Origin of the sequence: Pontibacter aydingkolensis (genome assembly GCF_019443125.1) — a bacterium.
Taxonomy (GTDB): Bacteria; Bacteroidota; Bacteroidia; order Cytophagales; family Hymenobacteraceae; genus Pontibacter; species Pontibacter aydingkolensis.
This window is the reverse complement of record NZ_JAHYXK010000007.1, coordinates 177,763-235,068: the sequence shown is the minus strand read 5'-3', so window position 1 is coordinate 235,068 and position 57,306 is coordinate 177,763. Positions and strand designations below refer to the sequence as shown.

The window sequence follows — 57,306 nt, the reverse complement described above, 5'->3', positions numbered from 1 at the left end:
CTTTCACACTGTGGCAGTAGGGGCAGTTTATCTGGATAGTTATCTCGCACATAACTTCCTGTAAACACCCTTGCTGTCATACTTATTCCAATATCATACATTGTAGACCACAACCAAAAATTAAACTAAAACAAGATGATTACACATACACAAAAAGATTTAATAACTGGTAAGTCATGGAATAGCAAAACAGGAAAATGGGTAAAAAGACTTCGAGAAACAGCCAAAGGAAAAGCAAAAGGAAGTACTTACGATAGGAAACTGAATATCATTAAACAAACAAACCCAAACTCCTACAGAAGTTTCGGCTGGCTACCCATCCAAGTAGATATAAATGACTTAGTGGCAGATGCTGCTCAATACTGGAACTATACTCACCCCTTTGATATAGACAAAGCGGTAGCAGTCTTTACCCTAATTATTGTAAAACGGTGCAAAATAGCAGAGTTGAAGAAGCAGAATTACTACTTTGGTGAAGGCTATGTGGGAATTCACTCTGATGATTTCCGAAAGTGGGTTGACCATCACAAATACCCTGACTACCTTCAATTCTTAGAGGATAGGGTATACATAAGGACGTTTAGGACAGCGTTAGACACTAAGTCCTTCATCCATGGTCAGATGCCATGCATGTACAAGATTGCAGATTACAGGCTAAAAAAAGATGGAGATGCCAGGATGTTCTACAAGGTTCCCTATACGACATCTAAAATGCTTGTTAAGGTGTTTAGCTATAAGCAGAACTATAAGCTGACGTTACTTCAACAACAGGTAAGAACAGAACTGGTAGAAAATGTTTATAAAATCACTGAACAATTGGCATCAGATGCATTCACTACTTGGGCTTTGTCTAACCCTAAAAAATTTAAGACTAAGAAAAAAAATGGATTAGAGGAAGCCAACAGAATGATTGTAAAGGTGGAGCAGATGAAAGAGGGCAACTTCACCATCAATCCGTGTGACCATTATTCTGGTAGGTTCCACTCTCCTTTTACCTTCAACAGAAAGTGTATAAGGAACTTCATACGCATAGATGGGGAGCCATCCATAGAAATTGATATAAAAAATAGCCAGTTCTTTCTGTTCAGTCTGTTGCGTAGTAACAGTAAAGAGGTTAAGCCAATTTTGAAAGGTCTGACAGCAGCTAATCCAGGCAAGGATAATCTATCCTTAGTAAAAACTTTGAGTCTAATACAGGACTTCTATGACAGGTATGAAGACGTAAGAACATTCTTGGATGCTTCTGCGGATAACTCAATTTACCAAGTAATGATGTGCCAGTACGGGAAGAAAAAGAAGTTCGTCAAAGACCTTTGCTTTAAAGCACTTTTTAGTGCCGAAGAGCAATGCGTGAAAAGCAAGGAGAAGCTAATGCGGTTTTACCCAAAGGTAGTGGAGTTATGCGAAACTATAAATACACATGGAAGATACCCCCTGCCGAAAATATTGCAAACTCTGGAAAGCAGGGTTTATTTGGACATGGTAGCATTAGAAGCCATTCAGCAAGGTGCATCACCCTTTATCACGATTCATGATGCCTTTTATGTAAAACCCTGTGATGCGCCTTTATTTACTTTCTTGATAGAAGATACCTTTGCTAAATTATGTTTGCCATCTCCTAAGGTAGAGGTCAAGTAGAAAAATGCTTTACAATGTGTTTTTACAAAACAGACCTATGCAACTGTTGCATAGGTCTGTTTTGCTTCCCACTTCCATACTTCCACTTCCAGTAATAAGGTTAGAGATAGGTTATGATGTCTTAGTAAGCAAAGTTTGTTTCTCACGTACCTTCCTCAATAAGTCCTCTGTGGAGTTCTTAATGTATTTCCGAAGTATTTCAGAAGTAGTACTACCAAGCATCAGAAGTACATCTCTCTCAGTATATCCAGCTTGCCAAAGTCGGGTACAAAAGCCTCGTCTGCCTGAGTGACTTGTTATCAATTCCCATTTATAATAGTATTCGACAAACTCTTCTGCCAGCTTTTCCTTACGAATCGCAATTTTCACCTGATTGATTTTATGTTTTTCGAACAGGTCTTTCAGTATCAGTTTGATGTACTTGTTAAACTTTACTTCAGACACCAGGTTGAGTTTATAGTTATAAGTTTTAAGTATTATCTCAATTCGTTCATCTAACAGGAGCGGTATATTATAGTTCCCTTTCGTCTTTTTGGTAATGCCTTGTAGAATCCCGTTCTCAACTTTCCATAGGCTGCGCTTAACATCTGAATACCTTAATCCTGTAAGATTTTGAAAAACACATATATCAATATATTTCACAAATTCTGGTTTAACACTTCTTCTGTGTTCCCAAAGCAGATTAAGTTCTTCACTCGATAGGTAGACTATTTCTTTCTCTTCCTTCAATACTTTGAACTTCTTGTATCCTGAGTTTACAGCAATATTCTGCTCATTTTCACACCACCTCAAGAACCCTTTTAGTTTCTTCACATGGTTACCGAAGTTGTTATTGTAGTAATTATGTTTAGGCGAATAGAGTAAATATTTAGCGTAAGCGTTATAAAAGTTATAATCAAAAGCATCAAATCTCAACGGAGTATTTGTTTCGCTTCCAAATTCCATTAGAGTCTTTGCCCAAGTTTTTAGTTGTTTGATTGTGTTCTTATTCGGTGTTATAAACTTCTTAGGATACTCTTGTAACAGTCGTTTAAACTCCATTTCATCGTAAGACTCAATCTTTACTTCAGTAAGAGTAAATTCCTGCTGCTTAGCGACCAAATCATTTAAAATCTGAGTATGCTTAGCAATAAGTTCTTGTGTCTGTTGTGCAGACAGTAGATTAAATTCATCAACACCATATTGGGTTTCATTACGCTGTGAAGGTTTAGCCTTCAATTTTTCAACTCGTTTAAGATACCGTTCCTTGACAATTTTAAACTCAGGGTTAGTTAAAGAAGCAGCTATATCCTCTACCATTGTCTGAGCAGTTCTTATAGCATTATTAATCGAGTTACAGTTAGGGTAGCTTGGCTTCACAATGCCTTTCTTACTATCGAAAAACTCAGGGTTAACGGTTAACCCCAATCCTATGCCATTAGCTTTTCTTTTATAAGTATAGCGAAGATAAATAGGGGCTAAGCCATCTTTGTTTTTTTGGTTTGTCTGTAAATAAGCTTTTGTAGTAAACATATAGTTATGGAAATAGTGTAATCTCAGTTATTCACATAGAGGCTAACTTTTGACAAAAACACTATACAACATACTATACAACATTTTCAAACACACTGCATGCATACCACCTCATTCATACGCCCTCTTCCTGCACATTTTTGCTTTTAAAATTTCCTTTTTAGCGCATTGTTCCTATTTTTGCAACACGGAAAGCACCCGTAGTTCAATTGGATAGAATATCGGATTTCGGCTCCGAGGGTTAGGGGTTCGAATCCTCTCGGGTGCACCAACAGCAGCAAAGCCCTGTAAGTATAAACTTGCAGGGCTTTTTTATTTAGTTCTGGTTAGATAACATGAGATATAATAGTAAAAGCTTATGAACTAAACAACCTCCAACCTGTTTCTAAATAATAACTAGACCCACATGTCATCAGGCAGTTAACCATTTCAGGTATCTGACCGCAGCCAACTACACTTACCAATATTCTTAGAAATACATAATAATTAAGTACTAAACAAAGTTCTATTAGAAGTTCGTGCAGGCCAAGTGACTGTATAAACCATTAGCTTTAAACAGCCTCTGAAGGCCAAAAAATGCTATAATAATGGTTAAACCTCTGTTACAGCCACACGTATTCTTAGCTATTTTAAATTTTTACCTATGAAAAAATTACTAATAATCCCCACACTACTTTTCCTTTTAACATCGTGCGATAAAGACAACGAAAATGAAATGACTACCCTTAATCAAAAAGCTGAAATAAAGATGCAGATGCAGGGCGAATGGTCTAACAACTATAAATCCGTACACTTTTATAACATGGCCGGAGAAATAGCCCACAAGGATATAGATTCTCTTTACCTGGATGTACGTCATACTTTTGCAGGAGACAACATGCACATCTCGCACCCAACCAGCGGTGGAAAAGAGTCTTTCACGTATGTGGTGCCAGATTCCAGCACAACCAATTATGTAGTACTTTTCAAGAATAATATGCGGGGAGATACTTATGAGATCACCACGATGAACGATACGGCAATGGTTTGGCAGACTACTGTGGATTGGGCCGGTTACAGAGATGTAAATGCCAACGGCGACAGTATTACCGTTACATCCAGGAAAGGTGTTTATACTTACAGATTCAAAAGACTTTAAGTATAAATAGCTTCTGAATTTTAAAAGGTTCTTAGAAAATAACAACCGATAAATCAATAAAAGGAAAGACCCTGCAGTATAAATATGCAGGGTCTTTCCTTTTATTGACATTAAATAAATTCTTATTAAATTCTAATATATTGTTTTATATATACTATTCCTGTAACATTAAAAGACGTTTAGTAGGAAAGGTAGCTTGCCTACAAATTTCTTAAATCCTACTTATTAAAAAATTTCACAATTGTACATATTTCATTGTCTAAGCCATTTTACTTAATTTAATACATAAAGATGTTTTAACATTGTAAAATACGCACTACTAAACTTATACCTATAACAATGGTTTAACTTTAACACCCAGGGACTATGAACATTGCGGAAAAAATGCTAAAATATTCTCCAGATATGTTCTGTTGTATAAACAAGCAGGGGTGCTTTGTAAAGGTAAGTGAGGCAAGCAAAAAAATTCTTGGATACGAGCCTCATCAAATGGAAGGAAAGTCATATACAACCTTTTTACTTCCAGAACATAAAGAAATTTCATTAGCTGCAGAGGCAACAATTGTTAAAGGCAACCCCTTATCTGCTTTCGAAAACAGTTATTTTGCTAAAGATGGCAGAGTAATTCCGCTCAGGTGGACAGCAGAATGGAACGATGAAGAACAGCTCATTTTTTGTTCTGCCCGAGATGCTACGGAACTTGTAAAGGCAAGGCAGCAACTCGACGAAAGTGTACAAAGGTACAAAGCCCTATTCGAGAATAACCCTGACGTAGTTTTCCTGGAAGACAATACGGGCTTAGTAACCGATGTAAATCAGGCTTTCTGCAATACTTTTGGCTTAGATAAAACAGATGTGATAGGTAAACCGGCCTCGGCGTTTCTATCATCTGAAATGGCTGGTGTTAATCTGATGTCCTTTAACGAGGCACTGGCAGGCAGTACCCTCCGGTTTGATATTATACACCAGTCAGCTACCCATGAATCACTTACTTTTGATGCTATAAAATTTCCTGTAATCGCATATGAACAGATTATAGGTGTACAGACAATAGCGAAAGACATCACTGCTATTGTACGCTCTTTTGATACAATAACCCGGCAATCACAAAAGTTAAACACCATATTCGAAAGTATAACCGATGCTTTCATCATGCTGGATGTTAACTGGAAAATTGCTATCATAAACAGCACCGCAGAAAAAATTCTTTGCTTGGATCGTGAAAAGCATATTGGCACAGATTTTAGAGAAATTTATCCGCCAGCCGACTTCGGGGAATTCTATGATCAGTATAATTACGCTATTACCACAGGCAGGTCTGTACATTTCGAAACGCCTTATAAAGAAATGGATTTATGGTTGGAAGTAAAAGCGTTTCCATCTAAAGAGGGTCTGTCGATATACTTCGACGATGTAACTGAAAAAGTAAGGGCAAGGCAGGAACTTGAAAGGCTATCGTTGGTGGCAAGCAAAACAGACAATGGCGTAATTATCACCGATGCTCAGGGGACTACAGAATGGGTAAACGAAGGCTTTACCCGCATGATGGGCTATACCCTTGATGAATTAAAAGGAAAAAAACCGGGACAAGTTCTTCAGGGATTTGAAACTGACCAAGATACAGTACAGGTAATCAGCAAAAAACTTCAACTTGGCCTTCCTTTTAATGCCAAGCTTCTCAACTACACAAAAGCCGGCGACAAGAAATGGGTATCCATTGATATTACGCCTATCCGTAACGAAAGCGGTAAAATTAGCCAGTTTGTAGCTCTACAGCGTGATATCACCTTTAGAATGAAGGCCTTCGAAAAACACAAGCAAATGACACAGGATCTCTACCGGCAAAACAGAGATCTGCAGCAATTTACCTACATCGTTTCGCATAACCTGAGGGCTCCGGTAGCAAATGCGCTTGGTCTTATCAGTATGCTTACAAAGTCCCAAAAAGACACAGACTTATTTGATTATGCCTTTGCTAACCTGAAAAAGAGTGTCGTGCAGATGGACACCGTGCTCCATGATGTGAACCGGATTTTATCAATAAGAGATAAACAGGATGTGATAGATACAGAAATGGTAGAATTACCGGCTGTGTTTAATCAGGCCTACTCTATTCTGCAGGGCGAAATTTTAAGTTGCGGTGGTACGGTTAAAGTAGAAATGGATAAATGCCAGAAGGTAAATACCAACCGCTCATACCTTTACAGTATTTTCTACAACCTACTGTCAAATGCTATTAAGTTTCGCTCTGAGGAAAGAAAACTGCTGATAAAAGTGAAGTGCTTTAAAAACCAGGATGGCAGTACTGTTATCAGTTTTAGCGATAACGGCAAGGGATTTGACACAGCAAAAGCAGGCAATGATGTATTTAAACTCTATAAAAGATTTCATACAGACGCTACTACTAAAGGAAGAGGTATAGGTTTGTTTTTGGTTAAAACGCATGTGGAGGTGATGGGAGGAAAAATAGAAGTCAGGAGCCACATAAACCAAGGAACCGAATTTATGATCTGCATCCCACAAACACCATGAAGACATATAGCATTGACGACGACCACATCAGCAATTTTCTGACCGAGAAAGTTTTAGAAGAAGCTGAGTTTTCGACAGAGATACAGTCCTTCCTCTCAGCAGAGGACGCCCTTAACTTTATAAAACAGGATTATGAAGCCAACGTGCCGGATATAATTTTCCTGGACTTGAATATGCCCATGATGAACGGTTGGGATTTTTTGGATGCTTTGGCTCCTTATAAAGATAATTTGCTGGGCAAATGCCATGTTTACATACTTACTTCATCCCTGGACACCTCAGATACTGCCAGATCTAAAGACTACGACCTGGTATCCGGCTTTATACACAAGCCGCTGACTTTGGAAGATGTACAGGTTATACTTGCAGAAATTGAGGATAAAGCCTAGCCCCTTTATGATGCAGGCGGCGTTTAATGTCGCGTAAGTATAAAGGCATAAATCAACCTTTTGGTATCTCGATGTAAAACGTAGTCCCTTTATTTTCCGCACTCTCAAACCAGATGCTACCTTCATGCCACTCGACTATTGTTTTTATGATAGACATACCGAGGCCTGTAGATGGCTCACCTCTTAAGCCCTGGCGCCTGGCTTTGGTAAACTTATCAAAAAGTTCATCGTGGTATCGTTCTGGAATGCCAATGCCATTGTCTCTGATCGTGATCAGTATCTTACCGTCATTATCGGCAATCTCAGTGTCAATTTCACCGTTGTCGTGGGTAAACTTAATAGCATTTGATATCAGGTTATTGATTACCTGCATAAACTTACTCTGGTCTATATATGCATACATACGACTACCAGAAGTTGTAAGCGTAAACCTCTTACTTATATGGTCTTCCCCTTCTTTATACTGTTCAATTATCTCCCCTATTTTACTGACCAGGTTAACCCTTCTTTTTACCAGCCCTGCATTAGATGACTCCAGAAACTCCTGCTGTACAAAGTCACGTATCAAATGAATGCTTCTGGCACTGCTTTCGCCAATGATCCGGATAATATTTTTCACTTCCTCATTCTTATACTCTTTCGTACTCTCTGACAGGAAACCGGCTAGAGCCTGAATATTAGCCAATGGGCCAGCCAGGTCATGCGACAGGATCTCCAGAACAGAGTTCTTTTTTGCTGCAAACTTCTCCAGATTCCTGATATCGTCCTTTAGTACGGTAATATCTTCTACAAGTCCTGCAATGTATTGTTTCCCATCCCGATCTGTTATAAGCTGGGGGTTAAGCAACAACCACCTAAATGACTTATCAGGTAAAACTATACGAAACTCAATATCTTTTTTTAAGATCCCGCTTAAGAGCTCCTGGTATTCTTTTGTGATGTAATCCTTATCTTCGGGGTGTACAGTATCCAGCAACAGGGAAGGCTTCGCAATGATACTTTCCCGGGTGCGGTTCCAGATAAGATTAAAGGCTTCGTTCAGGAAAGAGACCGATGCAGTTTCTGTGTCATAGGCAAAAAGAACTTTATTTGTTCTCCTGATCAGCTTTTTAAAAATCTCGTAACCGCTGCTTTCTTCCATTTATATATATCAATAATTTCTATACACCTCATTACTTTAAACACCCCTACAATGTTATAAGGGTTTACTGTAAGTATCCGGAATCGTAGTATGGCAGATTCTCACAAAAACAGGACCTATATACTTTACCACACTTTATACTTATAACAGCAGGCAATACACCTCTGATCATGTTACAGTAAAAAACTTTGTAATTTTAATGCGGTACTTTATTTTGCCTATACTTTTCGGGGTGTAGCGTAGCCTGGTATCGCGCCAGCATGGGGTGCTGGAGGCCGTGGGTTCGAATCCCGCCACTCCGACGTAAAGGTTCTGGGTTAGTGCTCAGAGCCTTTCTGTTTATATACCTGCTCCTGTAACTGCACTCTAATAGCCTCAGCAGTTAAAATCAGGAAATATACCACGACATTTAACTTTAAAGTTTTATATCCTTTCCACCTACATGCCTGGTTATCAAATTAACTACCATCATTAGCCTTTGTATAAATCCCCTGTTATTCCCCCTAATTTTTATACCCGGCTTAATACTCAACTCCAACAATCCAACACTGAGATCGGAGAACTGTTAACAGTGCGCGATAAAAAAAAGAACAAGTTGTTACAGAAGATAAATGATGAGTTGGATAACTTTGCGCGCACCGTGTCGCATGACCTGCGTTCGCAACTAGAGAACGTTAATGGCTTAACCACAGCGCTGGAGGCATGCATAGACAGCAACCACCTGGAGGAAGCTGTGCAGCTGCTACCTATGCTTAATGAGCAAACCTTTAAAAAGGACAGGCATATTACTGGCAAATGGCATATTGGCTCACTCACTGGCAGGGCACTACGAGATCAGACGCCGGTTTGTTGATATGACTGTGCTGTTACACCAAATCACTTCCTCACTTCGTGTTCCTGCAACCTTTGTGATAGACATACAGCCTGGCATACTTAACTTGTAAACCCAGGAAATATATATGCAGCAGGTGTTAAGCAACCTGATTCGCAACATCATTAAGTATCACGACGATCCAGAGCACGCTGTAATCAGGATAAAGTGTGAGAAGCACCCGGACAGGCTTTTGTTTTCTGTGGAAGACAATGGGCCAGGCATTTCGCAGAATATCAGCAGCATATTTTTGACATGTTTGAGCGCGACCTGTACAATCAGCGGGAAGACAGTACAGGCCTTGGCCTGTCTATCGTTAAAAAGATAGTAACTGAAAAGGGCGGCAATGTTTGGCTGGAGTCGCAGGGCCGTGGCAGCAAGTTTTATTTACGTGGCCTGCTGACCTGGTAAAGGAAGAAGACAAATAAAACGGGCTACTGAGCAGCCCGTTTTATTTATTATGCTTTTGAGGAAAAATACTCGCTCATTATTTGGCGGATATCGTGCTTGGTTAGCGCCTTTGAGAAATGCTGTTTTACTTTGCGGTAGTTTCTCAGCCTTTCAAGGTCGTAGAAGCTGGCAGATGAGGTTAGCATAAGTATAATAACCTTATCCGACATATCTAATCCCTCCTTCTGGTAAGCGTCCAGAAAAGAAAAACCATCCATCACAGGCATCTTAATATCAAGAAAAATAAGGTCAGGTAACTCTAGTCCTTCATTACCTGCTTCAGCAGCTTTCAAGTAATCAATCGCCTCTCTGCCGTTATTCATGATGACTATTTGCTTGGCAACCTGCATTTCCTTCAGCAGGCGTTCGTTTAAATAGTTTGTAGTGCTGTCATCATCAACTAACATCACCAGATCAAGCGGCTCCTTATAAATATCCATAGCTGTGCTTTCGATTTTCCTGATATAGCTTCACAATGTTACCAATAGTTGTACTATATCTGTTTAACGCCTGCAAATATCATCTTTTATTAGCTGGAATTAAATTAATACAAAAACTAATAGCATTTAACTTAGTATCAGCATGATAAAGTCTATAGTATACCAAACTGCATATCAATGAAAATATTACCTGTTTAAACAAGAGTTTTAAGCCTGCTGCCCCACCCTGCAACTTTGTTTAAAACTTATCCTTGTCATCCTGCTCTTTGCCTATTGCAGTGCCGCAGATATAGCTAGACATACTTTATTTACTATATCCTTTTTAAGCTTTTATCTGTATTTAGAGTATGGTTTGCCCAATCGGGCATTAATTCGAGCTTAAGAAAGTATAATAGTTATGGATACATACCACTTAAACCCTGAGCACATGAGAGCCCCTGACCACCTGACCAGAGAAGAAGTACAGAAGAGCCTTGCTGAGCTGGACAGTAAAATAAAGACGCTTCGTGGGCGCGTAAATGCAACTACTGCAGACTCTAACCATACTTACCACGAGCATATTGCTGCTCTGGAACGTAAACGTGAGTTAATTGCAGAAAAGCTAAATGACTCTGAAGACAGCCAAAACAAGTGGAAAGACCTCAAGAGCGGCTTGGATAACCTGAAGGATGATATAGGAAAACTATTCAGCTGATAAAACAAAAAATGCCGTTAACAGATGCTAACGGCATTTTTTATACTTTATACTTTTATACTTAGCCTGCAACCGGCTCACGGAAGCCCACCCAGGTAAAACGCTTGATCACAAATTCAGGGTTGGTGAAGGACGCATTACCAGCAGGGTTGCCGCCAGTTACATGAAAATCAGAGAAGCTTGCATTCTGATTCACGAAAATACCCCCGGTCAGGTTAAAGGATACCGGCGTACCGGCAAGGCCCATCTCGTCCATTATCTTTTCCTTTATCTCCGGATTTGTAGTATAGGCACCGCATGAGATTGCGCCATAGTTCATCGCCATTTCTTTAGCCAATTCAATAGACTGATTTGTGTCTTTAGTTTTGATCACCAGCATGATCGGGCCAAACAACTCGCGGCTGTAGCTTTCTTTCTCAGTGGCGTCTACCTCATAAATTACCGGTGTGCAGGTGCGGGCATTGGCAAACATCGGGTTAGCAAGTTCACAAGTACTCAGTACTTCTTTGCCTTTAATAGAGGATGCATCTTTTACACGCTCGGTTGTAGCTGGGTTTTGGATAGCTCCCAGAATATGCGGTCCTGCTTTCGGGTTATTAACCAGTCCGGATACGGCATCAGATATCTTTTTAACCACCTCATCAAAAGAAATAGTATCACCGGCAGCAGTTTTAACACCGCCTTCCGGTATAAAGAAGTTCTGTGGAGCTGTGCACATCTGGCCAGAGTATAAGCTTACCGAAAATGCCAGGTTTTGAGCCACTTTATCCATGTCCTCTACAGAGTCGATGATAATAGAGTTAACACCAGTCTTTTCTGTAAACGTAGTTTTGCCTGGCAGGCTCTCTACATAATTACCGAATTCAGTGCCACCGGTGTAGTCAATCAGCTTTACTTTCGGGTTTTCAGCCAGTTCCTTCGTGATCAGGTGGTCATCGGCATCTACTGCCAACTGGCAGATGTTCGGGTTAAGACCGTTTTCCTTCAGCACCTTTTGCACCTCGGCTACCACAATGGCAATCGGCAGCACAGCTTTAGGATGTGGCTTTACAATAACAGGGTTACCTGTAACCAAGCTTGCATACATGCCCGGCACGGTGTTCCAGGTAGGGAAGGTAGAGCAGCCGATTACCAGGGCAACGCCTTTTGGTACGGCTTTCCATGTCTTGTTCAGTTTCAGGTTATACTTGCCCATCGGCTTTTCCCACTCGGCTGTCTCCGGGAAACGGGTTTGCTCTTCAAAGCCTGCAGCCACTGCCTCCAGTGCTCTATCAGCAGCATGCGGACCCGATGCCTGGAACGACATCATATACGCCTGGCCTGTTGTGTGCATCGTAGCATAAGCAATCTCGAAGAAACGCTCCTTCATGCGCTCCAACGACTCTACAAGTATAGCCGCGCGATCTGCAGGCTTTACCTTGCGCCACTGGTGGTAAGCTTCTTCTGCTCTGCTTACGAGGGTTTCTGGTGCAAAGTATGGGTATTTAATATTAAGGGGCTGCTGCTCGAAAGGAGATTCCTCCTGCCCTACCCATTGCTCCGGGTCTTGCTGCAGCAGTTCGCTGAACTTTTCATTAAGGTATGATTTATACTTTTCACGGCCATCCTTATCAGCATTTTCGCCGTAGATCTCAGGCGATGGGTTCTCAGGATAATGCGCAAAAAAAGTTCTTTCGTGAAGGGCCTTTATAGCCGAGTTCAGGGCATCTTGATGCTTGTTAAGCAGGTCCAGTTTCATAGTTTGAATATTATATATAATTATTTTACTATATTTTTCGACTTTATTCTGGAAAGTTACGTAAAAATAATTAATGGTTTGATGGAGGTAGTAATTTTCATGACTAACTTTGAGTATCAATTAGCCCCATCTGCCAACGCGCGAGTCTATCTTAATTTTAACAAGAAACCCTAAAGCCCTTGATGAAATGTTTACAGACAACCCGATGCTGAGGCGGATACTTTTATTTGCTTCTGCAGTTGCACTACTAGCCTCCTTCAGCTATCAGGTTCATGCCCAGCGTCAGCTTATTGGCTCCGACACCAGGCCTTATACTTTAGTTTATAAACTAAAGCAGGCACCTCTCAATGGCCGTGTTACAGATGCCCCGCTAAAGGAGGCATTGCAAAAGATAGGCGCCCAAGGCACTAAACGCAAATTTCCGGATTCTGCTGTACAGGCCAATGCCCGCAGAGCTACCGCACCTGAAATCACCAGAATCTATGAATTAACTTATTCTCCGACGCTAAGTTTCGAAAAAGTTAAAAATGTGCTGCTTGCCACAGGCCTGGTAGAGTATGTAGAGCCGCTGTACGAGCGTGTCCCCTTCCATCAGCCCAATGACCCTGCCGCCGACTCAACCAAAACTACCCAGTATTACCTAAAGCTGATCGGTGCTTACGAGAGCTGGGCAGTAGAGAAAGGAGATACCAACGTGGTAATAGGCATATTGGATACCGGCTTCCGGCTTACGCACCAGGACCTGGCAAAGAAAGTAAAGTATAACTACAAAGACCCTGTTGATGGCATCGACAATGACGGCGACGGGTATATTGACAATCATGCAGGCTGGGATTTTGCCGACCAGGACAACAATGTGTTTGACGACACACGTTATGCCGGCCACGGCACAAACGTGGTGGGTGTAGCCGCCGCAGCAGCTAATAATAACGTTGGGCTTGCAGGGGTTGGGTACAATATTAAATTCATGCCGCTCAAGGTTTTCACATCAACATCGTCGGGTGGCTTTGGCGGATACGAGGCCATTGTATATGCCGCTAACAAAGGTTGTAGCGTTATTAACCTGTCGTGGGGCGGCGAGGGCTACTCACAGTATGAGCAGGACATCATTAACTACGCAGTGCTGGACAAAAATGTAGTGGTAGTAGCATCAGGAGGCAACACAGCTGGTAACATCAATTTTTACCCGGCCTCCTACGCAAATGTGCTTTCTGTAGGCGGAACCGATGCTAAAGACATTAAATTCTCTTCTTACACACACAGCTATAACATTGATATCGCAGCTCCAAGCCGGGGCATTTATACAACAGCCTTCGGGTCTAACGAGGCTTATGGCAACGGCAATGGCACTTCATTTGGATCTCCGATGGTTGCAGCCTGCGCTGCGCTGGTAAGGTCCAGATACCCGGACATGAATGCCAGGCAAGTAATGGAACTACTACGGGTGAGTACCGACGATATTTATACTTTACCCGAAAACCAGCCATTCCTCGAAATGCTCGGTAGAGGGCGTATTAATCTTAAAAAAGCCCTGAAGCAACAAGGTCTTAAGTCTGTTAGAAGCACTAAGTTTGAGTTGGCAGGTAAATACGTGCCTCCAGCAGGTGCCTCCGCAGGTATAAAAGCAGACTTTACAAACTTCTTATCGCCAACCTCCAGTCTCGAGATCACCCTTACATCACCGTCTCCTTATGTTACCATCACCAGCAACAAGCTTATACTTGGTGCAATGGGTAGTATGGCATCTGTTAATGCCGGCACTGAACCTACTTTTAGTTTTAAGATTTCAGATGATGCCCCGGCTAACCACCTCGCGGTGTTCAGGCTGAGCTTTAAAGATGGTAGCTACGAAGATTTTCAGAACTTTGTGATAAAAGTTAACCCGGATATTCTAACATTGGATGCCAATAACCTGAAAGTATCTCTTAACAGTAAAGGCAACCTGGGTTACAACGGTTTTAAATTTAACGAGGGGGAAGGCGTACGGTATAAAGGCGGCAGTCCCATGCTCTTTGAGGGCGGCCTGCTTGTAGCTGTTTCCAACACGCGGGTATCAGATAACCTGAGGTCTAAGATGTGGGAAAACGACGGAGACTTTATTCCAACCAGCATTACAAAACGCCACCTGAACACTCCGCTTGCCACGCAGGAGATCCGCAACGTAATGCACGACAACCACAATACCCCAAACGAGCCAAATGTAGGAATACAAGTTAAACAGATTACCTATGCCTGGAACACTCCTGGCCACGAAGATTATGTGGTGCTGGAGTATCACATTAAAAACACCAGCTCAGAGAACTTTGAAACCCTGCATGCCGGCTTGTTCGCTGACTGGGATATTGGGGAATATTACCTGAATGCCGCTAATTGGGACGACGAAACGGAACTAGGTTATGTACACCATGTTTCTTCAGCCAGTTTACCGTATGCCGGCATAAAACTGCTTTCAGGTACAAATCCCAGCTACTATGCCATTGATAACATAGGCGCCCAGAATGATGACCTGGTTATTGAGGATAATTTCACCTCAGAGGAAAAGTATAAAACACTGGCAAACGGTATTGCCCGCAAAGCGGCAGGTGGCCAGACAGGTAACAATGTATCGCATGTGGTTGGGGCCAAAGTAACGAACCTGGCCCCCGGCGAAACCAGGATTGTTGCCTTTGCCCTGCTCGCTGCAAATAATCTGAACAGCTTAAAAACGCATGCACGCGCTGCCCATCAAAAATACATTAGCTTCAGAACCAGCCAGTTGCCTGTTGCTTTGGCAGATACTGCATGCGTGGGCCAAAGTATAAACTGGAAACCTCGGAATGGGCAGCGGTTCAACTTCTATGCCGATCAGCAGAAAACCACCCCGCTTGGCAGCGGAAACTCCTATACTTTAGAAAAGCTTAACCAGCAAACAACTATTTATGCAGCCGGCATAGACTCTGTATTTGAGAGTGCTGCTGTGCCTGGCACTTTCTCTTTGCCTAAAACGCCGGTAGCGGATTTTGATATTCAGGAAGAAATTTATGCCGGATCTCCGGTTACCTTTATCAACAAAAGTATAAATGCGAAAGACTGGCGCTGGGATTTCGATATAGTTGCCCCCTTCACAGAGAAAGACCTAACCTATACTTTTGAACAACCCGGCAATTATAACATTACCCTTACTGTGGCAGACCGGTTTAACTGCACAGAAGTATCTGTAACTAAAGTGGTAGAAGTAAAAGCCGCCAAACCTACCGCTCTGCCTAATGCCTTAGCCAGCCAACTGCAACTTTATCCAAATCCGACAACTGGTTTGCTGCATTTAAAACTGGAGGGTACCGGTTTTCAAAGTAAAGGCCTTAAAGTAGCCATAACAGATGTACTGGGTAAAACAGTAGAAGCAAATGTAACAGGCGGAGATGCTGGTGCAGTTGTTACAGACATTTCTAAACTGGCAGCAGGCGTGTACTTGGCCCGTATTAGCTTCGAAGGTATGAGTGTAGTAAAGCGGATTGTGGTTTCAAAGCCTTAATATAAGACCCAAGTTGTGAGCTACTAACTCTATGCAGGTGCAAACCCACCCTTACCCATCCTCGGAGCAGGGCCGTTTCATTCTGATAAAAAGAGGTCAAAAACTTCTGTCATCCTGAAAGGATCTTGGTTGCTGGGAGGATAGCTTAACCTCCCAGCAACCAAGTTTCTTTACAGAATGACAGAATAAAAGAGAATGAAACGGCCCTGCTCCCAAGAGGGGAATTTCGCAAAAGAGCATTGATTCCCCTCCTCGGAGGAGTTAGGGATGGTTTAATCGCAACTGAAAGTATAAACTACTCTAAAACTATACGCAAACAAAAAGGCCTCTCTGAAAACAGAGAGGCCTTTTAAATTTATGCTTTCAGCAATTAGGCGTTAGCGGCCTGCTTTTGCTGTAAACGGATCAGGTTAAGGGCAGAACCAGCCTTAAACCAGGCAATCTGGCCTTCGTTGTACGTATGGTTCACTGTAAAGCTGTCCTGGCTGCCGTCTGAGTGTGTTAACACCACTTTAAGCGGCTGGCCTGGTGTGAAGTTCTCCAGACCCAGGATATCGATCGTGTCGTTTTCTTCGATCAGGTCGTAATCAGCTTTGTTGGCAAACGTAAGCGCCAGCATACCCTGCTTTTTCAGGTTAGTTTCGTGGATACGCGCGAAAGATTTCACGATAACTGCACGAACACCCAGGAAACGTGGCTCCATGGCAGCGTGCTCACGAGAAGAGCCTTCACCGTAGTTTTCGTCGCCTACTACTACTGTTCCAATTCCCTGTGCTTTGTAGTTACGTGCTGTAGCTGGTACTGCATCGTAGCCGCGTGTCATAGAGTTGTATACCTTGTTTGCCTCACCGTTAAAAGCATTGATGGCACCGATCAACATGTTGTTAGAGATGTTGTCCAGGTGACCACGATACTTCAACCATGGGCCAGCCATTGAGATATGGTCAGTAGTACACTTGCCTTGTGCTTTGATAAGAAGCTTCAAACCTTTCAGGTCTGTACCTTCCCATGGCTTAAAGCCTTCCAGCAACTGCAGTCGGTCAGACTTAGGGTCAACCACAACCTCTACGCTGCTTCCGTCTTCAGCTGGAGCCACATAACCGGCATCTTCTACAGCAAAGCCATTAACTGGCAACTCGATACCTTTTGGCTCGTCAAGCTTTACCTGCTTGCCGTCTTTGTTTGTTAAGGTATCAGTAAGCGGGTTAAACGTAAGATCACCGGCAATTGCGAAAGCAGTTACGATCTCTGGCGATGCCACGAACGCGTGTGTGTTCGGGTTACCATCGTTACGCTTGGCAAAGTTACGGTTGAATGACGTGATGATAGAGTTCTTACGAGTCGGATCGTCTGTATGACGTGCCCACTGGCCGATGCACGGACCGCAAGCGTTAGCCAACACAACACCACCCATCTGCGCGAATGTATCTAACAAGCCATCGCGGGCAGTAGTATAGCGTACCAGTTCAGAACCTGGCGTGATAGTGAATTCAGCCTTAGCCTCCAGGTTCTTAGATACAGCCTGCTCAGCAATAGACGCAGAACGTGTGATATCCTCGTAAGATGAGTTGGTACAAGAACCGATTAAGCCTACCTCTAATTTAGCTGGCCAGTTGTGCTCTTTTACAACAGCAGCAAACTGAGAAATTGGCCATGCCGCATCGGGCGTGAATGGTCCGTTTACGTGTGGTTCTAGTGTGTTAAGGTCAATCTCGATCAGTTGGTCATAGAAAGCAGCCGGGTCAGCGTATACTTCATCGTCAGCGCGTAGCAGGTGTGCTACTTCGTCGGCAAGTTCTACTACTTCTTCGCGCTTAGTAGCGTTTAAGTATGCGCGCATGCTGTTATCGTAAGCAAATACAGAGGTAGTTGCACCGATCTCGGCACCCATGTTACAGATGGTACCTTTACCAGTACAAGACATAGACTCTGCACCATCACCGAAGTACTCCACGATAGCACCCGTACCACCTTTTACAGTAAGTATACCAGCCACTTTCAGGATAACATCTTTCGGAGAAGTCCAGCCGCTCATTTTGCCAGTCAGCTTCACACCGATCACTTTCGGGAATTTAAGCTCCCAAGGCATTCCAGCCATTACGTCTACGGCATCAGCACCACCAACTCCGATCGCGATCATACCCAAACCACCGGCATTTGGCGTGTGAGAGTCTGTTCCGATCATCATACCACCCGGGAAAGCGTAGTTCTCCAGCACTACCTGGTGAATGATACCCGCGCCTGGCTTCCAGAAACCGATACCATACTTGTTAGATACAGAAGCAAGGAAATCGTAAACTTCTTTGTTTTCAGTATAAGCGTCCTGCAAGTCAGCGTCAGCGCCTACGCGTGCCTGAATAAGGTGGTCGCAATGCACTGTAGAAGGTACTGCTGCCTGCGCCTTACCCGCCTGCATGAACTGAAGCAAGGCCATCTGTGCCGTCGCATCCTGCATAGCTACCCTGTCCGGAGCGAAATCTACGTAAGATTGACCACGCTCGTGTGCTCCTGTAGCCGGGCCTTCGTAAAGGTGAGCATACAGGATCTTTTCTGTCAGGGTAAGCGGTCTGCCAACCTTTGTGCGGGCAGCAGATATGCGCTCTTCCATGCCGGCATAAACTGCCTTGATCATTTCTAAATCAAATGCCATAGTTTTGCTATTCTTAACGTTTTTAATTCTTCTTGTTGAAGTTTACAAATGTACAAATCAATGGGGTTCAGAACAACATTCGTCAGGATGAATATACTGTGTGTCTAATCTAACACACTTGTATCCTACATTTGTAGTTTTTACTAGCCTTAACCCCTAACTTTGCTGTATGAACAGATACCTTTCTAATACCCCTGCCAGGCTGATTTTGTTTTTGGCGTTGGCATTGACTCAGGTTATAACCTCCTGTACTTCTTCCACATCTACGGATAATACGATAAAGGCGGGCCCATGGCGTGTGGCTTTGCAAGCCCAGGGCCAGGATATTCCCTTTATCATGGAGGCCGAAGCAAAAGGCGACAGTACCGTATTATACCTGATAAATGGCGAAGAGCGCATTCTGGTGGATGATATCAAAACAGTAGGCGATTCGGTAAAGATCAGGCTACATATTTTTGATGCCGACCTGATCGCGAAAGTAAACGGCGATAAGATGGCCGGACGCTTTACCCGCAACGACCTGGATAAGCGCTACTCTGTCCCTTTCACGGCAGAGCATGGCAAGACCAATCGCTTTAAAGAAAAGCCGGCCCCAGCCACTTATGATTTTAACGGGAAGTGGGAAGTGACCTTCACGAAAAAAGACGGCAAAACCTACCCTGCCATTGGCGTTTTCGAGCAAAAAGACAATTATGTAACCGGCACTTTCCTGACCGAGACGGGTGATTACCGCTACCTTGAAGGACAGGTAGAGGGCAACCAACTCAAACTATCGACTTTTGACGGTAACCATGATTACCTGTTCACGGCTACACCGGCTGCGGAGAACACGCTAAAAGGTGAGTATTTTGCCGGCCTCTACGACTACGAAACCTGGACAGCCAAACGCAACGAGAATGCCGAACTGGTCAAGGCAGATGAGCTAACTTACCTGAAGCCGGGTTACGAGTCACTGGAGTTCACGTTCCCGGATGTAAACGGTAAGCAGGTATCGCTGTCTGATGACAAGTATAAAGGCAAAGTGGTGCTGGTGCAATTGCTAGGTTCGTGGTGCCCTAACTGCATGGACGAGACCAAGTTCCTGGCGCCATACTATGCAAAGAACAAAGACCGTGGTCTGGAGATAATAGGCTTAGGCTTCGAGAGAACCCCAGGATACGAACAGGCCGTGCCAAGGCTGAAACGCATGCAGGAACGTTTCGATATTGAGTATGACCTGCTTTATGGTGGTGTAGCGGACAAAGAAGTGGCTGCCAAAGCACTTCCGGCCCTGAACCACGTACTTTCCTTCCCGACAACTATCTTTATTGGCCGCGACGGTAAAGTGCGCAAGATACACACCGGTTTCTCAGGCCCCGGCACTGGCAAATACTACGAAGAATGGGTAGCAGATTTTAACAAGACGATGGATCAACTGCTGGCGGAGAAAATTTAATTGTTGATTGTTAGTTGCTGATTGTTGGATTGGCAGAAGTATAAAGGGAAGGCCGCTACTTTAAAAGTAGCGGCCTTTTTTGTTTTGCAGTCACGGGTCCAACCACCCCTAACCCCTCCTTATCTAAGGCGGGGAACTCCGGTTCTACATTAGCAAAAGTATAAGCTATGTTGCTTAAGCTTAACCTCCCATCAACCAAGATTCTTCCAGAATGACAATAAGGGAATACTACAGCTATTATGACGTCAGTCGAAGCAGTAAGTAAAATTCCCCGCCTTAGATAAGGAGGAGTTAGGGGTGGTTGGCCTCCTTCTGACAACTCTCTAATATTTTGAGGAGAGCCAATACAATTTTAATCTGGTATCCTCAACCTCACCAACCTAAATGTGCCCCCCAAAGCCGCCGGCTCATTCAACTCCACTTGCAGAGAAGTATGGCTCACAATACTACCGATGCTGCGGTTGATGTCGGAGAAAAGCGTGCTAGCAATCTGGTTGAAGAAACGACGAAGTATAGATGGCCTCTGCCCATCAGGCAAAAATTTATCGAACACCATAACAGTCCCCCCTGGCTTCAGCACCCGCTCTACTTCTTTTATGCAGGCCACAGGATCCGGGATAACGGCAAGTATAAGGTGAAGTAAAACCGCATCGAAACTGTTATCTGCAAAGGCAAGTTGCTGCCCGTTCATCACTTGCGCGTTAACTGGTATGCGCAACTCTTCTGCCCTCTCCTTCAGCTTTGTGATCATGCCCGGTGTGATGTCGATGGCAGTCAGGTTGGTGTAGCCTTGCAGGTAAGGTAAATCAAGACCGGTGCCGGCGCCAAGTATAAGTATGGCATCAGTGGGCTTAGAAGCCAGTAATTCGACGGATCGTTTTCTATACTTTCGGAATATATGATCTGCAATCAGGTCGTAGATGGGCAAGTATAAAGTATACCGCAGGCGGTTCCAGGTGTTAGTGTTCAGGCTCATTTTTTCATAGATTATTTTGCAAGAGCAAAGCTAGCTACTTCACCAGTTAACGCTGTTGCAAAATTTTGGCTGTTTGTTGCAGAATCTTGACCACAGATTAATGGGGATTAGACGGATTGAATTGATTTTTTCCCAGCAACTTAAGAATTTAGATCGATTTGTTATAGCAACAGACCTCACAGCGTCTTTAAGACCTGTGAGTGTCTTGCCAGCTACGCAGCAACGACTTCTAACGATCAAACGCTTTTCCTACTCCAGACACTCGCAGGACCTCCAGACACTGTGAGGTCTTCAAAACCTTTTAATCTATAAAAATCCAGAAAATCCTGATTCAGAAAAGAATCATTAAAATCTATAATAATCCCCTTAATCACCGGTCTATTTTTCCCGCTCTATGGTATAAGCGATCAGGTGCTCCAGGGAACGGCGCGATGGGGAATCCGGAAAGGTATGCAGTATGGCCAGAGCTTCGGCGTGGTATTGATTCATTACCTGTATGGTGTACTCGATACCGCCTGTGCTTTTAACAAAATCGATTACCTGCTGCACGCGCTTGCTGTCGCCGTTGTTGTTTTTTACGTTGTAGATTACCTTACGCTTCGTAAACCAATCGGCTCCGCGCAGGGCGTGAATCAGCGGCAGGGTCATCTTCTTTTCTTTGATGTCGATGCCAACGGGCTTACCGATCTCGGCTGTGCCGTAATCAAACAGGTCGTCTTTTATCTGGAAGGCAATACCAACTTTCTCTCCGAACAAACGAGCTTTCTCCACATCCTCTTTACAGGCGCCGGCTGATGCAGCACCTACTGCACAACACGATGCAATAAGCGAGGCAGTTTTCTGGCGGATAATGTCAAAGTATACTTCTTCTGTTATATCCAGTCGGCGGGCCTTTTCGATCTGTAGCAACTCCCCTTCGCTCATCTCCTTTACCGCATTCGATACGATCTTGAGTAGTTCGTAGTCGTCGTTCTGCAATGAAAGCAGTAAACCTTTAGAAAGCAGGTAGTCGCCTACCAGTACGGCAATCTTGTTTTTCCAGAGGGCGTTTACAGAAAAGAAACCACGACGGTAATTGGCATCGTCTACCACGTCGTCGTGTACCAGCGTAGCCGTGTGCAGCAGCTCTATAAGAGCCGCGCCGCGGTAAGTAGGTTCGTCAATAGTTTCGTGGAAGAGTTTGGCCGTGAAGAACACGAACATAGGGCGCATCTGCTTGCCTTTGCGCTTCACAATGTAGCTCATTATCCGATCAAGAAGCAAAACCCTCGTTTTCATTGAGGCTCTAAACTTCTTCTCGAACAGCTCCATTTCAGGCGCGATGGGCGCTTGTATTTCCTTTAGGCCGATGCTCATGTGTTAAGTCTGCAATATTACTTCCTCTGTGGGTGCTTTCCAAACGTGTGTTAGCAAAACAATGATTAATTGTTAAATTGCTGCTATACTATTTGTTTAATTGTTGAATGGGTAAATTGTTAACAAGACAATTGCTATTACCGCCAAATCTTCGTAGAACAGGCAATCAATCAATTAGAAATTTAGCCATTAACCCTTATAACAGATGAAAGTCGATTTTGTAGTATACCCTGAACACGAACGCCCTTTTACTGCCGATGCATCCTTTACAGAAGATGGCAAGCCTAAACCTGTGGTAATCTTTACCCATGGTTTTAAAGGTTTTAAAGACTGGGGGCACTTTAACCTGCTGGCACACTATTTCGAAGCGCACGGTTTTGTGTTCATCAAATTCAACTTTTCTTACAACGGCACCTCTGTAGAGGATTACTCCGACCTGCACGACCTGGAAGCCTTTGGTCAGAACAACTTTAGCCTGGAACTAGACGATATGCAGGCGCTGATAGACCTGCTGCACGACCCAGAGGGTCCACTGAACCAAAACGAACTCGACCTGAACAGAATTTACCTGATGGGGCATAGCCGTGGCGGTGGTGCCGTTATACTTAAAGCCGCAGAGGAGCCTCGTGTTAAGGCAGTAGCTACCTGGGCAGCTGTAAGCAAATATGATAACCGCTGGGAAGAACTGCACATGGATAACTGGAAAGAGGAAGGCGTGCAATGGGTAGAGAATTTCAGAACCGGCCAAAAGATGCCGCTGTACTACCAGATTGTAGAAGACTTTCAGAAGAACCGCCACCGCCTCGATATCCCGAAAGTTATCCGGAACATAGACCAGCCGCTGTTACTTTTACATGGCGAAGAAGACGAAACGCTTCCAATACAAATGGCCCACGACCTGAAAAGCTGGAAACAGGATGCGCACCTGGTGCTGCTGCCACAAACAGACCATTCGTTTGGCGGTATGCACCCCTACGAGGAGGAAGAACTGCCAACGGCCGCCAAAGCAGCAGCTGATTTAACCATCGAGTTTTTCAGGAAGCATGCCTAAGGTATATTTATTGCTGGGCAGCAACCTGGGCAACCGTACATTATACCTGCAGCAGGCCCGCGAAAGTATAAACCAGCGTGTGGGAAGTATAGCTCATACTTCTAAAGTATATGAAACGGCAGCCTGGGGCAAAACAGACCAGCCTACCTTCCTGAACCAGGTACTGGAGGTAGAAACTATACTTTCTCCTGAAGAGGTACTGCAAAGTATAAATGCCATTGAGCAGGAACTGGGCCGCATACGGCAGGAGCATTGGGGTGCCCGTGTTATAGACATCGATATACTTTTTTACGATGACCTGATGCAGCAAACGCAGCGTCTTACCATTCCGCACCCGCAACTGCACCTGCGTAGATTTACATTAATGCCTTTGGCTGAGATTACGCCTGACCTGGTGCACCCGGTTTTAGGGCAAAGTATAGATGTGTTGCTGGAGAGTTGCCCGGATAAGCTGGAGGTGAAAGTATATGAGGAGGCTGCTCCTTAGTAAGCCGAACTACCATGGCGCGAGCGTCCTCGTCCCGAAGCAAGTCCGGGATATGCGACTCGTGACTAGCTATAGTTGGGCCTCTGGCCCAGTTGGATTGCAAATCCAACATTATAAGTAAGACACGGGTTGCAAACCCTCGCCAGCGAAAGATTAGAGTTTATGAACAAGCTGCAACTTAGGAAAATGATGTTTAAGTAAATGTTTCATTAATTTGATCATCCCCTGCCCCCTTCAAAAAGAGGCTGGGGGTGGTTGGATAAGGAGAACGAAATACCTTTTGCTACTGCACAGTTACTCGAGCGTCATTATCAGGTTTATAGCAATCAGCATTAAGATACATGCTCAGGTAAGCTCCGGTCCTGGTCCATTCGGCCTCGCTTTTTTCTCTGCGCACATACCTTTTCGGGACAGTCAGCGCGCCCGACAAGGTCATAAACTTCTGATCCGGCTTATGTTGTTTGCTTTCCAGCCATTGTATCGTAACAGCCACTTCCTCCATGCCCTCCATAGATATGTTGTACTTTTGCAGGTCCAGCGTAACCCAGCCTTTCTGTTTATCTCCGAGCTCAAAAATGATGTCCTGGTTAAGTATACTTTTGTCTGGCAGGCCATCCACTACAGCGTACAAGTTAAGCCGCAGCTTGATCCTCTCAAACTGGTTATGATTAATATAAAAGTTGAAATCTTTTACCAGACATTCCTGTCCGCTAAGCTTGATAATATTGCCAAGTTCCCGGCCTAACTTATCATCCACTTCATCATATACAGTAAAGAATAAGGTAGAGGTAAGGTATTCCCTGTCGTTTTTGCCGAGCACTTTTTTCTTTAATTTGCGGGGCTTTATACTTACCTCTGCTATGTTAAAACTTTCCTGCTTCAGCTCAACTAGGTAAGGTTTTGAAGCATTTATGTTTATTGGCAGTTCTATACTTTCATAGCCGACACAAGACACAATTATACTTCCGCTGGATGGCAGGTCTTTAGTATCAACCTTAAAGGAGAATTCCCCTGAATTATTAGCGACAGTACCAATTTCTTTACCGGCTATTCCGATGTTGGCATAAGGCACGGGCTGTTGCGTTGTGGTGTCGAGGACTTTACCAGAGATTTTTACAGCCTGAGCAAACGTATAAGTGGTGTTAAGGAGAAAGGCTATGGCAAGCAGCCAGAAATGTTTGTAGTGCATGGTTTGTTTTCAAATATAGTTGTGGGATCAAAGTATAAACTGAGGAAGTAACTTAATATTGCAAAACAGCTATACTTTAAACAGCAGCCTAACATCATCAAAAGTATAAATCGCTAAGTGCTCGCTTTACTCGTTCCTAATAAATTTTACCAGCTACTAAAAACCAATCTGTTACAAAACAAGTATGAATAGGTGGTTAGATAATTGGAATAGCCCACCTGAGCCTTCAAGTGGGCTATTTCTCTTTAAGCTGGACACCTTAGAGAGCAAGAAGTCAGGTATTTATAGACAGAAAAGAAAAAGCACTATAAGGCAGCAGAGGAAGTACAAAGATTACTTAAATCAGAAAAAGTTATCAGCTGCTTACTATCTGACTTTAATTCATGAGGCCGTTATGAAAAACATAAATCATACGGAGATATAAAACAAAAAAGCCCCTCTAGTTAAACTAAAGGGGCTTTTCGTGATCCCGTTTGGATTCGAACCAAAGACCTACTGCTTAGAAGGCAGTTGCTCTATCCAGCTGAGCTACGAGACCATGGCAACGATACGGATACCGTTTCCTATAAATAAAAAATTCCGGAATTTCTTCCGGAATTTTTTGTCGGGGTGGCAGGATTCGAACCTACGACCTCCACATCCCAAATGTGGCGCGATACCGGGCTACGCTACACCCCGAACTATGCTTTCAACTCCGGAAGCACTTGTGGTGCTGTTATCGTTGAACGCGGTGCAAAAGTAAGCGAAGATTTTAAATAGTCAAAACATTTTTAAAATATTTTCGCTTGCGGAGGAGGGGGGATTCGAACCCCCGGTACCCTTACGAGTACGGCAGTTTAGCAAACTGCTGGTTTCAGCCACTCACCCACCCCTCCGGGGCTCTTTCTGCTAAAGAGAATGCAAACATACAACATTACCCTTAACAGCGCAATAGCAGGTCCTAAAAAATAAGTATGAAAACAGTCCTCAAACCACCCTTTTAAGTATAACTAATTGATAATATTAAGATTGCCTGAGCTTATTTCTGCTAATTTTTTTTAATCTTTTTTGCAGCATCTGATCCACATCTGCTAGTTTTCTGTCTGCTACCGATAAAATATGCCTTTTAAGAACATAAACGCATCATTTAATACCTGCTCTTTTAGTATATTTGTAATTGGCAGCCAATGTAAATTCTAAGGCTCATGCCAGTTTCTTTTAATACATGACCTGGTACCAAACCATTACCATACTCGAAATCCTGTTCGGCTCACTTTTTTTTGTGCTGTACATCGGGTATTTGCTTCGTGTAAGAAAAGTAGCTGCTTTTTTTAACCAGCGCCCCCATGTGGTTTGGTTTAAATTCCTGCTCCGGCATGTATATGTAGCCCTCATCATTATTGCCATACTTGGTCCCTCGTTCGGGGCCATGAAAAAAGAGATCAAGACAATAGGCAAGGACCTCTATATTGCCATTGACCTTTCGAAGTCGATGGATGCGACAGATGTACAGCCCTCCCGCCTGGAGAAAGCCAAACGCGAGGTGCAGCGCCTCATTACCCGGTTCAACTCCGATAAAATCGGTCTTATCGTGTTCTCAAACGAGGCTTACCTGCATAGCCCCCTCACATACGACCAAAACGCTCTGCAACTATATACACAAACCCTGCGCACCAGCCTTGTACCCTATTCCGGCACCGATTATGCACCGGTATTACAGCTAACCCTGGATAAGTTCAGCAGTGGCCCAGCGGTGGAAGAAGTGGAGCAAAAAGCAAAAGTACTTGTGCTGATAAGCGATGGAGAAAACTTTGCCGGTAACGCAGAGCAGCTGGCCGAGCAACTGCGCGAGCAGAATATACGCGTTTATACTTTGGGCATCGGCACGCAGGAAGGTGGCCGCATACCTGTTGGCCGAAGCTACAAACGCGACAAGCAGGCCCGCTTTGTTACTACCACACTTAATCCCGGGCCGCTGAACCAACTGGCCGAGCTAACCGACGGGCAATACTTTGAGATAAACAACCGCGTTAGTGAAGTTAGCAGGCTGATAAGCGCCATCAATAACATTGAGGGTGAACTGCGTGAGAGCAAAACCATTGACGTTACGGCCAACAAATATATTTACCCACTGGCCCTTGCCCTGCTCCTGATACTGCTCGATGTGCTTATCACTGTTAAAGTTGTCAGGATATGAAAAGCGTACTGATCACAGTGTTGCTGGTAAGTATACTTGGAGGTGGGTTGCGCACTATCTCACAGGTAAACGAATATGCAGCTACCGCGGCCAAGGCCTATAATAATCAACAGTACCAGGAAGCCATTGTTGCCTACGAGTACCTGTTAAACGACCTGGAAGTAAAAGACGACCAGATAAGGTTAAACCTGGCGCATGCCTACTATAATGACAACAGGCTTACACAAGCCTTGGAGCAGTATCGCCTGCTAGCCGATCACCAAGCCATGCATTTACGTTCGGTGGTGCACTTGCAGTTGGGCAATATTGCCACTAAACAGAAAAAGTATAAACAGGCTCTAGCCCTGTACAAACAAGCTCTAATCGCTGAGCCTGAAAACGAAGCCGCACGCTATAACTATGAACTGCTGAAAAAATTTCTGGACCTGAACCCCGATATGGCTGAACTGCCAGAAGAGCAGACACCGGAACCTGAACAGGCGCAAGCAGATAGCACTACCCTTCCTCCTCCTGCTCAGGAAGAGCCACAGCCAGGAAAAAAACCTGATGCCAAAGGTGAACAGGAAGAAGAAACAGAACAGCCTCAGCCCGATGAAAAGGGACAGCAACAGGAAGGCGGCTCAACGTCTAAACCAAATGAACAGACACCGCAGCAGCAGGACAAAGAACAGGCTACCGGAAAAAGCCCTGGCGATACAGAAGGTTTGAACCAGGATAGCCAGTTTGACCCTAAGCAGCAGGAACGCAGCGGCAGCAGTGAAAACATATCAGAGGCAGATATACGCGCCCAAACACAGCGAGCACGCCTTCAGAAAGCTAATATCAGCCCGGAACGTGCCAAACTTCTGCTGGATGCCATGCGCAATGCCGAAATGCAGTACATTCAGCAGCTGCCTAAGAAAGCTACTAAAAAACCCGATAGGTCTAAACCCGACTGGTAATTTACTCTGAGAACCAAGCTCAAAAAAAGTCATCTGTTTATACTTTATTTGCACATTTGATCAGACTATTCCTCCTTTTAAGCTACTATTTACTATTGAGGAGACTTTCTGTTTACGCTCATTAACCTTCTTTTATACTTAGGCCTGATAAATTAATAAGCACACCCTTGCAAATCACAAACCGATCGGTTTATTTTACGTAACAGTAATTATGGAAGCAGTTATATCCAAGTCAGAACGTACTCGGCAACTGATCGTTGAGAAGTCGGCGCACCTTTTTAACCAAAAAGGCTTTGCAGGTACCTCTATGCAGGATATTATGGTAGCCACTGGTTTAACCAAAGGCGGAATTTATGGCCATTTTGATAGTAAGGAAGAAATTGCCTTAGCTGCATTTGAGCATGCCACCAGCTACCTTATCAGGTTAATTGCTGATAAACTTGCTGCTCATACTTCTGCATTAAACAAGCTTGCAGCCCTTATCAGTTTCTACCGGACATATCTGTTCACACCTCCAATTATAGGCGGCTGTCCGGTTTTAAATACTTCTGTTGAGGCCGACGATACCAACCCACAATTGCGCGTAAATGTAGTAAAGGTTTTAGACAAACTGCATAAAGCCGTAGCCAATATCGTAAAACAAGGCATAGAGCAGGGAGAATTTAAAGCAACCGCAGATGCCGAACGCTTTTCTGTTTTGTTTATCATCATGGTAGAAGGCGGCATTATGGTCTCAAAGGCGTACGGCGATACAAAACACATGAACATAGTGCTGCAGCACCTGGAGCAGATCATTGAACAAGAACTTAAAGTATAAAATTTTTTACCCCAAAAAAGACCGAACGGTCTAAAATATAATATGAAATCAGAAACCATTCTACCAAAATATCTTGAAAGCGATGTACTGATCCGGTTCGAAGACTGTGATCCGTTTGGCCACCTGAACAATGGCCGCTACATTGATTACTTTCTGAACGCACGTGAAGACCAGGTGCGTGAAAACTATAGATTAGACATTTACGGGCACATAAAACAAACTGGTAACGCCTGGGTGGTGGCCTCTAACCAAATTGCCTATCTGCGCGAAGTTAAGTTTATGGAGTGGGTAAAGATTAAAACCTGCCTGATGCATTTCGATAGCGCTAACCTGGTAACCGAATGCCAGATGCTGGACAAAGAAACCGGCGCCGTGCAGGCTGTAATATGGTCAAGGTTTGCTTATATCTCCATCAAAAAAGGACAAAAAACAGAGCATAGCCCTGAACTGATGCAATTGTTCCAATCTGTTGCTACACAGGGAGAAGGCCGTCCGGCTATATACTTTGAAGAACGCGTGAAAGAATTAAGAACGGCGCCAGCAATAGCCTGACCCAAACGTGCATAAAAGCAAGGCAAACAACAGGTTTTACAGGATATACAGCAGCCCTTGTAACTTTATACTTGGCTACAGTCTAATTACATTTGTAAGATCTGAACTACGAAAAAGCTTACATAAAAAATCAACCATGAAAAATGAGCTTAGAAATGTTTTAGAGGTGCTCGCCCTTGCCGAAAAACTGAAGTGTGAACTAAGGCACAGTTGGCTATCTAATGGCAGGCAGGAAAGCGTTGCCGAGCATACGTGGCGCATGTCGTTGATGGTAGTGTTGTTGGAACCTTACCTGGATAAAGAACTGGACACCGCACGCACTCTGAAAATGGTGATTATACATGACCTTGTAGAGGCCGAGGCGGGTGACATTCCGGCATTTGAGGTGACTACAGCAAGTGCCAGAGAACTAAAGCAGGCAAAAGAGAAGCAGGCAATCGAGAACCTTCGTAGCCGCCTTGGCAGTGGCATTGGGCAGCATGTGTACGAGTTGTGGCATGAGTTTGAAGACAAGCAAACCTACGAGGCTAAGGTTGCCAATGCGCTGGACAAGCTGGAAGTACAGATACAGCATAACCACGCCTGCATTTCTACCTGGCTTGAGGTGGAGCAGGAGCTATGTATGCTAATGGGCACCCATACCGGTTTCGACAAGTGCTTGACGCAGCTAAAAGAACTGATAGAAGAAGCTGCGCTGCATAAAATGGAGCAGGCCGGAATTGACGTTGCAGCAGTTAAAGAGCGTGTTGCTGCTAAGTATATCTCGGCAGTTTAAACTGTTTAAAATGTAGTGCGCAGACCTTTTATCTGCCATCATAAAGTATAAATTGAATTACTTGTTTTCATAAAGGCAGCAGCCCAGGCTTTAAATGGTCCGGGTTGTTGTTTTTATAGCCTGGCCTCCGGCATATATGCCACCTCCAGCACAAAACCATTTGGGTCTCTGAAGTCTACAGTGTAGTAGCTGTGGCCATACTGCGGCATGAGTTGCGGTCCTCTGATAACATCTGCATTTATACTTTGCAGCCACTCTCCTACTTTATCAACCACCTCAGTGCTTGTAGCATGAAAACAGATATGGCGTACACCCAGACTGTCATGAAAACCTATAGGCACCTCTTTGAAGTATAACTCGTGTACACCGCAACTATAAGAAGTTTGGTTTAAAGCATACCACCCGATAAGCGGAAAAAGCTGGCTATAGAATTGCATGGACTCTTCCATATCTTTTACCCAAAATTCCAAGTGTGCTATTCCTGCCCCGAATTTATAATTCATCTTTTTTGCTTGATTAACTGACGAAGTTACTTCAGAGAGTATAAACCAGGAAATTGCCACTCGCTATTGAAGATCATTCCCTATACTTGCCATTAAAATAACATTATACTTTATCATGGATCCAGAGCAACATTACCATGCATTAGAGCACCTTTACCAGAGCGCCAGCATTCAGGAAACAATAAGTGGTAGCACCATCAACATAAGCCACAGCCGTGCCGAGATAACATTGCCAGTCATCCCTGCTTACCACCATGGGGCAGGTGCCATGCACGGTGCTTTATACTTTAAGTTTCTGGATGATGCCGCATACTTTGCTGTAGCCTCTGTGGTGCGCGATGTGTTTATTGTAACATCATCTTTTCAACTAAACCTTTTGCGCCCGGTAAGTAGTGGAGAAGTAAAGGCTGTTGGCATACTTAGATCTATTGGCAAAACATTTTACATTGCTGAAGCCACCCTCTATAACGATAAAGGAAAAGAGGTGGCCTTTGGCACCGGGCAATTTGTACGCACAGCACAGCAACTTACAAGTTTACCCGATTATTAGACTTAAGAAAATCATGGTTCTGAAATACTGGATTTTTCGTTCACGTAGTAATAAGGTTTATTGGCTGCAAAATTTTGAATGTTAACCAGTATATTCTTACCGCGTTGCGGGTTAGCAGGTTGTAAGTCGTAAGTAGTTCAAATCATTAAAAAAACATACTATGAAAAATTTCTTACGAAGTGCTACTTCTGTTGTAGCCGCCTGTTCGCTATTAGTTTTTACAGCCTGCGAATCTGAAAACATTTCTCCAGATGCTTCGCTAAATGCCCAGGGCAGCCAGGATGCACACCGTAGCAAGTCTTATAACCTCAACAAAACCTATACTGCTGATATCATGTCTTTAAACGGCTCTGGTGTTATGGGTACCGCCACGCTAACGCTTAAGGGTGATATGCTTACTGTAAATATTATGGCAAGCGGACTAGAGCCTAACCAGCCACATCCGCAGCACATCCATGGTTTTATGGATAGTAACAAAAACGCTGTTTGTCCTCCAATGTCTGCTGACACGGATAATGACGGGCTAATAGAATTGGCAGAAGGCGCACCTTTCTATGGTCCGATTCTTCTTTCACTTACGCCATTCCCAACTGCACCAGACGGTACTATTAATTATACAAAGACATTTCCAGTTACTGCAGGAATGCTTCCTTTACAGAATAATGTGATAGTATTACACGGTATGACAGTAGGCAACACTTACTGGCCAACACTACCAGTTGCCTGCGGCGCTATAAAGCCAAGTAACAACGGTAAATAACAGATTGCATTTCTCATTAAAAAGCCCCTGTAGAGTTTTCTGCAGGGGCTTTTTAATGTTTTGCCTGAATTAACCTTTACTGCACGAAAGGAGTTAATGGCACTTTGTAAATGCTGAATACCATCTTATTTATTGGCCCATCTGCTTCGTTTATGCGGGAGGTTGTAAAATATAGATTGTCCTGGTATATGGTAAAGGTATCTGCCCATCGTATCTGGTTGCCTTGTATGAGCTTCATTATTTCGCCTGCCGGTGTGCGGTAGACAATCGCGTTCTTTTCCAGGTCGGCCATGTACAGGTTGCCACGCTTATCAAAAATCATCCCATCCGGTGCAGGTGTTTTACCCAGATTTTTTACCTGGTTGCCTATTGCCTCGCTGCTTAAGCTGCTGTTGTTTAAAGCTGCCGTAGGAATACTGTACAACGTATAACCCGTTAAAGCATGAAAGTATAGATTGCCCTCTGCTGTGTTCAAAGCGATTCCGTCGGAATGTATCTGGGGTTGTTTCCCGTTCTGCAACCACTTTTTCCCGTTTATCTTCAGGGTAATGTTCTCTGCTTTGGTTGATGGATGCTGATCCAGCACTCTCCTGCTCTTTCCTGTAGCAAGGTCAAGTATAACGATGGCTCCCATCCCGGAATCTGTGATGTATACCTTTTTGTTCTGATCGTCTACACGCAGATCGTTCAGGTAAGATTTTTCAGGGGCCACTGTTTTATCAAATTCCCACTTGTTTTTTAACCTGTTTGTAGAGAGATCAAACTCATACAGTGCTGCATTGCCTACCACACCTTCCATCATGGGGCTTGCCGGGTCTAGCACAAACAAAGAGCCATTATGCGCCACCACTGACTGCACACAGGTAAACTGGTTAGGTTTTGGCTCGCCGGTCCACGCGTTCCAGTCAGGGTTTGGGTATTGCCTGAATGTGCCGTCGCCCTGGATTTCAACTACCGAAAACATCACCCCTTCTCGCCACCTCGGGAAACTTGCAAATAAACGTCCGTCTTCACTCATCGTAACCCCCGTTACCTGTGCGCCCTTAAAGGAGAAAACTTTTGTAATGGAATCAATGGGAGCAATTTCACCGTAGTCAACGTTCTCTAATGGGTCTTCTGGCTCCTTGTCCGGGAGGTAAGGTGTGCATGAGGCAGCCAAAAGTATAAGGCAGGAAAGCAGCAGGTGCAGACGGTTCATAGATTGCTTATCTAATATAGTGTTTACCTTATACTTAATTAGGTTAGTCAGAGTTGTATAAATAAAGAGGGAGCAAGTATACACCTGCTCCCTCTACTGTTTTTAGGTAAATAGAAATTACTGTTTCGCTTCTCCGGCAACTTCCGGCTGTGGCTCCACCAGTTCAAAACCATAATCTTTACCTTTAACTACGGATGGCACACCCTGCTTCATCCATACCGGCATTGGCGCGCCTTTCAGGTGATGGTCGAAAAACTGCGACATGCGTACCGAAAGGTCTTTGCGGTTTTTGCGCTGCACCAGGTTATGGTCTTCGCCGTTGTACACCAGCATCCAAACAGGCTTGTCTAAGCGGCGCAGGGCCATAAAGTATTCAATACCCTGGTACCAAGGCACAGCACCGTCCTGGTCGTTGTGCATGATCAGCAGTGGCGTTTTAACACGATCTGCAAAGAAAAGCGGCGAGTTTTCTATAAACTGCATCGGCTTCTCCCACAGCGTACCGCCAATACGGCTTTGCGTGCGCTCATACTGGAACTGACGGCTCATGCCTGTGCCCCAACGGATGCCGCCATAAGCACTTGTCATGTTTGAAACCGGAGCACCGGCCATGGCAGCCTTAAACAAGTTTGTACGCGTAATCATGTAAGCAATCTGATAACCGCCCCAGCTCTGGCCTTGCAAAGCCATGTTCTTGTCGTCTACAAATCCTTGTGCCACTAAACTCTGCACACCCGGTATAATGCAGTCCATGGCGCTTTCGCCAGGGTAACCGTCGATGTAAACAATATCCGGCACAAACACCAGGTAACCATTACTTACATAGTAAGAGATGTTGATCGTAGAAGCACTTGGCGCAGGCGTACGATACGAGTGTAGGCCATCAGAGGAACGCTCATAGAAGTATACCAGCATCGGGTACTTTTTCTTAGGGTCAAAGTTCTCTGGCTTAAACAGCAATCCTTCCAAAGGCACACCGTCTGTAGATTTCCAGTTCACCAGCTCTACATCTCCCCACAGGTAATCTTTCATTTGTGGGTTCGCCTCGCTTAGTTTCTCCACTTTTGCGAAGCTGGCATCAGCTGAGTAGATATCGTTATACTCTCTGAAAGAACCTTTGCGGAATGTAATACGGTCAGCATTTTTAGCTTTGCTCAATCCGCTGTAAGCGTGATCAGAGCCGATAAGCTTTTCAGGGGCTACCTGCTTGCTGATGTGCTCACGGAAGTATGAATCTGCTTTGGTAGCATAGTTAAATCCGCTTACATAAAAGGCAGCATTCTCAGGGATAAACTTCTCTTCTCTATCCAGTTGCTCGTAGCGCAGGCGCATGTTGTTCTGGCGGCCATACTTGTCAGTTAGGTTTACAGGGGCTTTTTTGCCGCTTGGGTCCAGTTTCCAGATGTCGTGCTTGTCGTAAACCAGCATGTAGCTGTCTTTCTCTACCCAGGCACCAAAACCGTAGCTTCCTGGCAAGGACGGCACATCGTTAGTCTCATCGTAGAACGGCAGTCCAATGCGCTTGGTCAGGTTAAGGTTAGCGCCGCCTTTGCTGCTCATGGCGTGCCAGCTGCTATCAGTTGGCTCGTACCAGTAAACGTAGTTACCTTGTGGTGATAATCTAGGATAGCCGCGCGTTTCGGTTAGTATCTGCTTTCTTGTTCCTTTTTTCAGGTCGATCAGGTAAGCATCTTTGCGTGTTGGCGTATCGTAACCGATGGTAATTTTATACTTCTCATCGCTTACACCTAGCGCCACATCACCTTGTCCGTAAGCATCCATGTATACATCGGGCACTTCCAGGGTTGCCAGCTGTTGCATGCGCTTGCCTTTCAGGTCGTACATGGCCAGGAAAGAGCGCTTCAGATCGCGATCTTTGTTTTTAAGCTGCATCGGCTGAATAAGCGGATCCTGATACGTCCAGATATCCAGGCTTACTTTTTCTTCCTCAAGCTTGGTTGTGTCTTTTTCGTAGCGGGTCGGGCGTGGGAACGTGCCAAAGAACAGGCGCTTGCCATCTTCAGAGAAGTTCAGCCTTCCAAATTCGCTTACCATCCATGCCTTCGGCATTCCTTTAGTAACAGTGTCGGCCAGCAAGGCTGCTTTGTTGTCTTTCTTGTTCCAGTGGTACAGGCTAAAGTAGCGTATCTCAGCATTCAGTGTATCCATAGTGGCCACGTATGCCATTTGCTCGCCTGCTTTGTCTGGGGTAATACCTTTATAAGTAACCTTGCCTGTATCTATTGGCATGGTTTTAAGGTCGGAGGTGCTAAATGCGTACACGCCGGCTTTATGCAGCGAGTCAAGTTCGTCTTTCACAAAGTATAGCATGTTGCCTTTCTCCGAGAAAGTATAATCTATTACGCGCGTAAAACGGTGCTCCTGGCCAGACTGCAGGTTGCGCAGAATCAATTCTGTACCGGCATACTTTTTATTCTGCTTCAATGGCTTGGCGGCAGGCTTCTTCTCTTCTTCTTTTTTCTCGCCTTCTGCTTTAGGCTCTGTGGCAGGCTTGGCAGCACCTTTCTTTTCCGGTAGTGGCTTCTCCAGCTGGTAAGCTATCCAGCCGCTGCCTTCTTTTGGCAGTTTGTAAGATTTAACGCGCGGTACTTTTACCACACTCATATCCTCCAGCTTCACAATAGCAAGGGAGTCTTTTGGCAAGTCGTCGGCTTTTTTCTTCTTCAGTTTAAGCTCGCGCACTTTCTGGTACTCCGGCTTTATCTCGAAAACGGCATAGCGGCTGTCGTTCGTAAACTCGCCTCTGCCACCACGATCGTACTGTTTGGTAGCGTTTGTAATGTAGTTCCGGATGATCAGCTCTCCGTCGCCTTCCTGTGGGTTCACGTTAAACAGCACATATTGGCCGTTATCGGAGATGTTGTCTCCTGTTACCCCTTTCCAGCTGTCGTACACATCGTGTGTGAGCGGTTTTTTTGCAGTTTGTGCCTGCGCCTGGTTAAAGGCTGCACCACATAAAGCTGCCAACAATAGAAATTTTCTCATTGCGGGTGAAATTGGTGATTAGTATGGATTAGTTGTTTAGTTGCGTGTTTTGATTAATAAAGATAGTAATTCCCTGGTAAGTCTGATTATCAGGCAAAACAATACTTCTAAAAAGGCAGTTTTATACAAAAAGGTTCTGCTTAAGTATAAAGCCTGCCGCCGGTTTAGACTGTTATAGCTGCTGTTGGTTTAATGTTGTTGGTTGTTAATTGTTAGTTATTGGAAGTTGTTTTATTGATGATCGCTGTAGTAGAGATGTAATACTATTACGTCTTGATTGCTAAAGAGCGTTACACCCTCCAGCTCCATAACTGGCAGATCCGCAGAAGTATAAAGTATGGGTGTCGGAAGACTTGCGCCCGACAGTTATAGACAGGGAACTGACATTTATTTCATTGATATGCTTATCGCGCGGACAGGTCGCGACCTGTCCCTACAAATGGTACAATAAAAGGCACAAACGCACTTAGCAACAATTTAACCATCCAGCAATCAACAATTAACCACCATATACACTTAGCTAACGAACGTTTGGTTTTAAGCGTTAAACGTGGTAATTTCACACAACGAAAATTAACCTGATTCAATACTATGCAAGTAAAGGAAGTATATATCATTTCGGCGGTTCGTACGCCAATAGGTAGCTTTGGCGGCGCATTGGCCAGCCTGAGCGCCACAGAACTGGGTGCAGCTGCTATTAAAGGCGCTTTGGAAAAAGCCGGCGTTGACAAAGAGCTGGTACAGGAAGTTATCATGGGTAACGTGTTGTCTGCTAACGTTGGGCAGGCCCCTGCACGCCAGGCTGCTATTAAGGCTGGCCTTGGTTACAATGTAGAATGTACTACGGTAAACAAAGTATGCGCATCAGGCACCAAAGCTATTATGTTTGCGGCACAGGCTATTATGCTGGGCCATAAAGATGTGATAGTGGCAGGCGGCATGGAGAGCATGAGCAACGTGCCTTATTACCTTGAAAAAGCACGCTGGGGCGCTAAGATGGGCCACGGCCAAATGACGGACGGTTTGATCAGAGACGGCTTGTGGGATGTGTATAACGACTTCCATATGGGTAACGCTGCTGAGAACACTGCCCGCGAAATGCAGATCACGCGCGAAATGCAGGACGAGTATGCTATTAGTTCGTACAAAAAATCTGCTGCAGCCGCTGAAGCCGGTTTAATGAAAGATGAAATTGTTCCGGTTGAAATTCCGCAGCGTGGCAAAGACCCGCTTGTGATTACCGAGGACGAAGAGTATAAAAAAGTAAGTTTTGATAAGATACCAGGCCTTCGCCCTGTGTTCGACAAGGCTGGTACAGTAACTGCTGCCAACGCCTCTACCCTGAACGATGGTGCTGCTGCCTTGTTATTAATGAGCAAAGAAAAGGCAGAAGAACTTGGCGTGAAGCCGATTGCCAAGATCCGTGGCTTTGCCGACGCTGAGCAGGACCCGATCTGGTTTACGACTACGCCATCGCTTGCTATACCTAAAGCGCTCAAAAATGCCGGTGTAAAACCAGAGGAGGTTGATTTCTACGAGATCAACGAAGCATTCTCTGTGGTATCTATTGCTAACAACCAGAAGCTTGGCCTGGAAGGCGGCAACGTGAACGTGTTTGGCGGTGCGGTATCGCTTGGTCACCCGCTGGGAGCATCTGGTGCACGCATCGTAACCACGCTTTGCAACGTGCTTGATAAAAAAGGCGGAAAGATTGGTGTAACCGGTATCTGTAACGGTGGTGGTGGCGCATCTGCCCTTGTAATCGAGAAAGTATAAATTACCCAAAACATAAATTGCCTTAAGGCATATAATTTGCAGGAAGCCTTACGTTAATGCGTAGGGCTTCTTTTTTATCTGCTTCAGTTAGAATCCGTAAATAAAATTCACTGGTGCAAATCTCCTGATTTATGACGCAGGGTGAGCGTTGCGTCTCTGACTCAATTGTCCCAGAGGGACAGCAATAATTAGTCACGAGCAAAGACGCTCGCGCCATTTATTAAAGCACAACAAGTCAGTATTAAACTGTTTTCTATACTTTTAGTGTTTAGCAATACGAAAGAACGAATGTCACTAGAAACTGAATTAGCTAATTTCTGGGATTGGGCCGGCATGACTCCCGAAACCTATAACGAAGAACGCGGATTAGGCGAGTGGGAAATAGAATACCCTGGCTGGGATAACCTTTACAAAGCTGCTAATGAAGTGATAACACTTCTTAACAAGGAGTTTAACCACGACCTGGCCCAGTTGCTGGTCTATGCGCTTGCCATAGACAATGAATCCGGAACAGTGCTGCAAAGTATAAACAACAAGCTGGAATCTAAGCTAAGATTTGTAAGAAAGGCAATCCATTCAGATCAGCCGCAGGCCAGGTGGCAAATGGCTGAGTTGCTGGGCAGCACGGAAGTAGAAGACCGGGAGAAACTGCTTGTCAGCCTGATAAACCGCGATAAGGATAAGTATATAGTGAGAAGGGCCTTACTAAGTCTTGCCAAAGTTAACCATACAAAGGCAGTTGAGTTCTCTAAAGGCTTCTTAAGAGACCCGGACCCGTTTATGCAACTTGTGTCAAAACAGATTATTAACCAGGAAGTATAAGTTTTTACTTTCTAAACCATCATCAACATGTATAGATTTCTTTCTATAGTCGTAGCGCTTTGCCTGGTTCAAAGTATGGCAAGTGCACAAACGAAAGTTATCACGTATCACCCGCAGGACCAGAGTGCTGTTAAGGAAGTATACCAGATGCTCCTGCCCGACTCTGTTATTGTTGGCTACTATAACCGCTATTATCTAGGCGGCGAAAAAGAGGCTACCGTAAAGTTTGTGGAAGGCAAAAAAGACAGCGTTTACACCGAATTTTACCCGAACGGACAAATTAAGCTGCAGGTAAATTATGTGCAGGGCGTGATGCAGGGTCCATTTAAAGCCTACCACCCCAACGGCAAATTGCTGCAGGAAGGCTCTTACGAAAACGACCAGCAAACCGGTACTTTTAAAACCTATAATCCCGACGGCACTACTAAAAAGGAAACAGAGTTTGTAAAAGGCTTTCCGGAAGGTATGGTGCGTGAGTATTATACCGATGGTAAACTAAAGTCGGAGATAGCCTACAAGGACAGCCAGCAGAATGGCCCGGCCAAAACATACTTCCCGAACGGTAAACTTGAAACAGAGTCTAGTTACCGCAGCGGCATGATCGAGGGCTCTTACAAAACATACTTCGACAACGGCCAACTGCAAACTGAAGTAATGAACCAGGCCGGTCAGAAAAACGGAAGCTTTAAAAGCTATTACCGCAACGGCCAGCTGAGCACCGAAGGTAGCTTTTTGGCTGGTAAAATGCACGGGCCCTCAAAATCATATTACGAAAGCGGAAGGCCCCGCAGCAGCATTACTTATAAAAACGGTAATGTAAACGGTACCGGCCAGTACTTTTATGAAGATGGTAAGCTAAAAGAAGAAGTAATTGGCAGCAGCAACGGCGAAGAGCTAAAAACGATCACCTATTACCCGTCCGGCAACCTGCAGGCGGAGGAGCAAACCAAGGCCAAGAAAAAGCATGGTAACTGGAAAAAGTATTACGATGCGCCTGGCAAACCCCTACATGTTTCCGAAAATTACAAGGATGATAAGCGTGAAGGCGAAAAACTGGTGTACCACGAGAACGGTCAGGTAAAAGAGAAGTATAAGTATGAGAAAGGCAAGATCATCGGACTTAGCTTCGAGTACTACCCATCTGGCAAGCTTAAGTCGGAAACCAACCATAAAGACGGTCTTCGCTTTGGTGCTTACAAGCAGTATTTTGAAGACGGAAAAACAGAAGTGCTGGGCCAGTTCAGAAACAATCGCGAAACCGGTACCTGGAAGCATCATAGCCCTGAGGGTAAAGTGATCAAAACACGTGTTTACCGCAATGGTCAGGTACTGGAAGAGAAAACGAAATAAGTTTATACTTTAAAGTATAGAAGGAGCACTCAGAGATGGGTGCTCTTTTTGTTTACGGATAGTAAGAGTAAAAATAAAAAGCTGTAAAACTGTAAAATATTCATCCCTATTATTGCTTCTAAATAATAAGCTTATGAAAATAAACGTATAAAGAAATGTAAGTGCGAAAATGAAGCTAAGGAATAGTGAGAGTACTTCCACTCATAGTCCAGAAAGCAAATGTTTACGCCTAGCTAAAAGTTATGCTGCATGCTGTGAATGTCCTGTACTGATATTGACAGGAAAGAGCAAACAGCTTTAAATCTCAATTTATGAAAAAAGAAGTACTTATCTGGCTGGGTGAACTTGCCATAATTCATGCGACTGGCAAAGAGACGAATGGTAAATATTGTCTTATTGAACTTTATGCAACTAAAGAAGGCAGTCCTCCATGGCATGTTCATCTTAATGAAGATGAGGGATTTTATGTCATTGATGGGGAGTTGACTATTTTGGTTGGTGAAAACACCTATAAAGCAAAAAAGGGAGATTACTTGTTAGCCCCTCAAAATATCCCACATACTTACACTGTAGACTCTTCAGGTTACGCAAGAGTATTGCTCATTTGCTCTCCCGCAGGATTTGAAGAAGCTGTTCGTGCTATGAGCATACCAGCAACATCCCTCGTGCCTCCAAAACCAGACAGTGTTGAAATTGATTATGAAAAAATAATGACTTTGGCTAAAGAATATGGGGTAGAGTTTATAGAACCTCCTGAAAACAGGTAACCTATAGTTGAGATAAATATCATACATGCTGAATAATAAATAACCTTTATATCTATCATGAAGCATGAACGCACACAGCACCTACAAGCCAGCAAGGTTTCGCGCTTCGCAGGACAGAAAAGTGCTAGATTTAAAGCTTGGTTCTTCGCAGGAAGTTCAGTGCCAATAATCCCTGCCGGCATGTAGGTGCAATCCCTTAAATGAGAACCAAATCCATCCCCAGCAAACAACTTTAACCCGACGCATCCTTTCCTTCAATAAGCGAGACACTCAGCTTCAACTTAGCCAGGTACTGCAACAAGGCATAAATAAAAAGTATAACTGCCGTCATCTCCAGTAACTCTTCTAAAGTATACATTATCCTGTTGTAGATATGGTCCAGCCCATAGTGTTTGAACAGGTAGCCTTCAATAAACTCAAACCCTAATGCCCCCAATACAAACATTCCCCCCGACAGAAAGAACAGGTTGCGTGTAGTTGCCGGCAATAATAAAACCCACCTGAAAAAGACTGCTACTACCCCTGCTACAACAAGCGTATAAGGCACCACCCAGGCCCAATGCAGCAAGCCGTTTAGATCAGACGTTAATTGTGGCCTTACAAACTCTGCTATGTGTTCGTGTATCTGCACACTTTCATCTACAGCCATAAAAACAAAAATAACAGCTAAAGCCAGCCAATAGCCATTACCCTTGTGCCTACCCGTATATTTGCTTGTCCTGTATATAAGTAAAAGTAAACAGGCTGCTGCAAGTAAAATTACCGAAGAGAAGAAAGCAGGTACATTCTCCTCTCCGTTTAAATCGAAATACCTTACTATAATGCGGGTAACACGAGACTCATACTCCAGTATGCTTTCGAGCACTACACCTGTACTATGCAGGCAGAAAAGCAAACCCACCACTAATAACAAGCGCTTTGCCACCCCTGTAGCTGATATTTTAAAGACGTTGGAAGTTTCTGTAGGCTTGGGTATAGTAGCAGTATGATCCATTGCACGAGTATTGATTATGTTAAAGCAAAACAAGTATAAATTACATACACTTCCCTTTTGTAAAAGGTTAAGCAGGCACCCGAATCATTTAATTTTCAGCTTAACATTACTGGGTTATACAAGAATTTACCATAGGCAAGCCTATCTAACCAGAAGTTAATACCTGCCATCACGGCCATTTTATACTGGAAAGATTTTTTCTTAACAAATTAACAAATCAATTTTCCACAGAAAACCGTCATAAACTGAATTACTTAAGTAATTATCCACTTAAATTGCCCTTATTTTTGATTTTTATTTCCTAATTCTTCAAATTACCTTCGTAACCCTAAACACGAGTACCATGATGCAAAACGAACAAAATACAGGCCTTCGTACCGATTGGACCCTGGAAGAGATAAAGGATATTTATTACAAGCCCGTACTGGAGCTTATTGTTGAGGCAGCCAATGTGCACAAACAGTATCAGGCTACCGGCGAGGTGCAGGTATGTACCTTACTTTCGGTTAAAACAGGCGGCTGCCCGGAGGATTGTTCGTATTGCCCGCAGGCAGCGCGTTTCCATACTGGTGTTGATGTGCACAAATTACTAAGCCAGGAGCAGGTATTAACTGCTGCGCAACGTGCCAAGGATGGCGGTTCTACCCGTTTTTGCATGGGTGCCGCATGGCGCGAAGTACGCGACAACCGCGACTTCGACAAGGTGCTGGACATGGTGAAAGGCGTAAACGAAATGGGCCTTGAAGTATGCTGCACCTTGGGTATGGTTAACGAGTATCAGGCAGAAAAGCTGAAAGAGGCTGGCCTGTATGCCTATAACCATAATCTGGACACTTCAGAAGAGAATTATAACAACATTATCACCACCCGAACTTACGACGACCGTTTAGACACCATTGAGAACGTGCGCAAGGCAGGTATCTCAGTTTGCTCTGGTGGTATCATCGGCTTAGGCGAGACTGACGAAGACAGAATAAAAATGCTTCATACATTGTCAACGCTGGTGCAGCACCCGGAGTCAGTTCCGGTAAACGCGCTTGTTCCGGTAAAAGGCACCCCGCTTCAGAACCAGCCATTGGTATCGGTGTGGGAAATGGTGCGCATGATCGCTACGGCCCGTATCCTGATGCCGAAAACAATGGTAAGACTCTCAGCTGGCCGTGAGCGTATGAGTGTAACAGAGCAGTCTCTGTGCTTCCTGGCAGGTGCCAACTCTATTTTCACTGGCGAAAAGCTGCTTACCACGCCAAACCCTGACTTCGATCAGGACAAGGCCATGTTCGAGCTGCTGGGCCTTAATCCAAGAAAATCTTTTAAAGAAGAGACACAAAACGTTTGCTCTTAAGATTTAAGCTACTTGACAAAAGAGTTCCTATTTATACTTGTAGGAGTAGTCATCCCTCTACCCCCTTCAAAGGGGGACATTCACTAATGTAGGTTCGTAATTATTACACTTACTAAAAAAGCCGCTCTTTGAAGGGGTAGGGGGATGAACAACAGCTGAGAGTTTTTAAAGCATTAAATTCTTTGTCAAATAGTCTGACACATAAGCTACAGCAAAAGCTGGCGGAACGGGAGGCGCATGGAAACTTGCGCCAACTTAAAACAACTGCCGGCCTCATAGACTTTTGCTCTAATGATTACCTCGGCCTTGCTCGCTCTGAAAAGTTGCGGGCGCTTATCCATGAGTACGAGGACAAGTATAAATATATGCCAATGGGGGCAACTGGCTCCCGACTTTTATCTGGCAACCATACTTTATTTGAGGAACTGGAAGCAACGATAGCGCAGTACCACCATGGCGAAACAGCATTACTGTTTAACTCTGGGTACGCAGCTAACGTCGGGCTTTTGTCTGCCTTGCCCCAGCGTGGCGACACCATTTTTTACGATGAGGCCATACATGCCTCTATCAAGGATGGCATGCGCCTTAGTTTTGCGAAGAGCTACAGCTTTAAGCACAACAACCTGGAGGACCTTAGGCGGAAGCTGAACCATGCAACGGGCTCAGTATTCGTGGTGGTAGAGTCTGTTTACTCCATGGATGGTGACAAGGCACCTTTGATGGAACTTGTGCAGCTGTGTGAAGAGCTAAGTATAGCCCTGATAGTAGACGAAGCCCACGCTGTTGGACTGTACGGACCCAAAGGCGAAGGCTTAACAGTTGCGCTTGGTTTAGAAGATAAAGTATTTGCACAGGTAATTACCTATGGCAAAGCGATGGGAAGCCACGGAGCAGCTGTGGTAGGCCCTAAAGTGCTGAGCGATTATTTAATAAACTTTAGTCGCGCCTTTATATATACAACAGGATTACCGACACATGCACTTATAACGCTGCAATGCGCTTATAAATTGTTGCCTGAGCTGGAAATAGAACGTCAGCATGTAAAAGCGTTGGCCAGCCGCCTGTTGGAGCAGCTGAATAAAGTAAAGGGCATACGCTGTGCCCCGGATGAGAGTGTTATACTTTCTGTATTCCTGGAGCAAGGCGATGTAAAAAAGCTAAAAGAGTTGGCCTTTTACTTACAACAAAATGGTTTTGATGTACGCCCCGTACTCAGCCCCACTGTGCCGCAAGGCCAGGAGCGTTTACGGGTGATTGTGCACGCATATAATACAGAAGAAGAAATTGAGGGCCTCGTGCAGGCCATAGCCAAAGGAACATGAAACGTTATTTTGTAACAGGTATCGGTACAGATGTAGGCAAAACAGTTGCAGCCGCCATACTTACCGAAGCCCTGCAAGCCGATTACTGGAAACCTGTGCAGGCAGGTGGTCTGGATTTCACAGACACAGACACTGTTATGAGTCTGGTGTCTAACACTGCATCTGTCTTTCACCCGGAAGCTTACAGGCTTAAGATGGCTGCCTCTCCGCATCGAGCCGCCGCCGCCGAAGGCATCGAGATTGATGTGCATGGGCTAAAGCTCCCGGAAACAAGCAACAACCTGATTGTGGAAGGCGCCGGAGGTTTGATGGTGCCTCTGAACAAGCGTTACCTTGTACTGGACCTGGTGCAGCAGCTTGGTTTGGAGGTGGTGCTGGTATCGCGCAACTACCTTGGAAGTATAAACCATACTTTACTTACGGCAGAGGTATTACGCTATCGTAAGATTCCGGTGGCTGGCATCATCTTTAACGGCGAAGAAAACCAGAGCTCTGAAGATTTCATCATCAAGTACACCGGCCTGCGCCGCCTGCCATCCATCCGCCAGGAAGCTGATTTCTGTAAAGAAACTGTTGCCGAATACGCTGCTGATTTTAAAGGTTATTTATAGTATAAGATAAAAGTATAGCTTATAGACTCAACTCTACTAATTGATTTATACTTTAAGGGTCTGAACTGGGGTTAATGGGGATTTAATTGATAGGCAGGATTGATTCTGCAGACGATTAACACACCCCTGCCCCTCTCAAGAGTATAATTTCTGCTAACTCTTTAACGGCCACCACAGTAGCCACTATATTATTTTGTCATCCTGAAAGGAGCTTGTGTGAAGAGAGTTTAAGCAAAAGCTACAGCGCTTACACTGAAACCTGAGTAATAGCAGGCTCACCGCTTTAGATAAGTCGAAGATCCCGGACTTGTTTCGGGAGAGGGGTAGGGGTGGTTGGCACCGGTACTGCGAATCAATCTACAAAGTATAGTCACTACATCGTCTTTTTATCTTCTACTCCACACCAATGCCTGGTAAAGTATAAAGCCTTACCTTTGCACCGAAATTTATACTTTAAAAGTATGGCTGAATACACTAGAAAAAAGCTACCTAAGCAAACTAAACTCAGGTATAAATCCTAACATCTTTTAATCTTAAAAATCCTAGTCATGGATTTAGCACAACGCGACCACAACGTAATCTGGCACCCTTATACGCAGATGAAAACTGCTGCCCTGCCTATCCCTATTGTTCGTGGTGAGGGGGCCTTATTATTCGCAGAAGACGGTACTACCTATATAGATGCCGTCGCGTCGTGGTGGGTGAACCTGCATGGTCACGCTCATCCACATATTGCGCAGAGAGTAGCAGAACAACTGAACACACTGGAGCATGTGATCTTTGCCGGCTTCACGCATCCGGCTGCCGTTGAACTGGCAGAACGACTAATACAAATCCTGCCTCAAAACCAGAAACGCGCCTTTTACTCTGATAACGGCTCTACTGCGGTAGAGGTAGCTATTAAAATGGCCATACAGTACTGGAATAATGTAGGTGAGCCAAAGCGTAAGATCATCGCACTCCGCGACAGTTACCACGGCGATACTTTCGGAGCCATGGCTGTTAGCAGTCGTAGCACCTTTACTGCGCCTTTCTGGTCATACTTGTTTGATGTAAAGTTTATAGACGTTCCAGTTCCGGGAGAGGAAGAAGAAAGTATAAAGCAGTTAGAAGCGATTGCCATAGCCGGAGGTGCAGCAGCCTTTATTTTTGAGCCATTGGTTTTAGGCACAGCCGGTATGGTAATGTACACACCGGAAGTACTGGACAGGCTTATGGGCATCTGCCAGAAGTATAACATCCTTACGATAGCCGATGAGGTAATGACAGGCTTTGGCCGCACAGGCCGCACCTTTGCCAGCCATTACCTGCAGCATCAGCCTGATATAATGTGCTTCTCCAAAGGCTTAACTGGTGGCACCATGGCATTGGGCCTTACCACCTGCAGCAACCAAATGTACGAAGCCTTTCTGCACCACGACAAGAGTAAAACATTCTTCCACGGGCACAGCTATACCGGCAACCCGATTGCTTGTGCTGCCGGCCTGGCAAGTCTGGATTTATTGTTAAAAGAAGAAACTCAACAAAGTATAAACCGCATTGTAGAGCAGCATACACAGTTTGCAGAAAAGGTTAAGCAACTGCAGTATGTAAAGGAGACACGCCAGCAAGGCACTATACTTGCCGTTGAGTTTGAGGCTGGCGGCACTTCATATTTTAGCAACCTGCGCGATACACTCTACAATTTTGCGCTGCAGCAGGGCGTTTTACTTCGTCCGTTAGGTAATATTATTTACATCATTCCACCATATTGCATTACTAACGAGCAACTGCAGCAAGTATACCAAACCATACTTGGCATGCACGGGTTAGTTGAGGAGGCACAATAATTTATACTTTGGCAGAGGTAAAACAATATATCGTGATCAGGGGCACAGGCGTAATCTCCCCGCTTGGGCACGATGTTGCGTCTGTTAATAGGGCTTATACTTTAGGAGTACCTGCTTTTACCACCATATTTCACAACGGAGAGCCAACACCTGTAGCGGCTCTGCCTGCCAGCGCTGAAGCAGCCTTACAAACGCTTGCTGCGTCTAACCCCAGCTACAGGCACCTCGACAGGTCTGTTTTAATGGCCATTTATGCAGCAAAGCAGGCAGTTGCAGAGGCTGGCTGGTTAAATGATGGGTATGCTTCTGACGACATGGCTGTAAATATAGGCTCATCCCGGGGAGCCACTGGTTTGTTCGAGCAGCATTACGATTCATATCAACAAAGTATAAACGGCAGCACAATGCCGGGCACCTCTCCTACTACAACGCTTGGCAACTTATCTAGTTGGGTTGCGCACGCTGTAAATGCCGGTGGTGCCCAGATAAGCCACTCCATTACCTGCAGCACTGCCCTTATGGCTATTGCAAATGGTGTTGCATGGCTGAAGGCTGGTATGGCAAAGCGCTTTTTGGCAGGTGGCACAGAGGCCCCTCTTACACCTTTTACAATTGCCCAAATGAAGGCAATCGGCATCTACTCTAAGCTTGCAGGCGATGCTTACCCATGTCAGCCTTATACAGGTAAACAAAATACCTTTGTACTTGGCGAGGGATCTGCTGCTTTTGCCCTGGAATTAACCGATGAAACAAACCTTAAAAAAGGGGACATCATAGTAGAGGCCGTAGGTTTAGGTTTTGAAAAGATCAGCAGTAAAACCGGGATTTCGGCAGAGGGTATCAACTTTCAGAAGGCCATGCGCCATGCCATTTCGCAACTTCCCCAAAATAATCCGGATATTGACCTTATTATCACACATACACCCGGTACAAAGGCCGGCGACAAAGCTGAGCTAGAAGCAATAAAGACTGTTTTTGCAGGCGCTGGACCTACAGTAACTACAAATAAATGGATACTTGGCCATACTTTAGGCGCGTCTGGTGCTTTAAGTTTACAGTTTGGCATGTTTTTGCTGGATTCAAATAAAAAACCGCAAATCCCCTACAATTTTTCAAAAAATTCCCCTTCAAAAAATACTAACGGCAGAATATTAGTTAATGCAGCCGGATTTGGAGGTAATGCAGCCAGCCTGATCATTGAAATCACATCCTAAAGTTTAGTTTCTGCCAAAATACTACTGTTTTAGTTAGTTATCAGGTTAAACAACACAAATTTCCTGTTTAAATACTACATCTGTTGTTATGCAGAAACAACTAAAAATAGTTATACCAACCTCTTAAAAACATTACTTCTCCTGCTTTTTTTATTATTAAACAGTAACAGCATCTTAAAAATTATATATTAGATTTGCGTGCAACTAATTAAACTTTAACCACTTATTCTAGCAGCGCCAGCCAAATGAAGTCATAAAAATTCCCTGTTACCTACAAATCTCACCTGCCAAACCTCTATTCTACTTATTTGTTGTCAAATAAATGAAATACATTTTCAGGTTATCGTACTATATATTAATTACACTGATAACTGATTATATCGCTAATGAAGCTATTGCTCAAACTCCGGGTTTGATCTTTAAGCCTGCTGCAAACGGCGGAAATAAAATTTTGGATCCTAATGGTGATGGCTATGTGTCTAAGACATCAACTGGCTTTACGGGGACCAACGATGAGCGAAGTACTTACAGTGAAGTTCCCTATCACCCTTTTCCGGCGATGGCATCAGAGGTTGTTGGAGACTTAGTAACTGGTACCGGCGGTGGCCATACTGACCTTGTGCCTTCTCAGTCTGCTGGTGCCACAGGCTCACCGATTGCGGCTTACTTTGACGGTAAAAACCTGATGTTCCGTATCAGGTTGGGCAAGCAGTCCACGGCCTCTAAAGGGTACAGCGTTATGATCGATTCTGACAACAGATTCGGCAACCTTATATCAGCCAGTTCTCCGTCTAATACCCCCAACCCAGGCTTCGAGTTTGAAGTGGTGCTTGCCTCCAACTTTGATGTCAGCCTGTACGACCACAGAAACAGACCAAATGGCGGCTCTAAGATATGGACCGGCTCTATAGACCAGTATTTCCAGAAATCAATAGCAGCATCGAAGGCCACCGGAGACGATGACTACTTCTATGATTTCTACATTCCCTTAACAGCATTTGCAAACGGTATTACAGCTGATACAAAGCTGCGCATGACAGGCATTACCATAACAAGTGCCCAAAGCGGTATTTCGGGTACAGTATCGGATGTTGGCGGTGTAAATTTTAGTGGCACTTACGGCGGAGAAGCCAGAAATGCCTGGTCAGATGTGATCAACAGTTTCCCGAGCGTTACCCTGAACGAACTCCAGAACGGAGGTTTTACGTCTACTACCATACTTGCGAAACCGCCTGTCATTAGTAGCACCATCTTTACCTCCAGCACAAGTATAAGCGGTACCTCTACAGAGGCGGCCGGCTCGGTAATAAGATTATACCAAAACGGTGTGTTGATCTGCGGCGGCACACTTGCCTGCCCTACAGTTAGCTCGTCTGGCACCTGGACCTTAAGCGGCATACCATTTGGCACACTTACCGGCGGCGTACAAATTACGGCTACGGTTACGGCTGCAGGCAAGCCTGCTTCTGTTGCATCGGTTGCTGTAGATGTTATACCCTTAGCCTCATTCTGTACAGCCACCGTTCCTCCAGTTATAACAGGCATCAGTACAGGAGGTACTAAGTCTTTGCGGGGAACCACGTCTTATCCTGGTTCACAAGTAATAAAATTATATCAGAATGGATCTACTGTTTCAACTATTTCCTATACAGTTAACGCAACAGGTACCAGCGCGCCTTATACATGGGATTTAAGTACAATAGCATCTCCAGTGGCTTTACCAGAAGGAATGTGGGCCGTTACCACTACGCCAACAGGAGCATGCGAATCTTTTAAGTCAAATGAGGTTTGCTATAATGGTAATGGAAATGGATCCTTTAATGATGCCGTTGTAACTATAACCAGTGTAACCTATAACGACAACACAACCAGTACCAGCCCATCTGTAAATAAAGACATCAAGATTATATCAGGTACTGTGAACCCTACAGGAGACGCCATCTATATTTACAAAAACGGGGAGCGTACTATCTACACCGTAGCTGGAACAGCTACTTGGCAAATAAACGTAACCGGATTATCTTTAGCAACAGGTGATGTATTGACAGCCCGTTCAATTAAATCGGGTGTTAAAAATGGTAACTACAATTGCGGGGATATCGCCTCCAACAGGTCAAATTTCTTAACCGTTACTGCTGTTACTTCTACACCAACCATATCGGGTACTTATTGCACCACAGGCAGCATAACAAGTGTTTCCGGGGCATGTAAAGAGCCGGCAGGCACCACTGTTCAGTTATACAATGCTGCTAACAATGCAACCATAGGCAACCCGGCCACTGTAAGTATAGGCGGCTCCTGGACTGTGAATGTTACTATAGCAAACGGCATATCATTTTATGCCATTGCCACAGCAACTGGCAAAACCCCGAGTGCGCGCTCTGCCACTGTAACACTGCGTTCCCCCGAGTCTAATGCAGGTCTGGCTATTACCTCTACTCCGGTCATAGAAGGAACCACCTCTTTGTCTGGTACAGCACCTTCAGGCACTGATAAAATCATCACGTTGTACATTGCGGGTTCTCCTTATGGCACTACCACAGCAACCAACGGCACTTGGTCTTTCACTAATATCTCGCCATTAGAGTTTTTCTCCGGTGCCGACTTGTATGTTACTGTAAAAACAGCATCTTCCTGTGAAAGTGCGCCTTCCCCAGTGGTAAATGTGCAGTGCCAGGCTCCTGCCTCAGACTTTACGGTTACTTCATCTATTGTATCGCCAACAAAAGCATGTTACGACAGCACGGTATCGTTAAATCTCTCGGATTCTGAAAACGGCATAATCTACAACATGTACATCTTCAAAGATGGCGTATATACCCGTACCGGAAGCTCAGTATTAGGCACAGGCAAACCCATCACCCTTGTTTCATGCCCCTTAACAATAGACCCTACCGTGCTGCAGGTAACGGCAACCAAGGTAGGCAGCGTAAACTGCGAACCTCATGTAGGATCGGCTGTTACTGTGGGGGTTTACCCGCAGGTGCCTAACACTTATGATATTGCTGCCACCACAACTTCCGGATGCCCGGGCCTTAGCACAACCATCAGTGTTACTAATGCGGCTACAGGCTACTCTTACCAATTGTACAACATTACAACCAGTACTTTTATAGGCACTGCTATCGAACCTACCGTTGCCGGCAATATTTCATTCCCGGCTATTACGGTACACTCCACAGCAGACTATAGTGTTTACATCAAGAGTGTATCGACGCAGTGCGGTACAGAGAATATAAACTCAAAGTATGTAAGTATAATAATTACAGGCCCAACGGTAACGCAGCAGGTAACGCAAAGTGCCTCCAAAGTATGCGTAGGCGGGTCTGCAAGCTTTAGTTTTACAGGCCAGGCCGAATACACGTACAGTTTAATTAACAAGGCTACTAACTCGCAGGTAGGCTCAAGTGTACCAGGAAGCAATGGCGGCACAGTTACACTTGCTACTGGTGCTTTGAACACAGCGGGTGTTTATAACTACAGAATTCTTGTTACAGGCAATGGATGCAGCTCTTATCTGGTGACTGAACCAACCGTAGAGGCGACAACCGGCAACCCTGCAACTGTATCAGCCGGTGCTAACGCAACAGTATGCGGCACCAGCTACACCTTACAAGGCAGCGACCCGGAACCGGGCACCGGCACCTGGACGCAGACTAGCGGCCCTTCCGGCGCTACCATTGTTAACCCATCCAATCCAAATTCTCTTATTACAGGATTGATTTCTGGTGCCTATCAATTCACCTGGACCGTTACATCTAGCTGTGGTACCTCTTTCAGTAACTCCAGCACAGTAACCATAACCATAAACTGCCCTGCAATATACAGTGTTAAGTCTACTAAGTTTGTAAATGAATATGTAAATGGTGAGGTATTGGCCACTGTATCAGATGAAGATGGCGGTGTACTTAGTGCTGCTTTGGTCTCTGGCATACTTCCGGCAGGCTCAACGCTAAACACATCGAGCGGAGAAATAAGGATTACAGACGTATCGGCGCTGGTAGCAGGAAACTATGTATTTACTGTGCGCACAACCGATGCCAGGGGTATCATAACTAATTCTGTGGTTGGCATCAGGATGTATGCTACAGAGGGATCTCCTACTCCCTTGCCTTTTGCTGTAGAACTGACCTCCTTTACCGCGATATATGCAAACAACAAGGTAAACCTGAAATGGGTAACTGCATCAGAAGAAGAAAATGACCGCTTTGATGTTGAAAGTAGCATAAATGGCAGAGACTTCGATTTAGCCGGTACTGTAAAAGGAAAAGGCTCCACTAATCATACTACACATTATACTTTTACAGATGCGCAGGTAACAGGCGGCACTATATACTATCGCTTAAAACAGACTGACTTTGACGGCAAGTATACTTATAGTAAAATAGTTGCAGTAACTGTAGCTGAGCCTGAAGTTATCAAGCTTTATGCTTATCCTAATCCATTTTTAGATCGTTTTTCGGTGCTGTACACAGCAAAGCAAACGGAACATGCAGAGATAGTGATGCTGGATTCAAGTGGTAGGCAAGTACATATGCTAAAGGTTCTGCTGGCAGAAGGTAGCAATGACATAAAAATAGTGCCTCCTTTTAACCTTTCCAGAGGCTTTTATATAGTCAAAATCTCGGGAGGATCTTCCAACATATCATTAAAGATATTTAAAAAGTAAAAATACAGAAACTTAAAAGCACGAGGGCCAGCTGTATAGTTGGCCCTCGTGCTTTCAGGCTATATGTCAATAAATCGACAGTCTGCAGTATTATACTTTAAAAACAAAGTATTGCATTTTTATCAAATTTGTACAACTGCAAAGCAGTAAATCAGTACAATCAGGTTACCTTTACTTCTTTAAGTCTAATTGCTTGTTAAAACCTCCCTTTATCTTACAAGCAATATTACATTTTTATCTGAAGGCTTATGCCTTTCGAAACAGTTATACTTCTATGTGTATTGTCACACATACTGGTGCAAACGTAGAGTTAGTGTATGAAGCTTTAGCAATAAAAGCATGTACAGTAACATAAAGTAAATAACAATGAATAAAAACTTTTACGCTTACGCATTCACTTCATTATTAATTTTTGTTCTATTTCTGTTCTTAACTTCAGTATCTTAAGCGCAAACCCCAGGATTTATATATAAGCCAGCTATAAGTGGTGGCCAAAAGGTCTTGGATCCTAACGCCAACGGATATGTATCTTTATCCACTTCAGGCTTTACAGGCACCAACGATCTTGGTCCTGCTGCAAGTGAGATTCCTTATCGCCCATTACCCACTTTAGTAACTGAGCCTTTAGGAGATCTTAATACTGGCAGTACCGGAGGGCATACTGATTTAGCTCCTCCTTCTCCCGTTCAGGCATACTTTGATGAAATCAATATTATGTTTCGCTTTAGACTGGGTGGAGCATCAACAGCTTCGAAGGGGTACAGTGTCATGATAGAATCTGATGGGCAGTTCGGAAACCTGGTAGCAGGCGGCAACCCTGCTACTACCCCAAACCCAGGCTTTGAGTTTGAAGTCATACTGGAGTCAAACTTTGATGTGGCAGTATTTGATCACCGCAACAATCCCAACGTTGGCCCTAAGATATTTAGCGGATCAGTAGATCAGTACTCGCAAAAAGCAGTAGCCGCAACTACAAACGGTGGCAACGCAGATTATTTTTATGACTTTTATGTTCCACTTTCTGCTTTGCCTGGCGTTACCATCACAAGTGCACAAAGTGGTATAACGGGAACGGTTTCAGATGTAGGAGGAGTTAACTTTCAGGCGTATGACTACAGCAAGCAACGCGCCTGGGCTGCACTTATGGGTTTGTCCCCCCTACTTCATTAAATCAAATAAGAACAAGTGGCTTTGCCCTGATAGCCGCCACGCCACCTGTTGTTAGCAGCCCTATTCTGGCTAACTCTACTTCCATATCAGGAACCTCTACAGAGCCAGCAGGGTCTGTTGTTATTGTTTATCGTAATGGTGTCGCAATTTGCGGAGGCACCGGTCAGCCTACTTGTACAGTTGTGAGTGCAACAGGTACCTGGGCTTTAACAGGGTTAGCTGCCAATGATGTGATTACTGCAACAGTGACTCCTACTGGCAAGAGTATATCTGCGGCATCTTCGCCAGTTACAGTTATTTCTGGCGTTTGTCTTTCTACACCGCCACCTGTAATTACAGGCTTAGGCGGCTCTGGCAATACTAACCGATCTTTTGTGGGTACAAGCACTTATGCTGGTCCTCAGCGAATAACTATTTATAACGCTACTGGCAATATAATTGGAACATACTTTTTTACATCCACCGGACCATCTCCGTATACCTGGACAACCCCAACCTTTGCTATATCGGAGAATATTTATTATGCAACACTTACATCGACTTAATAATTACCCACACTCCAGGCACCCGCGCAGGAGACAGAGCTGAACTGCAAGCAATTAAAACTGTATTCTCAGAAAAAGATCAATGTATAACAACAAATAAATGGATGTTTGGTCACACACTTGGCGCTTCCGGTGCTTTAAGTTTGCAGTTTAGTTTACATATATTTAATAATCAATTTGTACCATTCTACTATCCTACAACTCTCCCAATACCTAAACCTTTTATTAAGTACAAACGAATTTTAATAAATACGGCGGGATTTGGCGGAAAGGCCGCTTCAATAATTTTAAGTCAAATTTAGCACAACAATTCAAATGTTATTATTCTTAGATTATACTTAACTTACTAATTTAGTACATCTAATTACTTCTTGCCAAAGAAATAATATTAATTTCTTATATGTAATTTTTATCACCATATTTGCACCTCTATTTATAATAACATATAAAATTATACTATTAAATTAATATAATAGTTTGATTTCATAATTGATTATCTAATTATCTGGATTCGCCTACAACACAAGATAAAAGGGTGAATGCTTTAGTTATAAATTCATTTTAGCCTAAATGAAAGAAAGTTCTACTGCTTCTTTGATAAATAGCATAGCATTAATATGCATGTATATTTTGAAATTGCATGCCCTATTATTTAAAGAAAATACTAGGTTATACACTTGCAGAAAAGGTCTTTTTCTTACTTTAGGGCTATTAGCAAGTGTTACATTGTTGTCACCTGAAGCAGCTGTTGCACAGAAAAATGTTACTGTATGCTCTGGAGGATCTGTTACTCTTACTGCAACAATACCTCAATCTTATAAAAACTATGCTTGGTTTAGAAGCACCGATAACGGGCAAACTTGGGTATTTATTGTACAAGATACTAAACCTCCAGGAAATGTTGTAGTATCAAGTTTACCTGTGAGTAACATAACTGATAGCTTTAACAATTATATTTACGCAGCAGGTTATAATAATAGTGGTGGTAGTAACTATACAGACTATATAGTTACTACAGACAATCAATCTAGATTAATTGTCAATCCTACACCCGCTGCCCCAACTGCCACAGGCGCCTCGCGTTGCGGGACAGGCACCGTTACCTTAACTGCTGCTGGCGCCCCAGCCGGAGGATCTTACAGATGGTATACCGTAGCTACTGGCGGTACACCAATCAGTGGTGCAACAGGCTCTAGCTACACTACTCCAAGCTTAACTCAAACCACAACATATTACGTTTCTACAGTAAGTGATCTAGCTTGTGAAAGCTCAAGAACGGCAGTAACTGCCACTGTTAATCAGGTACTTGCGCCAACTGCTACAAACGGTTCACGTTGCGGAACAGGCACCGTTACCTTAACTGCCACGCCAGGAACTAATGGTAATATTGTCAGATGGTATGATGCATCGAGTGGGGGTAGCCATTTTCATGAAGGCACCTCATACACCACTCCTTCACTGTCAAGCACCACAACCAACTTTGTTTCAAGCTACAGTACTACCACAGGTTGCGAGGGCTCTACAAGAACTGCGGTGACTGCCACCATTAACCCTATACCTGCTGCACCAACTACTACAGGCGGTTCACGTTGCGGACCAGGAGATGTAAATTTATCTGCTGCTGGTGCTCCAACTGGAGGATTATACAGGTGGTATGACACGCAGACTAGCACAACAATTCTTCTAGAAGGCTCATCAACTTCAGTTATAGCAAGGAATGTTCAGGCCACAAGAGATTTCTGGGTATCTGCTGTAGATGCTTCTACAGGGTGTGAGAGCGAAAGAACACGTGTAACTGCCACCATTAACCCTATACCTGCTGCACCAACTACTACAAACGGTTCACGTTGCGGACCAGGAGATGTAAATTTATCTGCTGCTGGTGCTCCAACTGGAGGATTATACAGGTGGTATGACACGCAGACTAGCACAACAATTCTTCTAGAAAGCTCATCAACTTCAGTTATAGCAACAAATGTTCAGGCCACAAGAGATTTCTGGGTATCTGCTGTAGATGCTTCTACAGGGTGTGAGAGCGAAAGAACACGTGTAACTGCCACCATTAACCCTATACCTGCTGCACCAACTACTACAAACGGTTCACGTTGCGGACCAGGTTCTGTTACCTTATCTGCTGCTGGCGCCCCAGCCGGTGGAACGTACAGGTGGTACACCGTAGCTACGGGCGGTACTGCCATCACTGGTGCAACTAGTGATACGTACACTACACCAAGCATAAGTGCTACCACAACGTACTACGTTTCTGCAATGAGTGCACAGAATTGCGAGGGTCCAAGAACTGCGGTGACTGCCACCATTAACCCTATACCTGCTGCACCAACTACTACAGGCGGTTCACGTTGCGGACCAGGTACCGTAAATTTATCTGCCACGCCAGGGACTAATGGCAACACTA

The 57,306-nt window shown here is 44.3% G+C and carries 45 protein-coding genes and 5 tRNA genes; 34 read left to right on the top strand and 16 right to left on the bottom strand.

Translation table 11 applies throughout. The features are described 5' to 3' along the window. Window positions 1–135 precede the first annotated feature (135 nt). Entirely contained in the window at window positions 136–1,638 is a 1,503-nt protein-coding gene (locus K0O23_RS10945) for a hypothetical protein (RefSeq protein WP_219877451.1), read from the top strand. A 111-nt stretch (window positions 1,639–1,749) separates the two neighbouring features. Here the strand turns inward: K0O23_RS10945 and K0O23_RS10940 are convergent, their stop codons facing one another. After that, entirely contained in the window at window positions 1,750–3,150 is a 1,401-nt protein-coding gene (locus K0O23_RS10940) for a phage integrase SAM-like domain-containing protein (RefSeq protein ID WP_219877450.1), read from the bottom strand. Window positions 3,151–3,344: 194 nt separating this feature from the next. On the opposite strand from K0O23_RS10940, the gene K0O23_RS10935 reads away from it, so the two are divergent. The 4 genes from K0O23_RS10935 to K0O23_RS10920 all read left to right on the top strand — a co-directional run bounded on the left by K0O23_RS10935 (window position 3,345) and on the right by K0O23_RS10920 (window position 7,209). Continuing rightward, window positions 3,345–3,421: transfer RNA gene (locus K0O23_RS10935), tRNA-Arg, on the top strand. Window positions 3,422–3,793: 372 nt separating this feature from the next. After that, window positions 3,794–4,288 carry a hypothetical protein gene (locus K0O23_RS10930; protein WP_219877449.1) on the top strand — a complete coding sequence of 165 codons (495 nt, stop codon included), beginning with the start codon at window positions 3,794–3,796 and terminating at the stop codon, window positions 4,286–4,288. 366 nt (window positions 4,289–4,654) lie between these two features. Beyond that, on the top strand, window positions 4,655–6,820 hold the full coding sequence (locus K0O23_RS10925) for a PAS domain-containing sensor histidine kinase (protein ID WP_219877448.1): 2,166 nt from the start codon (window positions 4,655–4,657) through the stop codon (window positions 6,818–6,820). Then, window positions 6,817–7,209: a response regulator gene (locus K0O23_RS10920; RefSeq protein WP_219877447.1), complete on the top strand. Its 393-nt coding sequence runs from the start codon at window positions 6,817–6,819 to the stop codon at window positions 7,207–7,209. Before K0O23_RS10925 ends, K0O23_RS10920 begins: the two co-directional genes overlap by 4 nt. Before the next feature lie 52 nt (window positions 7,210–7,261). Here K0O23_RS10920 and K0O23_RS10915 read toward each other — a convergent pair whose 3' ends face one another. After that, a complete protein-coding gene (locus tag K0O23_RS10915; RefSeq protein WP_219877446.1) occupies window positions 7,262–8,350 on the bottom strand; it encodes a PAS domain-containing sensor histidine kinase in 1,089 nt (362 codons plus the stop codon). A 228-nt stretch (window positions 8,351–8,578) separates the two neighbouring features. Between K0O23_RS10915 and K0O23_RS10910 the strand changes: the two genes are divergently transcribed. The 4 genes from K0O23_RS10910 to K0O23_RS10895 all read left to right on the top strand — a co-directional run bounded on the left by K0O23_RS10910 (window position 8,579) and on the right by K0O23_RS10895 (window position 9,632). Next, window positions 8,579–8,652 (top strand) — tRNA-Pro (locus K0O23_RS10910). 269 nt (window positions 8,653–8,921) lie between these two features. After that, the gene (locus K0O23_RS10905) at window positions 8,922–9,203 is read left to right on the top strand and encodes a hypothetical protein (RefSeq protein WP_219877445.1); all 282 of its coding nucleotides are present in this window, start codon (window positions 8,922–8,924) and stop codon (window positions 9,201–9,203) included. A 106-nt stretch (window positions 9,204–9,309) separates the two neighbouring features. Continuing rightward, window positions 9,310–9,549, top strand: a complete 240-nt coding sequence (locus K0O23_RS20490) for an ATP-binding protein (protein WP_219877444.1) — start codon at window positions 9,310–9,312, stop codon at window positions 9,547–9,549. Further along, a complete protein-coding gene (locus K0O23_RS10895) occupies window positions 9,477–9,632 on the top strand; it encodes an ATP-binding protein (protein WP_219877443.1) in 156 nt (51 codons plus the stop codon). Before K0O23_RS20490 ends, K0O23_RS10895 begins: the two co-directional genes overlap by 73 nt. A 47-nt stretch (window positions 9,633–9,679) precedes the next feature. Here the strand turns inward: K0O23_RS10895 and K0O23_RS10890 are convergent, their stop codons facing one another. After that, the gene (locus K0O23_RS10890; RefSeq protein WP_219877442.1) at window positions 9,680–10,111 is read right to left on the bottom strand and encodes a response regulator; all 432 of its coding nucleotides are present in this window, start codon (window positions 10,109–10,111) and stop codon (window positions 9,680–9,682) included. Between the two features lie 427 nt (window positions 10,112–10,538). On the opposite strand from K0O23_RS10890, the gene K0O23_RS10885 reads away from it, so the two are divergent. Next, window positions 10,539–10,805 (top strand): sll1863 family stress response protein, encoded by a 267-nt coding sequence (locus tag K0O23_RS10885; RefSeq protein WP_246597043.1) that lies wholly within the window; start codon window positions 10,539–10,541, stop codon window positions 10,803–10,805. 61 nt (window positions 10,806–10,866) lie between these two features. On the opposite strand, the gene paaN is transcribed toward K0O23_RS10885, so the two are convergent. Beyond that, window positions 10,867–12,543, bottom strand: a complete 1,677-nt coding sequence (gene paaN / locus K0O23_RS10880; RefSeq protein ID WP_219877440.1) for a phenylacetic acid degradation protein PaaN — start codon at window positions 12,541–12,543, stop codon at window positions 10,867–10,869. Between the two features lie 187 nt (window positions 12,544–12,730). Here paaN and K0O23_RS10875 point away from each other — a divergent pair, with 187 nt between their 5' ends. Then, the gene (locus K0O23_RS10875) at window positions 12,731–16,054 is read left to right on the top strand and encodes a S8 family serine peptidase (RefSeq protein WP_219877439.1); all 3,324 of its coding nucleotides are present in this window, start codon (window positions 12,731–12,733) and stop codon (window positions 16,052–16,054) included. Window positions 16,055–16,424: 370 nt separating this feature from the next. On the opposite strand, the gene K0O23_RS10870 is transcribed toward K0O23_RS10875, so the two are convergent. Beyond that, window positions 16,425–18,704, bottom strand: coding sequence for an aconitate hydratase (locus K0O23_RS10870; RefSeq protein ID WP_219877438.1), 2,280 nt, complete (start codon window positions 18,702–18,704; stop codon window positions 16,425–16,427). A gap of 169 nt (window positions 18,705–18,873) precedes the next feature. Between K0O23_RS10870 and K0O23_RS10865 the strand changes: the two genes are divergently transcribed. Beyond that, window positions 18,874–20,139 carry a peroxiredoxin family protein gene (locus tag K0O23_RS10865; RefSeq protein ID WP_219877437.1) on the top strand — a complete coding sequence of 422 codons (1,266 nt, stop codon included), beginning with the start codon at window positions 18,874–18,876 and terminating at the stop codon, window positions 20,137–20,139. 352 nt (window positions 20,140–20,491) lie between these two features. Here the strand turns inward: K0O23_RS10865 and K0O23_RS10860 are convergent, their stop codons facing one another. Next, complete coding sequence (locus K0O23_RS10860; RefSeq protein ID WP_219877436.1) at window positions 20,492–21,115, bottom strand: class I SAM-dependent methyltransferase; 624 nt, start codon at window positions 21,113–21,115, stop codon at window positions 20,492–20,494. Window positions 21,116–21,493: 378 nt separating this feature from the next. After that, entirely contained in the window at window positions 21,494–22,471 is a 978-nt protein-coding gene (locus tag K0O23_RS10855) for a polyprenyl synthetase family protein (protein WP_219877435.1), read from the bottom strand. A gap of 205 nt (window positions 22,472–22,676) precedes the next feature. Between K0O23_RS10855 and K0O23_RS10850 the strand changes: the two genes are divergently transcribed. Continuing rightward, a complete protein-coding gene (locus tag K0O23_RS10850; RefSeq protein WP_219877434.1) occupies window positions 22,677–23,522 on the top strand; it encodes an alpha/beta hydrolase family protein in 846 nt (281 codons plus the stop codon). Beyond that, on the top strand, window positions 23,515–24,009 hold the full coding sequence (gene folK, locus K0O23_RS10845) for a 2-amino-4-hydroxy-6-hydroxymethyldihydropteridine diphosphokinase (protein WP_219877433.1): 495 nt from the start codon (window positions 23,515–23,517) through the stop codon (window positions 24,007–24,009). Before K0O23_RS10850 ends, folK begins: the two co-directional genes overlap by 8 nt. Window positions 24,010–24,292: 283 nt before the next feature. On the opposite strand, the gene K0O23_RS10840 is transcribed toward folK, so the two are convergent. The 4 genes from K0O23_RS10840 to K0O23_RS10825 form a co-directional block, all read right to left on the bottom strand. Beyond that, window positions 24,293–25,198 carry a carboxypeptidase-like regulatory domain-containing protein gene (locus K0O23_RS10840; RefSeq protein ID WP_219877432.1) on the bottom strand — a complete coding sequence of 302 codons (906 nt, stop codon included), beginning with the start codon at window positions 25,196–25,198 and terminating at the stop codon, window positions 24,293–24,295. A gap of 464 nt (window positions 25,199–25,662) precedes the next feature. Further along, window positions 25,663–25,736, bottom strand: a tRNA-Arg gene (locus tag K0O23_RS10835). A 66-nt stretch (window positions 25,737–25,802) separates the two neighbouring features. Then, window positions 25,803–25,876: transfer RNA gene (locus K0O23_RS10830), tRNA-Pro, on the bottom strand. A 110-nt stretch (window positions 25,877–25,986) separates the two neighbouring features. Beyond that, a tRNA-Ser gene (locus K0O23_RS10825) sits at window positions 25,987–26,073 on the bottom strand. Between the two features lie 329 nt (window positions 26,074–26,402). Here K0O23_RS10825 and K0O23_RS10820 point away from each other — a divergent pair. The 5 genes from K0O23_RS10820 to K0O23_RS10800 all read left to right on the top strand — a co-directional run bounded on the left by K0O23_RS10820 (window position 26,403) and on the right by K0O23_RS10800 (window position 30,459). Further along, a complete protein-coding gene (locus K0O23_RS10820; protein ID WP_219877431.1) occupies window positions 26,403–27,374 on the top strand; it encodes a vWA domain-containing protein in 972 nt (323 codons plus the stop codon). Next, complete coding sequence (locus tag K0O23_RS10815; protein ID WP_219877430.1) at window positions 27,371–28,315, top strand: tetratricopeptide repeat protein; 945 nt, start codon at window positions 27,371–27,373, stop codon at window positions 28,313–28,315. Before K0O23_RS10820 ends, K0O23_RS10815 begins: the two co-directional genes overlap by 4 nt. 211 nt (window positions 28,316–28,526) lie before the next feature. Beyond that, complete coding sequence (locus tag K0O23_RS10810) at window positions 28,527–29,132, top strand: TetR/AcrR family transcriptional regulator (RefSeq protein ID WP_219877429.1); 606 nt, start codon at window positions 28,527–28,529, stop codon at window positions 29,130–29,132. A gap of 42 nt (window positions 29,133–29,174) precedes the next feature. Continuing rightward, entirely contained in the window at window positions 29,175–29,684 is a 510-nt protein-coding gene (locus K0O23_RS10805; RefSeq protein ID WP_219877428.1) for an acyl-CoA thioesterase, read from the top strand. 136 nt (window positions 29,685–29,820) lie between these two features. Continuing rightward, entirely contained in the window at window positions 29,821–30,459 is a 639-nt protein-coding gene (locus tag K0O23_RS10800) for an HD domain-containing protein (protein WP_219877427.1), read from the top strand. Between the two features lie 113 nt (window positions 30,460–30,572). On the opposite strand, the gene K0O23_RS10795 is transcribed toward K0O23_RS10800, so the two are convergent. Then, a complete protein-coding gene (locus tag K0O23_RS10795) occupies window positions 30,573–30,962 on the bottom strand; it encodes a VOC family protein (RefSeq protein WP_219877426.1) in 390 nt (129 codons plus the stop codon). Window positions 30,963–31,077: 115 nt separating this feature from the next. Between K0O23_RS10795 and K0O23_RS10790 the strand changes: the two genes are divergently transcribed. Both K0O23_RS10790 and K0O23_RS10785 read left to right on the top strand, forming a co-directional pair. Then, window positions 31,078–31,512, top strand: a complete 435-nt coding sequence (locus tag K0O23_RS10790; protein WP_219877425.1) for a PaaI family thioesterase — start codon at window positions 31,078–31,080, stop codon at window positions 31,510–31,512. A gap of 160 nt (window positions 31,513–31,672) precedes the next feature. Then, the gene (locus tag K0O23_RS10785; RefSeq protein WP_219877424.1) at window positions 31,673–32,272 is read left to right on the top strand and encodes a superoxide dismutase family protein; all 600 of its coding nucleotides are present in this window, start codon (window positions 31,673–31,675) and stop codon (window positions 32,270–32,272) included. 76 nt (window positions 32,273–32,348) lie between these two features. On the opposite strand, the gene K0O23_RS10780 is transcribed toward K0O23_RS10785, so the two are convergent. Together K0O23_RS10780 and K0O23_RS10775 are read right to left on the bottom strand one after the other, a co-directional pair. Next, a complete protein-coding gene (locus K0O23_RS10780) occupies window positions 32,349–33,470 on the bottom strand; it encodes an L-dopachrome tautomerase-related protein (RefSeq protein ID WP_219877423.1) in 1,122 nt (373 codons plus the stop codon). Between the two features lie 117 nt (window positions 33,471–33,587). After that, a complete protein-coding gene (locus K0O23_RS10775; protein ID WP_219877422.1) occupies window positions 33,588–36,476 on the bottom strand; it encodes an alpha/beta hydrolase family protein in 2,889 nt (962 codons plus the stop codon). Between the two features lie 591 nt (window positions 36,477–37,067). Here K0O23_RS10775 and K0O23_RS10770 point away from each other — a divergent pair. The 4 genes from K0O23_RS10770 to K0O23_RS10755 all read left to right on the top strand — a co-directional run bounded on the left by K0O23_RS10770 (window position 37,068) and on the right by K0O23_RS10755 (window position 41,191). Beyond that, window positions 37,068–38,252, top strand: a complete 1,185-nt coding sequence (locus tag K0O23_RS10770; RefSeq protein WP_219877421.1) for an acetyl-CoA C-acyltransferase — start codon at window positions 37,068–37,070, stop codon at window positions 38,250–38,252. Between the two features lie 288 nt (window positions 38,253–38,540). Beyond that, on the top strand, window positions 38,541–39,074 hold the full coding sequence (locus K0O23_RS10765; protein ID WP_219877420.1) for a HEAT repeat domain-containing protein: 534 nt from the start codon (window positions 38,541–38,543) through the stop codon (window positions 39,072–39,074). Between the two features lie 27 nt (window positions 39,075–39,101). After that, window positions 39,102–40,424, top strand: coding sequence for a toxin-antitoxin system YwqK family antitoxin (locus K0O23_RS10760; protein ID WP_219877419.1), 1,323 nt, complete (start codon window positions 39,102–39,104; stop codon window positions 40,422–40,424). A 311-nt stretch (window positions 40,425–40,735) separates the two neighbouring features. Next, window positions 40,736–41,191 (top strand): cupin domain-containing protein, encoded by a 456-nt coding sequence (locus K0O23_RS10755; RefSeq protein WP_219877418.1) that lies wholly within the window; start codon window positions 40,736–40,738, stop codon window positions 41,189–41,191. Between the two features lie 232 nt (window positions 41,192–41,423). Here the strand turns inward: K0O23_RS10755 and K0O23_RS10750 are convergent, their stop codons facing one another. Beyond that, window positions 41,424–42,185, bottom strand: a complete 762-nt coding sequence (locus K0O23_RS10750; protein ID WP_246597042.1) for a multidrug transporter — start codon at window positions 42,183–42,185, stop codon at window positions 41,424–41,426. A 343-nt stretch (window positions 42,186–42,528) separates the two neighbouring features. Here K0O23_RS10750 and bioB point away from each other — a divergent pair, with 343 nt between their 5' ends. From bioB to K0O23_RS10715, 7 genes are all read left to right on the top strand, one after another. Beyond that, a complete protein-coding gene (gene bioB, locus K0O23_RS10745) occupies window positions 42,529–43,530 on the top strand; it encodes a biotin synthase BioB (RefSeq protein ID WP_246597041.1) in 1,002 nt (333 codons plus the stop codon). Window positions 43,531–43,712: 182 nt separating this feature from the next. Continuing rightward, a complete protein-coding gene (locus K0O23_RS10740) occupies window positions 43,713–44,852 on the top strand; it encodes an aminotransferase class I/II-fold pyridoxal phosphate-dependent enzyme (protein ID WP_219877417.1) in 1,140 nt (379 codons plus the stop codon). Further along, window positions 44,849–45,463: a dethiobiotin synthase gene (gene bioD, locus K0O23_RS10735; RefSeq protein WP_219877416.1), complete on the top strand. Its 615-nt coding sequence runs from the start codon at window positions 44,849–44,851 to the stop codon at window positions 45,461–45,463. Before K0O23_RS10740 ends, bioD begins: the two co-directional genes overlap by 4 nt. Before the next feature lie 548 nt (window positions 45,464–46,011). Continuing rightward, window positions 46,012–47,292: an adenosylmethionine--8-amino-7-oxononanoate transaminase gene (bioA, locus tag K0O23_RS10730; RefSeq protein WP_219877415.1), complete on the top strand. Its 1,281-nt coding sequence runs from the start codon at window positions 46,012–46,014 to the stop codon at window positions 47,290–47,292. Window positions 47,293–47,300: 8 nt separating this feature from the next. Then, the gene (locus tag K0O23_RS10725) at window positions 47,301–48,506 is read left to right on the top strand and encodes a beta-ketoacyl synthase N-terminal-like domain-containing protein (RefSeq protein WP_219877414.1); all 1,206 of its coding nucleotides are present in this window, start codon (window positions 47,301–47,303) and stop codon (window positions 48,504–48,506) included. Between the two features lie 322 nt (window positions 48,507–48,828). Then, complete coding sequence (locus K0O23_RS10720; RefSeq protein ID WP_219877413.1) at window positions 48,829–53,175, top strand: T9SS type A sorting domain-containing protein; 4,347 nt, start codon at window positions 48,829–48,831, stop codon at window positions 53,173–53,175. A gap of 501 nt (window positions 53,176–53,676) precedes the next feature. After that, complete coding sequence (locus K0O23_RS10715) at window positions 53,677–54,345, top strand: hypothetical protein (RefSeq protein WP_219877412.1); 669 nt, start codon at window positions 53,677–53,679, stop codon at window positions 54,343–54,345. Window positions 54,346–54,508: 163 nt separating this feature from the next. Here the strand turns inward: K0O23_RS10715 and K0O23_RS10710 are convergent, their stop codons facing one another. Next, window positions 54,509–54,703 carry a hypothetical protein gene (locus K0O23_RS10710; protein WP_219877411.1) on the bottom strand — a complete coding sequence of 65 codons (195 nt, stop codon included), beginning with the start codon at window positions 54,701–54,703 and terminating at the stop codon, window positions 54,509–54,511. A gap of 87 nt (window positions 54,704–54,790) precedes the next feature. Between K0O23_RS10710 and K0O23_RS20485 the strand changes: the two genes are divergently transcribed. Then, a complete protein-coding gene (locus tag K0O23_RS20485; RefSeq protein ID WP_219877465.1) occupies window positions 54,791–55,192 on the top strand; it encodes a hypothetical protein in 402 nt (133 codons plus the stop codon). 619 nt (window positions 55,193–55,811) lie between these two features. Then, window positions 55,812–57,306: immunoglobulin domain-containing protein (locus tag K0O23_RS10700; RefSeq protein ID WP_449579755.1), on the top strand; the 1,495-nt coding region annotated here is incomplete at its 3' end.

What these genes read in the sequence shown, in the direction of transcription:
- K0O23_RS10760 (WP_219877419.1), top strand. Translation starts at nt 39,102, where the DNA reads ATGTATAGATTTCTTTCTATAGTCGTAGCGCTTTGCCTGGTTCAAAGT.
- K0O23_RS10920 (WP_219877447.1), top strand. Translation starts at nt 6,817, where the DNA reads ATGAAGACATATAGCATTGACGACGACCACATCAGCAATTTTCTGACC.
- bioA (WP_219877415.1), top strand. Translation starts at nt 46,012, where the DNA reads ATGGATTTAGCACAACGCGACCACAACGTAATCTGGCACCCTTATACG.
- K0O23_RS10750 (WP_246597042.1), bottom strand. Translation starts at nt 42,185, where the DNA reads ATGGATCATACTGCTACTATACCCAAGCCTACAGAAACTTCCAACGTC.
- K0O23_RS10885 (WP_246597043.1), top strand. Translation starts at nt 10,539, where the DNA reads ATGAGAGCCCCTGACCACCTGACCAGAGAAGAAGTACAGAAGAGCCTT.
- K0O23_RS10915 (WP_219877446.1), bottom strand. Translation starts at nt 8,350, where the DNA reads ATGGAAGAAAGCAGCGGTTACGAGATTTTTAAAAAGCTGATCAGGAGA.
- K0O23_RS10840 (WP_219877432.1), bottom strand. Translation starts at nt 25,198, where the DNA reads ATGCACTACAAACATTTCTGGCTGCTTGCCATAGCCTTTCTCCTTAAC.
- K0O23_RS10765 (WP_219877420.1), top strand. Translation starts at nt 38,541, where the DNA reads ATGTCACTAGAAACTGAATTAGCTAATTTCTGGGATTGGGCCGGCATG.
- K0O23_RS10865 (WP_219877437.1), top strand. Translation starts at nt 18,874, where the DNA reads ATGAACAGATACCTTTCTAATACCCCTGCCAGGCTGATTTTGTTTTTG.
- K0O23_RS10790 (WP_219877425.1), top strand. Translation starts at nt 31,078, where the DNA reads ATGGATCCAGAGCAACATTACCATGCATTAGAGCACCTTTACCAGAGC.
- K0O23_RS10940 (WP_219877450.1), bottom strand. Translation starts at nt 3,150, where the DNA reads ATGTTTACTACAAAAGCTTATTTACAGACAAACCAAAAAAACAAAGAT.
- K0O23_RS20490 (WP_219877444.1), top strand. Translation starts at nt 9,310, where the DNA reads ATGCAGCAGGTGTTAAGCAACCTGATTCGCAACATCATTAAGTATCAC.
- K0O23_RS10775 (WP_219877422.1), bottom strand. Translation starts at nt 36,476, where the DNA reads ATGAGAAAATTTCTATTGTTGGCAGCTTTATGTGGTGCAGCCTTTAAC.
- bioB (WP_246597041.1), top strand. Translation starts at nt 42,529, where the DNA reads ATGATGCAAAACGAACAAAATACAGGCCTTCGTACCGATTGGACCCTG.
- K0O23_RS10785 (WP_219877424.1), top strand. Translation starts at nt 31,673, where the DNA reads ATGAAAAATTTCTTACGAAGTGCTACTTCTGTTGTAGCCGCCTGTTCG.
- paaN (WP_219877440.1), bottom strand. Translation starts at nt 12,543, where the DNA reads ATGAAACTGGACCTGCTTAACAAGCATCAAGATGCCCTGAACTCGGCT.
- K0O23_RS10810 (WP_219877429.1), top strand. Translation starts at nt 28,527, where the DNA reads ATGGAAGCAGTTATATCCAAGTCAGAACGTACTCGGCAACTGATCGTT.
- K0O23_RS10870 (WP_219877438.1), bottom strand. Translation starts at nt 18,704, where the DNA reads ATGGCATTTGATTTAGAAATGATCAAGGCAGTTTATGCCGGCATGGAA.
- K0O23_RS10815 (WP_219877430.1), top strand. Translation starts at nt 27,371, where the DNA reads ATGAAAAGCGTACTGATCACAGTGTTGCTGGTAAGTATACTTGGAGGT.
- K0O23_RS10720 (WP_219877413.1), top strand. Translation starts at nt 48,829, where the DNA reads ATGAAATACATTTTCAGGTTATCGTACTATATATTAATTACACTGATA.
- K0O23_RS10945 (WP_219877451.1), top strand. Translation starts at nt 136, where the DNA reads ATGATTACACATACACAAAAAGATTTAATAACTGGTAAGTCATGGAAT.
- K0O23_RS10780 (WP_219877423.1), bottom strand. Translation starts at nt 33,470, where the DNA reads ATGAACCGTCTGCACCTGCTGCTTTCCTGCCTTATACTTTTGGCTGCC.
- K0O23_RS10855 (WP_219877435.1), bottom strand. Translation starts at nt 22,471, where the DNA reads ATGAGCATCGGCCTAAAGGAAATACAAGCGCCCATCGCGCCTGAAATG.
- K0O23_RS10800 (WP_219877427.1), top strand. Translation starts at nt 29,821, where the DNA reads ATGAAAAATGAGCTTAGAAATGTTTTAGAGGTGCTCGCCCTTGCCGAA.
- K0O23_RS10850 (WP_219877434.1), top strand. Translation starts at nt 22,677, where the DNA reads ATGAAAGTCGATTTTGTAGTATACCCTGAACACGAACGCCCTTTTACT.
- K0O23_RS10770 (WP_219877421.1), top strand. Translation starts at nt 37,068, where the DNA reads ATGCAAGTAAAGGAAGTATATATCATTTCGGCGGTTCGTACGCCAATA.
- K0O23_RS10925 (WP_219877448.1), top strand. Translation starts at nt 4,655, where the DNA reads ATGAACATTGCGGAAAAAATGCTAAAATATTCTCCAGATATGTTCTGT.
- K0O23_RS10890 (WP_219877442.1), bottom strand. Translation starts at nt 10,111, where the DNA reads ATGGATATTTATAAGGAGCCGCTTGATCTGGTGATGTTAGTTGATGAT.
- K0O23_RS10895 (WP_219877443.1), top strand. Translation starts at nt 9,477, where the DNA reads ATGTTTGAGCGCGACCTGTACAATCAGCGGGAAGACAGTACAGGCCTT.
- K0O23_RS10805 (WP_219877428.1), top strand. Translation starts at nt 29,175, where the DNA reads ATGAAATCAGAAACCATTCTACCAAAATATCTTGAAAGCGATGTACTG.
- K0O23_RS10820 (WP_219877431.1), top strand. Translation starts at nt 26,403, where the DNA reads ATGACCTGGTACCAAACCATTACCATACTCGAAATCCTGTTCGGCTCA.
- K0O23_RS10930 (WP_219877449.1), top strand. Translation starts at nt 3,794, where the DNA reads ATGAAAAAATTACTAATAATCCCCACACTACTTTTCCTTTTAACATCG.
- bioD (WP_219877416.1), top strand. Translation starts at nt 44,849, where the DNA reads ATGAAACGTTATTTTGTAACAGGTATCGGTACAGATGTAGGCAAAACA.
- K0O23_RS10755 (WP_219877418.1), top strand. Translation starts at nt 40,736, where the DNA reads ATGAAAAAAGAAGTACTTATCTGGCTGGGTGAACTTGCCATAATTCAT.
- K0O23_RS10860 (WP_219877436.1), bottom strand. Translation starts at nt 21,115, where the DNA reads ATGAGCCTGAACACTAACACCTGGAACCGCCTGCGGTATACTTTATAC.
- folK (WP_219877433.1), top strand. Translation starts at nt 23,515, where the DNA reads ATGCCTAAGGTATATTTATTGCTGGGCAGCAACCTGGGCAACCGTACA.
- K0O23_RS10875 (WP_219877439.1), top strand. Translation starts at nt 12,731, where the DNA reads ATGTTTACAGACAACCCGATGCTGAGGCGGATACTTTTATTTGCTTCT.
- K0O23_RS10795 (WP_219877426.1), bottom strand. Translation starts at nt 30,962, where the DNA reads ATGAATTATAAATTCGGGGCAGGAATAGCACACTTGGAATTTTGGGTA.